Source organism: Amnibacterium sp. (genome assembly GCF_025463795.1).
Lineage (GTDB): Bacteria > Actinomycetota > Actinomycetes > Actinomycetales > Microbacteriaceae > Amnibacterium.
In genome coordinates this window covers 1-55645 of the sequence record NZ_JAODBE010000053.1, presented here as the reverse complement: position 1 = coordinate 55645, position 55645 = coordinate 1, and the positions used below count along the sequence as shown (strand labels likewise).

58 protein-coding genes and 1 riboswitch are annotated in these 55645 nt (G+C 70.8%); of the genes, 34 read left to right on the top strand and 24 right to left on the bottom strand.

The annotated features are described in order from the left end of the window. Positions 1–292: 292 nt before the first annotated feature. Positions 293–3034, bottom strand: coding sequence for an AAA family ATPase (locus JWQ92_RS04840; RefSeq protein ID WP_297343330.1), 2742 nt, complete (start codon positions 3032–3034; stop codon positions 293–295). Between the two features lie 127 nt (positions 3035–3161). Between JWQ92_RS04840 and JWQ92_RS04835 the strand changes: the two genes are divergently transcribed. The 8 genes from JWQ92_RS04835 to JWQ92_RS04800 all read left to right on the top strand — a co-directional run bounded on the left by JWQ92_RS04835 (position 3162) and on the right by JWQ92_RS04800 (position 11259). Then, positions 3162–4835, top strand: coding sequence for a SpoIIE family protein phosphatase (locus JWQ92_RS04835; RefSeq protein ID WP_297343329.1), 1674 nt, complete (start codon positions 3162–3164; stop codon positions 4833–4835). Further along, a complete protein-coding gene (locus tag JWQ92_RS04830) occupies positions 4832–5149 on the top strand; it encodes an STAS domain-containing protein (protein WP_297343328.1) in 318 nt (105 codons plus the stop codon). Before JWQ92_RS04835 ends, JWQ92_RS04830 begins: the two co-directional genes overlap by 4 nt. A 9-nt stretch (positions 5150–5158) precedes the next feature. Beyond that, positions 5159–5509 carry an STAS domain-containing protein gene (locus JWQ92_RS04825; RefSeq protein ID WP_297343327.1) on the top strand — a complete coding sequence of 117 codons (351 nt, stop codon included), beginning with the start codon at positions 5159–5161 and terminating at the stop codon, positions 5507–5509. Between the two features lie 11 nt (positions 5510–5520). Beyond that, complete coding sequence (locus JWQ92_RS04820) at positions 5521–6228, top strand: hypothetical protein (protein ID WP_297343326.1); 708 nt, start codon at positions 5521–5523, stop codon at positions 6226–6228. Continuing rightward, a complete protein-coding gene (locus tag JWQ92_RS04815) occupies positions 6225–7418 on the top strand; it encodes a hypothetical protein (RefSeq protein ID WP_297343325.1) in 1194 nt (397 codons plus the stop codon). Before JWQ92_RS04820 ends, JWQ92_RS04815 begins: the two co-directional genes overlap by 4 nt. Further along, a complete protein-coding gene (locus tag JWQ92_RS04810) occupies positions 7415–8605 on the top strand; it encodes a hypothetical protein (RefSeq protein ID WP_297343324.1) in 1191 nt (396 codons plus the stop codon). The genes JWQ92_RS04815 and JWQ92_RS04810 overlap by 4 nt, the downstream gene beginning before the upstream one ends. Then, on the top strand, positions 8602–9816 hold the full coding sequence (locus tag JWQ92_RS04805; RefSeq protein ID WP_297343323.1) for a hypothetical protein: 1215 nt from the start codon (positions 8602–8604) through the stop codon (positions 9814–9816). The genes JWQ92_RS04810 and JWQ92_RS04805 overlap by 4 nt, the downstream gene beginning before the upstream one ends. Before the next feature lie 179 nt (positions 9817–9995). Then, positions 9996–10072: riboswitch (cyclic di-GMP riboswitch) on the top strand. A 17-nt stretch (positions 10073–10089) separates the two neighbouring features. Beyond that, complete coding sequence (locus JWQ92_RS04800) at positions 10090–11259, top strand: GAF domain-containing protein (protein WP_297343322.1); 1170 nt, start codon at positions 10090–10092, stop codon at positions 11257–11259. Positions 11260–11418: 159 nt separating this feature from the next. Here JWQ92_RS04800 and JWQ92_RS04795 read toward each other — a convergent pair whose 3' ends face one another. Continuing rightward, positions 11419–13644 carry an EAL domain-containing protein gene (locus JWQ92_RS04795; protein WP_297343321.1) on the bottom strand — a complete coding sequence of 742 codons (2226 nt, stop codon included), beginning with the start codon at positions 13642–13644 and terminating at the stop codon, positions 11419–11421. 71 nt (positions 13645–13715) lie between these two features. Here JWQ92_RS04795 and JWQ92_RS04790 point away from each other — a divergent pair, with 71 nt between their 5' ends. Continuing rightward, complete coding sequence (locus JWQ92_RS04790) at positions 13716–14138, top strand: VOC family protein (RefSeq protein WP_297343320.1); 423 nt, start codon at positions 13716–13718, stop codon at positions 14136–14138. A gap of 260 nt (positions 14139–14398) precedes the next feature. On the opposite strand, the gene JWQ92_RS04785 is transcribed toward JWQ92_RS04790, so the two are convergent. The 3 genes from JWQ92_RS04785 to JWQ92_RS04775 form a co-directional block, all read right to left on the bottom strand. Beyond that, on the bottom strand, positions 14399–15754 hold the full coding sequence (locus JWQ92_RS04785; RefSeq protein ID WP_297343319.1) for a HAMP domain-containing sensor histidine kinase: 1356 nt from the start codon (positions 15752–15754) through the stop codon (positions 14399–14401). A gap of 6 nt (positions 15755–15760) precedes the next feature. Next, the gene (locus tag JWQ92_RS04780; RefSeq protein WP_297343318.1) at positions 15761–16435 is read right to left on the bottom strand and encodes a response regulator transcription factor; all 675 of its coding nucleotides are present in this window, start codon (positions 16433–16435) and stop codon (positions 15761–15763) included. 96 nt (positions 16436–16531) lie between these two features. Then, positions 16532–16993 carry a hypothetical protein gene (locus tag JWQ92_RS04775; protein WP_297343317.1) on the bottom strand — a complete coding sequence of 154 codons (462 nt, stop codon included), beginning with the start codon at positions 16991–16993 and terminating at the stop codon, positions 16532–16534. Positions 16994–17249: 256 nt separating this feature from the next. Here JWQ92_RS04775 and JWQ92_RS04770 point away from each other — a divergent pair, with 256 nt between their 5' ends. From JWQ92_RS04770 to JWQ92_RS04760, 3 genes are read left to right on the top strand one after another with little or no spacing between them, the layout of a single operon-like run. Beyond that, a complete protein-coding gene (locus JWQ92_RS04770) occupies positions 17250–18059 on the top strand; it encodes an FAD:protein FMN transferase (RefSeq protein WP_297343316.1) in 810 nt (269 codons plus the stop codon). Continuing rightward, positions 18056–19450, top strand: a complete 1395-nt coding sequence (locus JWQ92_RS04765; RefSeq protein ID WP_297343315.1) for a ferredoxin reductase family protein — start codon at positions 18056–18058, stop codon at positions 19448–19450. The genes JWQ92_RS04770 and JWQ92_RS04765 overlap by 4 nt, the downstream gene beginning before the upstream one ends. An 11-nt stretch (positions 19451–19461) precedes the next feature. Continuing rightward, entirely contained in the window at positions 19462–20040 is a 579-nt protein-coding gene (locus JWQ92_RS04760) for an FMN-binding protein (RefSeq protein WP_297343314.1), read from the top strand. Between the two features lie 22 nt (positions 20041–20062). On the opposite strand, the gene JWQ92_RS04755 is transcribed toward JWQ92_RS04760, so the two are convergent. Continuing rightward, on the bottom strand, positions 20063–20863 hold the full coding sequence (locus JWQ92_RS04755) for an alpha/beta fold hydrolase (RefSeq protein ID WP_297343313.1): 801 nt from the start codon (positions 20861–20863) through the stop codon (positions 20063–20065). A 171-nt stretch (positions 20864–21034) separates the two neighbouring features. On the opposite strand from JWQ92_RS04755, the gene JWQ92_RS04750 reads away from it, so the two are divergent. From JWQ92_RS04750 to JWQ92_RS04740, 3 genes are all read left to right on the top strand, one after another. After that, positions 21035–22426 (top strand): GAF domain-containing serine/threonine-protein kinase, encoded by a 1392-nt coding sequence (locus tag JWQ92_RS04750; protein ID WP_297343312.1) that lies wholly within the window; start codon positions 21035–21037, stop codon positions 22424–22426. After that, a complete protein-coding gene (locus tag JWQ92_RS04745) occupies positions 22423–22710 on the top strand; it encodes a hypothetical protein (RefSeq protein ID WP_297343311.1) in 288 nt (95 codons plus the stop codon). Before JWQ92_RS04750 ends, JWQ92_RS04745 begins: the two co-directional genes overlap by 4 nt. Before the next feature lie 61 nt (positions 22711–22771). After that, the gene (locus tag JWQ92_RS04740) at positions 22772–22975 is read left to right on the top strand and encodes a hypothetical protein (protein ID WP_297343310.1); all 204 of its coding nucleotides are present in this window, start codon (positions 22772–22774) and stop codon (positions 22973–22975) included. A gap of 88 nt (positions 22976–23063) precedes the next feature. On the opposite strand, the gene JWQ92_RS04735 is transcribed toward JWQ92_RS04740, so the two are convergent. From JWQ92_RS04735 to JWQ92_RS04720, 4 genes are all read right to left on the bottom strand, one after another. Beyond that, positions 23064–24023: a nucleoside hydrolase gene (locus JWQ92_RS04735; protein ID WP_297343309.1), complete on the bottom strand. Its 960-nt coding sequence runs from the start codon at positions 24021–24023 to the stop codon at positions 23064–23066. Then, positions 24007–24504 carry an HNH endonuclease gene (locus tag JWQ92_RS04730; protein ID WP_297343308.1) on the bottom strand — a complete coding sequence of 166 codons (498 nt, stop codon included), beginning with the start codon at positions 24502–24504 and terminating at the stop codon, positions 24007–24009. The genes JWQ92_RS04735 and JWQ92_RS04730 overlap by 17 nt, the downstream gene beginning before the upstream one ends. A 399-nt stretch (positions 24505–24903) precedes the next feature. Beyond that, positions 24904–25782, bottom strand: coding sequence for a C40 family peptidase (locus JWQ92_RS04725; RefSeq protein WP_297343307.1), 879 nt, complete (start codon positions 25780–25782; stop codon positions 24904–24906). 207 nt (positions 25783–25989) lie between these two features. Beyond that, the gene (locus JWQ92_RS04720; RefSeq protein WP_297343306.1) at positions 25990–26682 is read right to left on the bottom strand and encodes a metal-dependent transcriptional regulator; all 693 of its coding nucleotides are present in this window, start codon (positions 26680–26682) and stop codon (positions 25990–25992) included. 264 nt (positions 26683–26946) lie between these two features. On the opposite strand from JWQ92_RS04720, the gene serC reads away from it, so the two are divergent. Further along, positions 26947–28065 carry a phosphoserine transaminase gene (gene serC / locus JWQ92_RS04715; protein ID WP_297343305.1) on the top strand — a complete coding sequence of 373 codons (1119 nt, stop codon included), beginning with the start codon at positions 26947–26949 and terminating at the stop codon, positions 28063–28065. A 4-nt stretch (positions 28066–28069) separates the two neighbouring features. Here serC and JWQ92_RS04710 read toward each other — a convergent pair whose 3' ends face one another. Continuing rightward, positions 28070–28630 (bottom strand): DUF3027 domain-containing protein, encoded by a 561-nt coding sequence (locus JWQ92_RS04710; protein ID WP_297343304.1) that lies wholly within the window; start codon positions 28628–28630, stop codon positions 28070–28072. 7 nt (positions 28631–28637) lie between these two features. Continuing rightward, positions 28638–29018, bottom strand: a complete 381-nt coding sequence (locus tag JWQ92_RS04705) for a cold-shock protein (protein ID WP_297343303.1) — start codon at positions 29016–29018, stop codon at positions 28638–28640. 107 nt (positions 29019–29125) lie between these two features. On the opposite strand from JWQ92_RS04705, the gene JWQ92_RS04700 reads away from it, so the two are divergent. The 4 genes from JWQ92_RS04700 (at position 29126) to JWQ92_RS04685 (ending at position 32290) form a co-directional block, all read left to right on the top strand. Then, on the top strand, positions 29126–29392 hold the full coding sequence (locus JWQ92_RS04700; RefSeq protein ID WP_297343302.1) for a hypothetical protein: 267 nt from the start codon (positions 29126–29128) through the stop codon (positions 29390–29392). A 103-nt stretch (positions 29393–29495) separates the two neighbouring features. Beyond that, the gene (locus JWQ92_RS04695) at positions 29496–30188 is read left to right on the top strand and encodes a response regulator transcription factor (RefSeq protein ID WP_297343301.1); all 693 of its coding nucleotides are present in this window, start codon (positions 29496–29498) and stop codon (positions 30186–30188) included. Positions 30189–30252: 64 nt separating this feature from the next. Then, entirely contained in the window at positions 30253–31947 is a 1695-nt protein-coding gene (locus JWQ92_RS04690) for a cell wall metabolism sensor histidine kinase WalK (RefSeq protein ID WP_297343300.1), read from the top strand. A gap of 55 nt (positions 31948–32002) precedes the next feature. Further along, entirely contained in the window at positions 32003–32290 is a 288-nt protein-coding gene (locus JWQ92_RS04685) for a WXG100 family type VII secretion target (RefSeq protein WP_297343299.1), read from the top strand. Positions 32291–32484: 194 nt separating this feature from the next. Here JWQ92_RS04685 and groL read toward each other — a convergent pair whose 3' ends face one another. From groL to JWQ92_RS04665, 4 genes are all read right to left on the bottom strand, one after another. Beyond that, positions 32485–34107 (bottom strand): chaperonin GroEL, encoded by a 1623-nt coding sequence (groL, locus tag JWQ92_RS04680; protein WP_297343298.1) that lies wholly within the window; start codon positions 34105–34107, stop codon positions 32485–32487. Between the two features lie 231 nt (positions 34108–34338). Next, entirely contained in the window at positions 34339–34542 is a 204-nt protein-coding gene (locus JWQ92_RS04675; protein ID WP_297343297.1) for a cold-shock protein, read from the bottom strand. A gap of 158 nt (positions 34543–34700) precedes the next feature. Continuing rightward, complete coding sequence (locus JWQ92_RS04670; RefSeq protein WP_297343296.1) at positions 34701–35231, bottom strand: LytR C-terminal domain-containing protein; 531 nt, start codon at positions 35229–35231, stop codon at positions 34701–34703. Positions 35232–35290: 59 nt separating this feature from the next. Further along, positions 35291–35578: a DUF3263 domain-containing protein gene (locus JWQ92_RS04665; protein WP_297343295.1), complete on the bottom strand. Its 288-nt coding sequence runs from the start codon at positions 35576–35578 to the stop codon at positions 35291–35293. A gap of 149 nt (positions 35579–35727) precedes the next feature. On the opposite strand from JWQ92_RS04665, the gene msrB reads away from it, so the two are divergent. Beyond that, complete coding sequence (msrB, locus tag JWQ92_RS04660) at positions 35728–36135, top strand: peptide-methionine (R)-S-oxide reductase MsrB (RefSeq protein ID WP_297343294.1); 408 nt, start codon at positions 35728–35730, stop codon at positions 36133–36135. Between the two features lie 94 nt (positions 36136–36229). Beyond that, entirely contained in the window at positions 36230–36427 is a 198-nt protein-coding gene (locus tag JWQ92_RS04655) for a hypothetical protein (protein ID WP_297343293.1), read from the top strand. A gap of 65 nt (positions 36428–36492) precedes the next feature. Here JWQ92_RS04655 and JWQ92_RS04650 read toward each other — a convergent pair whose 3' ends face one another. Further along, positions 36493–37182: a DUF998 domain-containing protein gene (locus JWQ92_RS04650; RefSeq protein WP_297343292.1), complete on the bottom strand. Its 690-nt coding sequence runs from the start codon at positions 37180–37182 to the stop codon at positions 36493–36495. A 78-nt stretch (positions 37183–37260) separates the two neighbouring features. Here JWQ92_RS04650 and JWQ92_RS04645 point away from each other — a divergent pair, with 78 nt between their 5' ends. The 5 genes from JWQ92_RS04645 to JWQ92_RS04625 all read left to right on the top strand — a co-directional run bounded on the left by JWQ92_RS04645 (position 37261) and on the right by JWQ92_RS04625 (position 42385). Next, positions 37261–37872, top strand: coding sequence for a TetR/AcrR family transcriptional regulator (locus tag JWQ92_RS04645; protein ID WP_297343291.1), 612 nt, complete (start codon positions 37261–37263; stop codon positions 37870–37872). A 98-nt stretch (positions 37873–37970) separates the two neighbouring features. Continuing rightward, a complete protein-coding gene (locus tag JWQ92_RS04640; protein WP_297343290.1) occupies positions 37971–38828 on the top strand; it encodes a pyruvate, water dikinase regulatory protein in 858 nt (285 codons plus the stop codon). Between the two features lie 33 nt (positions 38829–38861). Then, positions 38862–41309: a phosphoenolpyruvate synthase gene (gene ppsA, locus JWQ92_RS04635; RefSeq protein ID WP_297343289.1), complete on the top strand. Its 2448-nt coding sequence runs from the start codon at positions 38862–38864 to the stop codon at positions 41307–41309. Positions 41310–41334: 25 nt separating this feature from the next. Beyond that, a complete protein-coding gene (locus JWQ92_RS04630) occupies positions 41335–41901 on the top strand; it encodes an adenylate kinase (RefSeq protein ID WP_297343288.1) in 567 nt (188 codons plus the stop codon). A gap of 205 nt (positions 41902–42106) precedes the next feature. After that, positions 42107–42385 (top strand): hypothetical protein, encoded by a 279-nt coding sequence (locus JWQ92_RS04625; protein WP_297343287.1) that lies wholly within the window; start codon positions 42107–42109, stop codon positions 42383–42385. Between the two features lie 123 nt (positions 42386–42508). Here the strand turns inward: JWQ92_RS04625 and JWQ92_RS04620 are convergent, their stop codons facing one another. Both JWQ92_RS04620 and JWQ92_RS04615 read right to left on the bottom strand, forming a co-directional pair. Further along, a complete protein-coding gene (locus JWQ92_RS04620) occupies positions 42509–42697 on the bottom strand; it encodes a hypothetical protein (RefSeq protein WP_297343286.1) in 189 nt (62 codons plus the stop codon). Between the two features lie 212 nt (positions 42698–42909). After that, complete coding sequence (locus tag JWQ92_RS04615; RefSeq protein ID WP_297343285.1) at positions 42910–43812, bottom strand: LLM class flavin-dependent oxidoreductase; 903 nt, start codon at positions 43810–43812, stop codon at positions 42910–42912. A gap of 145 nt (positions 43813–43957) precedes the next feature. Between JWQ92_RS04615 and JWQ92_RS04610 the strand changes: the two genes are divergently transcribed. Together JWQ92_RS04610 and JWQ92_RS04605 are read left to right on the top strand one after the other, a co-directional pair. Further along, the gene (locus tag JWQ92_RS04610; protein WP_297343284.1) at positions 43958–45055 is read left to right on the top strand and encodes a LuxR C-terminal-related transcriptional regulator; all 1098 of its coding nucleotides are present in this window, start codon (positions 43958–43960) and stop codon (positions 45053–45055) included. Positions 45056–45093: 38 nt separating this feature from the next. Then, entirely contained in the window at positions 45094–45255 is a 162-nt protein-coding gene (locus tag JWQ92_RS04605) for a hypothetical protein (RefSeq protein WP_297343283.1), read from the top strand. Positions 45256–45444: 189 nt separating this feature from the next. Here JWQ92_RS04605 and JWQ92_RS04600 read toward each other — a convergent pair whose 3' ends face one another. Next, entirely contained in the window at positions 45445–46386 is a 942-nt protein-coding gene (locus JWQ92_RS04600; RefSeq protein WP_297343282.1) for a nuclear transport factor 2 family protein, read from the bottom strand. A 234-nt stretch (positions 46387–46620) separates the two neighbouring features. Between JWQ92_RS04600 and JWQ92_RS04595 the strand changes: the two genes are divergently transcribed. The 4 genes from JWQ92_RS04595 (at position 46621) to JWQ92_RS04580 (ending at position 49127) form a co-directional block, all read left to right on the top strand. Beyond that, a complete protein-coding gene (locus JWQ92_RS04595) occupies positions 46621–46974 on the top strand; it encodes a VOC family protein (RefSeq protein WP_297343281.1) in 354 nt (117 codons plus the stop codon). Positions 46975–47234: 260 nt separating this feature from the next. Then, positions 47235–47540, top strand: a complete 306-nt coding sequence (locus tag JWQ92_RS04590) for an antibiotic biosynthesis monooxygenase (protein WP_297343280.1) — start codon at positions 47235–47237, stop codon at positions 47538–47540. Between the two features lie 79 nt (positions 47541–47619). Further along, positions 47620–47970 carry a metalloregulator ArsR/SmtB family transcription factor gene (locus JWQ92_RS04585; RefSeq protein ID WP_297343331.1) on the top strand — a complete coding sequence of 117 codons (351 nt, stop codon included), beginning with the start codon at positions 47620–47622 and terminating at the stop codon, positions 47968–47970. After that, the gene (locus tag JWQ92_RS04580) at positions 47967–49127 is read left to right on the top strand and encodes a cation diffusion facilitator family transporter (RefSeq protein WP_297343279.1); all 1161 of its coding nucleotides are present in this window, start codon (positions 47967–47969) and stop codon (positions 49125–49127) included. The genes JWQ92_RS04585 and JWQ92_RS04580 overlap by 4 nt, the downstream gene beginning before the upstream one ends. A 47-nt stretch (positions 49128–49174) precedes the next feature. Here JWQ92_RS04580 and JWQ92_RS04575 read toward each other — a convergent pair whose 3' ends face one another. Next, positions 49175–49378, bottom strand: coding sequence for an oxidoreductase (locus JWQ92_RS04575; RefSeq protein WP_297343278.1), 204 nt, complete (start codon positions 49376–49378; stop codon positions 49175–49177). Positions 49379–49644: 266 nt separating this feature from the next. Here JWQ92_RS04575 and JWQ92_RS04570 point away from each other — a divergent pair, with 266 nt between their 5' ends. Beyond that, positions 49645–50487 carry a calcium-binding protein gene (locus tag JWQ92_RS04570; protein WP_297343277.1) on the top strand — a complete coding sequence of 281 codons (843 nt, stop codon included), beginning with the start codon at positions 49645–49647 and terminating at the stop codon, positions 50485–50487. A 412-nt stretch (positions 50488–50899) separates the two neighbouring features. Here JWQ92_RS04570 and JWQ92_RS04565 read toward each other — a convergent pair whose 3' ends face one another. From JWQ92_RS04565 to JWQ92_RS04555, 3 genes are all read right to left on the bottom strand, one after another. Then, a complete protein-coding gene (locus JWQ92_RS04565; protein ID WP_297343276.1) occupies positions 50900–51961 on the bottom strand; it encodes an NAD(P)-dependent alcohol dehydrogenase in 1062 nt (353 codons plus the stop codon). An 80-nt stretch (positions 51962–52041) separates the two neighbouring features. Next, a complete protein-coding gene (locus JWQ92_RS04560) occupies positions 52042–52794 on the bottom strand; it encodes a DUF4386 domain-containing protein (RefSeq protein ID WP_297343275.1) in 753 nt (250 codons plus the stop codon). Between the two features lie 491 nt (positions 52795–53285). Further along, positions 53286–55598, bottom strand: a complete 2313-nt coding sequence (locus JWQ92_RS04555) for a LuxR C-terminal-related transcriptional regulator (protein WP_297343274.1) — start codon at positions 55596–55598, stop codon at positions 53286–53288. Between the last annotated feature and the right edge of the window lie 47 nt (positions 55599–55645).

Here is a 55645-nt window from a genome sequence, read left to right as displayed (position 1 = left end):
CGGCCCTCCCGCTGCTGCCCAAGCGACAGGCCGCCCGGTGCGAAGGCGCCGAACATGACCACACTTTGACAACACTCGTTCGTCAGAACCGGGGGTCACGCCAGCTCCCAGGATGCGGCGCACAGTGGCTTGGGGCTGAAGATGTGCTGATAGCGAGACTGCGGAGCGACGGTCACGGACTGTGCCGTCTGCCCGCAATCGAGACATGGCGGTGTGAGGCCCGGCGTCGCCGCGCTCACGCGCACGGCGTCGACAGCAATAGCTCCGACATCGTTACGGCCCTGCGGAGCCGTCACCACTCGGTGAGCGTCCACACCTCCGGGCGGAGCGCGGCGCCCTGCACCTCCGCGAACGCGCTCGCCGAGGTCCGGAACTGCGCGAGCGCCTCCTCCTCCCGCCCTGCCGCGTGCAGGAGGTCCGCCATGTGGGAGTGCAGCGCCGCGAGGCGGTGGAGGTCGCCCTGCTGCTCCGCCCGGTCCAACGCCTCCCGGGCGTAGCGGGCCGCGGCGTCCGCGTCGCCGGCCGCGGAGGCCGCGTGCGAGAGGTTGTTCAGCGCGGCGATCTCGAGGTCGCGGTCGCCGATCTCGCGCGCGAGCTCGACCGCTCGGCCGAGTCGGTCCGTCGCGACGGTCCAGTGCCGGTGCGCCTGCTCGATGACACCCAGCACGTTCATCGCCTGCGCGAGCGCGGCCCGATCGCCGTCACCCGTCGCGGCCTCGGCCGCCTCCTCCGCGAGGCGGCCGGCTTCCACCGGATGCCCCATGCGGTGCTCGACGAGCGCGAGATCGGCCAGGATCCGGGCCCGGCGATCTTGGGAGCCGGGAGGGATGAGATCGAGCGCCGAGTGGAGGTGGGCCCGCGAAAGCTTCCAGTCGCCGAGCCGGTCGTGGACCCCGGCGATCGCGTGCTCGATGACCCGCTGCCGAACGGTGTCCCCCTCCGCGAGCGCGACGGCCTGGTCGAACGCGACGAGCGCCTCGGCGTACCGGCCGAGGCGGACGAGCGACGTGCCCATCGCCTCCCGCACCTCCAGCGGCGCGTGGCCGAGAGCCAGCGCCGCCTCGAGCTGCTGGAGGGCTTCGGCATGGGCGGCCAACCGGGTCGAGGCCCTGGCCGCCGTCAGGTACCACGCCCCGGCCTCGTCGTCCCGACCGGCACCGGCGAGATGGCGGGCGACCACACCGGCCGGCGCGGCGATCGGGTCGACGGTCCCGCGGCGGGCGAGCAGGTCGGCGACCCTGCCGTGCAGCAGTCGGCGCCGCGCAAGTGAGAGGCCGGTGAGCGCGAGGTCGCGCATCAGATCGTGCGGCACGTCGTAGCCGGGACGATCGGTGCGTTCGACGAGCAGACCGCGGGCGATCGCGTCCTCGATGGCGTCGACCGTCTCCGCCTCGTCCCGCCCGCAGGCCGCGCGGAGGAGCTCCGGGTCGGCGACCGTCGCGATGACGGCCGCGGCGCCCACCAGCTGCCGGGTCAGTTCGGGTGCCGCGTCGAGCCGGGCGGCGACGAGGTCGCGCACTCCGCGACCCTCGTCGAGCGCACCGACGGCGGCCGCGTACTCGCGAACGAGCAGCGGGAGGCCCCGGGTCCGCTGCAGCACCTCCTGGGCCTCAGGGGCGCGCGGTCCCAGCAGCCGGGCGACCGAGTCCAGGCCCAGCGGCTCGACCTGGATCACCTCGCCGACCTCGGCGATGGCACGGGGCAGCTCCGCCTCACCGCTCCCGCGCGACCAGGTCGCGAGCACGAGGACTCCGGGGGGCAGCCGCCGGACGACGTAGCCCAGGAGGGTGGAGGAGGGGCCGTCGAGCAGCTGCGCGTCGTCCACGACGAGCAGCACGCGCTGATCGCGGCCGATCTCGGCGAGCACGTCCCGAACCGCCTCGTGGAGGCGGCGGAGGTCGCCGGGGCTGCGGATGACCTGGTCGCCCTGCGGGTCGACGATCGGCGCGAGGGCGGCGAACGGGTCGCCCGCGGCGCCGAGGCGGTCGGCGAGCGCGGGATGTGCCGCGAGTAATCTGCGCACCAGATCCGCTGACGCGACGAATGCGAGCCCGCGCTCCGCCGCGTGCCCCGAGATCGCGACCACGGCTCCGCCGTCGGCCGCGCCGTGCTCTGCGAGCCGGCGGACGAGCGCGGTCTTGCCGACGCCGGGGTCGCCGACCAGGCCGACGGCGCGCCCGGTCCTCGCCAATCGCCGCCACGCGGCGTCGAGAGAGGCGAGCTCCGCGTCCCTGCCGACGAGCGCGTCGATCCGCCTGGCAACGGGCGGTGGCGTGCGGGGCGAGACGGGGACGCGCTCGGGGGCGGCGAGACGATCGCCACGGATGTCGTCATGGAGCGCCAGCGTCTCCGGGAGCGGAGGGACCCCGAGCTCGCGGTCGAGCAGCCGCACCAGTGCGCGATAGGCGCCAAGCGCGCCGGGACGGTCGCCCGACCAGGCCAGCACGCGGATGAGGCCGGCGTGGGCCGGCTCGGACAGCGGATCGATCTGCACCCGACGCCGCGCGAACCCCAGCGCGGCAGGAAGACGGCCGTCATCGACCGCCCGGCTCACCAAGCGCGCGAGCAGCTGGGACAGCTCGTCGCGGAGCAGGTCGCCGGTCGCCAGCTGCCAGTCCTCGAACACCGCGCTGTCCCGCAGGGAGAACCCGGCGAGGAACCCGTCGACAGCGAGGTCGGCGGCACGGGTCAGCTCCGCGGTCCCGTTGGCGCGAGCGAGCCGCCGGAACTCGGTCACGTCGCACTGGAGCAGCCCGTGGTCGAGACCGATCGTCGAGGGCGTCGAGATCAGGCACGGGCCGATCGCGGAGGTCACCGACAGCGTCCGCCGCAGCGCCGCCCGCGCCCGCGTGCCGTCCAGCTCCGGCCAGAGCATGTCCGCGAGTGACTCGCGGCTGTGATCGATACCGCTCTCGGCGATCACGGCGAGCAGCGCGAGGGCCTTGCGGGTGTCGAAGCTCACCGGCCGACCGTCCCGGAGCACCCGCGGCGTGCCGAAGAGGCGGAGGTCCACGAGGTCGGTGCGATCGCCCATGACCGCTCCTCCGTAACGCCGGTGACCTCTGGATGCGTTCCGCATGATCGCAGATCGGGAGGCTTCGTAACGATCCCGGAACGGCGCCTGCGCAGGATCGACGTATCGAGCGATCGAGGAGGCGCAGATGACCCGCACGGTCGAGAGCCGCGAGGACGGGAAGGTCGTGACCGATCCCCCGGTCGTGCTGACCCGCACACCTGGCGTCGCCACCGAACCCGCACCTCGGCGCGGGGCTCGGCGACGGGCGGCGAAGGAGGCGCGCGCAGCGCGGAAAGCTGCACGACGCGCGGAGCTGAACCCGACCGACTCTCGCGCGACCACCATCGAGGTCCGCATCGACCCGGGCGATCCCCTCCTCACCTTCCTTCAGGACGCCCCCGGTCCCCTCGAGATCAAGACGCTGCCGCCGACGTCACCTGCCGTCGCCCGGCTGCGGGAGCAGGGGGCCCAGGTCGTCGTGCCGCTCATCACCTCAGGCGAGCTCGTCGGCGTGCTCGCGCTCGGCCCACGGCTCTCGGAGCGCACCTACACGCGGAACGACCGGCGGCTGCTCGACAGCCTCACGCGCTACGCAGCCCCGGCCCTCCGGCTCGGGCAGGTGATGCGGCAGCAGGAGAACGAGGTCCGCGACCGCGAGCGCATCGAGCAGGAGCTGCACGTCGCGCAGCTCGTCCAGCAGCAGTTCCTCCCCGCCGAGCTGCCGGAGCTGGGCGGCTGGCACGTGGCCGCGTTCTACCGCCCGGCGCGGACCGTCGGCGGCGACTTCTACGACGTGATCCAGCTCGCCGACGGCCGTGTGATGGTCGTGACCGGCGATGTCACCGACAAGGGCATCCCGGCCGCGCTCGTGATGGCGAGCACGACCGCGCTCCTCCGGTCCGCGGCGGAGGTGACGAGCTCACCGAGCGAGGTGCTTCGGCGGGTCAACGAGCTGCTGATCCCTCAGATCCCGATGAACATGTTCGTCACATGCCAGGTGCTGGTGATCGAGCTGGACACCGGACGCACGCTCTTCGCGAACGCGGGCCACAACCTCCCGTACATCAGCCGCGCGGGTCAGGTGGTGCAGCTGGCGGCCCGAGGAATGCCTCTGGGTCTCATGCCGGGTAGCCGCTATGACGACGTCGAGACGGTCATCGAGCCCGACGACATCGTGCTGCTGTACAGCGACGGCATCACCGAGCAGCACGACAGGGCCGGCGAGATGTTCGGGTTCGGTCGCACCGGCGAGGTCGTGGCCGGTGCCCGATCGGGCGATGAACTCGTCGACCGGGCGATCGAGTCGCTCTCCGCGTTCTCCGTCGGCGTCGAGCAGGAGGACGACATCACGCTCGTCACGCTCCACCGGGGGCGCTCCTCCGGCTACCACGACACCGTGAGCTTCGCCGTGCCGAGCATCGCGGGCGGCGAGCGCGACGTGATGGACCGGGTCGCCGCGATCGTCGAGGGCGCCCTCCCCGCACGGCGGCTCGAGGACCTGAAGACCGCCGTCAGCGAGACGGCGATGAATGCGATCGAGCACGGCAACCGCGGCGACCAGAACCTCGACGTCGAGGTCGTGGTGCGCCGCACCGCCGAGTCGATCACGGTCGACGTCGCGGACTTCGGCCGGGGTCGTCGGAGCGAGGCCGACATCCCGGACATCGACCTGAAGCTCGCCGGGCTGCAGGCCCCGCGCGGCTGGGGTCTGTTCCTCGTCCGCGAGCTCACGGACCGGGTCGAGGAGATCACCGACGGCGACCGGCACATCGTCCGGCTCGTCATGCACACCACCGAGCACGAAGGGAACGAGTCATGAGCCTGACCTTCGCGACCGAGGAGCGAGGCGGCACGATCGTCGTCCACCTCTCCGGTCGCATCGACCGAGACGCCACCACGGCGTTCGAGGAGGTCGCCGCCTCCACCTCAGCGGCGACGGACATCGAGCTGGTCTTCGACGACGTCGACTACATCAACTCGACCGGGATCGCCATCATCGTCGGCCTGCTCGCTCGCGCCCGCAGCCGTCGTGCCTCCGTCCACGCGACCGGGCTCACGGCCCACTACGTGCACATCTTCGAGATCACCCGGCTGAGCGACTTCATCGAGATCGTCCAGCCGGCGGACGCCTAGGAGCAGGACGTGGCCCTCTCGGCAGCCCGCCTCAGCGTGGACACCTATCCCCCGAACGCCGCCGTCATCCAGGTCGCCGGCGACGTGACAGCGGCCTGCGAGCAGGACCTGATGGCCGCCCACGAGGAGGCGAGCGACACCGGTGCGAAGGTCATCGTCCTGGACTTCACGGGCATGGACTACATGAACAGCGGCGGCATCGGCATGCTCGTCACCCTCCTGGTCCGGGGCCAGCGCCGGCAGCAGCGCATCGCCGCCGTCGGCCTGACCACCCACTACCGGCAGATCTTCGAGCTCACGCGCCTCGACGAGGCGATCGGACTGTTCGACACCACCGCCGCCGCAGTGGCGACGCGGTGAAGGAGGCCGTGATGAGCGACGAGCCGCGCGACGCGGTGAGCTGGGCGAAGAAGGTCGACCGGCTGCACGTCACCGACGAGGTGAAGGCGATCGGTTACAACATCGAGGGTCGACGGGTCGCCGGGCCCCAGCAGGGTTTCGGCCGGCTGTGGCACCGCATCAGCATCGCCGAGTTCGGGCCCACGGTGAGCCCGCAGGCCCTCGTGGCCGACTGGCGGGCGCACTTCGGCTCCTACTGGCCGGCCGGCTCGCGGTTCCACGGCGGTCTCACCGGCATCGCGCCCGGTGACGTCGCCCCGCTGGAGGCCGGTCCGGTCACGACCGGGATCCTCGTGCTGTACGCGGACGACGTGTCGTTCACGTTCATCACGCCGGAGGGCCACATGTTCGCGGCCATGATCACGTTCTCGGCCGAGGAGACGGAGGCGGGCACCCGCGCGCGGATCGACATCCTGCTCCGCACCTCCGACCCGATCTTCGAAGCGGGCTGGTTCGTCATCAAGCCGAGCGAGGACCGGTTCTGGGCCGGCACCCTGCGGAATCTCGCGGCGGCTCACGGCGTCCACCATCCGGCGATCACCCAGACGACCGAGTGCGTCGACGACCGGAGGATCTGGAAGCACTGGAGGAACGTGGTGCGCAACTCCGGCATCCGAACCGTGTGGCACACCGTGACACGAGCTCTGCGCCGGCCGCGGCGGAGCTCACCCGTCGCATGAGCACCACGGCGGATTCCGTCGGGCTGCGCGTGCTCGCGCACGCGATCGCCGCGGTCACGGTCGGCTCGATCACGGTCATGATCATCGGCGGGCTCCTGTCCGGCGAGTCCTTCTCCGATGGCCTGCCCTACCTCCTGCTGCTCGTGGTGACGCTGGCCGTCGGCTGGCTGCTCGCCCTGCGGCTGGCCCACCACCCCATCGGCTGGATCCTGATGGCGATCCCGGCGCTGTTCGTCCTCGTCGCACCTCTCGGGCTGCTCGCCGAGGCGGTGCGGCCGACCGCGCCCGGCCTCGCGCAGTGGATCCTGTGGTACACCGGATCGGACAGGGTCGACTCCTGGTCCTGGGTGCCCCCGGTCTGGCTGCTGCTCGTGCAGCTGCCGCTGCGCTTCCCCGACGGGAGGCTTCCCTCGCCGCGCTGGCGCTGGTTCTCCCGCGTCACCGTCGTCTCGCTCCTCCTCACGATCTTCTACCTCGGCACCAGCTCGAAGACGGTCGACACCGGAGTGCCGAACCCCGTCTACATCGAGGCGATCGGAATCGAACCATCCCTGCAGCTCGTCTTCTTCGGCCTGTTCGCGGCATGCTTCGCGGTCTGCATCTCCTCCCTCGTCGTGCGGTACCGCCACGCGGACGCCCTCGGACGCGCCCAGGTGCGCTGGATGCTCTGGGCCGTGGTGATCGCGATCGCGGCGCTGGTCCTGAGCTGGCCGCTTCCGTTCGAGCTCGAGTGGCTCCAGAGCTGGGTGCTGCTCGCGTACGCGCTGATTCCGATCGCGATCGGGATCGCGGTGCTGCGGTACCGGCTGTACGAGATCGATCGCCTCATCTCCCGCACCGCCGCCTACGCGATCGTGACGCTCGTCGTGATCGGCACCTACGCGCTCGTGGTCCTCCTGATCTCGCTGCTGATCCCGGGCGCGCAGGAGCACACGCCCCCGGTCGTCGTCGCGCTCGCCACCCTCGCCGCCGCGACCGTGTTCCTCCCGGCGCTTCGCTGGATCCGCCGCCTGATCGACCGCGTCTTCAACCGCTCCCAGTACGACGCCGAACGGGTCGTCGTCGCGTTCGGCGAGCGCATCCGCAACGGCGCCGACCCGCACACCGCCGGGATCGATCTCATCGGGGCGGTCGGGCAGACCCTGCAGCCGTCGGCCATCGGGCTCTGGGTGCGGCGGGACCGGCGATGAGGCGCCCGCTCCTCGCGCACGCGCTCGCCGTCATCAGCGTCGCCGGGATCGTCCTGTCGCTCGTCGCCAGCGGCGCGGCCGCGAACACGATCACCTGGGGTCTGCCGATCCTCGTGTTCACCGCGATCACGCTGACGGTCGGCTGGCTGCTGGCCTGGCGCCGACCGGACATGGCGCTGGGCTGGCTGCTCCTGCTGATAGCGCTGCTGTTCGGGCTGCAGGGGCTCGCCGGGTTCGCCGGGTCCGAGCTCGCGCACACCGCGCCCGCTGCGGCGACCTGGCTGCTCTGGTGGGGCGGCGACAACCAGTGGAGCTGGCTCCCTCCGCTGATCCTGCTCGTCACCCAGGTGCCGCTCCGCTTCCCGACCGGGCGGTTGCCGTCGAGCGGCTGGCGCTGGTTCTCGCGGTCGGCGATCCTCCTGGGCGCGCTCGCGTGCCTCGAGGCCATGACCCAGGGCAGGGAGGTGGGTCGCGGCCTGCCGAACCCGACGTACATCGACTTCGGGGATGCGACGGGTGTCCTCGATCTGCTCGGCTTCGCCGTGCTCGTGCCCGCCTTCGTCGGCTCGGTCGCGTCCCTCGTCGTCCGCTACCGGCACGCCCGTGTGGTCGAGCGCACGCAGCTCCGCTGGGTGTTCTGGGCGGCGACCGTCGCCACGTCGATCCTCGTGCTCGGTTCGATCGCCGCGGCGGTCATCGGCCCCTCGGGCGACGACGGCCTGCCGAACCCGGTCGCGCTGACGCTGCAGTACGCGATCGGCTTCGGGTACTCGCTGATCCCGCTGGCGATCCTCTTCGCCGTGCTGCGGCGGGGCCTCTACTCGATCGACCGAATCATCTCGAGAACCGCGGCGTACGCGATCGTCACGCTCGGGACGCTCGCCGTCTACGGCGGCGCGCTCCTGCTCGTGTCCCTCCTGTTCTCCGGGCTGCCCGCGATCGGCGTCGCGATCGCCACCCTCACCGCGGCAGCCGTGTTCCTCCCGCTGCTGCGACTCGTGCGGCGGGTCATCGACCGGCGCTTCGATCGGGCGCAGTACGACGCGCAGACCGTCGTCGAGCACTTCGGCCGACGGGTCCGGAACGGCGCCGATCCGCACACCGCCGGCGCCGACCTGCTCGGTGCGGTCAGTCAGACGCTGCAGCCCACCGCGCTCGGACTCTGGACCAGGGAGGATCCGCGATGAACGATCGCGCACGCGGGCTGCCGGTCCTCGCCCACGTGCTGGCCGGAATCTGCCTCGGGTCGGAGGTCCTGCTGCTCGTCGTCGTGACACCGCGGCACGATCAGCTCATCAACTGGAGCCCGGAGATCGCGGTCTTCACGATGTGCATCATCGGGGTCGGGTGGGTCCTGGCCTGGAAGCGACCACAGGTGGCGCTGGGCTGGATCCTCCTCGCGATCGCGCTGCTCACGACCGCGCAAGGTCCGACCGCGGCGGTCGGAATCGCGACGCTGCACTCCGCGCCGGGGGTCGCTGCGTGGATGCTCTGGTACGGCGGGCAGAGCGTGTGGGCCTGGCTCCCGCCGATCGGGCTGCTCCTCACGCAGCTCCCCCTGCGCTTCCCCGATGGCCGGCTGCCGTCCCCGCGGTGGCGCTGGTTCTCGGGGTACACGATCGGGGCGATCGTCGTCGCCTCGGCGCTGGGCGCCGTACTTCCTCGCCGGATCGACGCCACAGATCTCCCGAATCCCGCCTACCTCGGCTGGGGGCATGTCCCGTCGTCGACCTCGATCCTCGTCGCGCTGCTGCTGCTCGGCACCTCCGGCGTCGGCTCCCTCGTGTCTCTGTTCGTGCGCTATCGGAACGCCGGCTCGACCGAGCGCACGCAGCTGCGCTGGATGTTCTGGGCGTTCGCGATCGTGGTCGGCGTGCTCGTGTCTGGCTGGTTCGAGAACCTGCTCTTCGGTGACGACAGCACGCCCGGAACAGCGGGCGCCGTCGCGAGGGCCTGGGACCTCGTCAGCACCCTCACCTACTCCCTCATCCCGCTCTCCATCCTGTTCGCCGTGCTGCGCACGGGCCTCTACTCGATCGACCGGATCATCTCGAGAACCGCGGCGTACGTCGTCGTCAGCCTCGGAATCATCGCGGTCTACTTCGGCGTGGTGGTCCTGCTGTCGCAGCTGTTGCCGAGACTCCCGTCTGTCGGTGTCGCGCTCGCGACACTCACCGCGGCCGGCGTCTTCCTCCCGCTGCTGCGCCTCGTCCGGCGACTCGTCGACCGCCGGTTCGACCGGGCGCAGTACGACGCCGAGAAGGTCGTCACCGCGTTCGGCGAGCGCATCCGGAGCGGTGTCGATCCGCACACCGCAGGAGCGGATCTCGTGGACGCGATCGAGCGCACGCTCCAACCCGACGCGGTCGGGCTGTGGACGCGGGAGGACCTCCGGTGAAGCCCGGAATCGCGGCCCGCTGTCAGCAGTCGGGCTCCCCGGCGAGGTGCTGACGGTTGTGGCGCGAGGAGCGCGGCGCGCCGCCGGCGGTGGCGGCGGTCTCCGACCGGTTCGGTAGCCTTCGGTCAGCGCGATCGCGTCCGTCCTGAGGTTCGCAGGCAGCGGTGGCCTCCAGAAGATTCCCGAAAAGGCAAACCCGGCGTGAGCCGGGGACGCAAAGCCACGGGGCCCGTAGAGGGTCAGCCGGGTTCCCGAACGAAGAAGGCATCGCTGATGACCTCACTGCGCACCCGTGTGCGCGCGCTTCTGCACGCCACGCTGACTCCTGCTCCCGGCGTCCCCGTCTTGCCGAGCGGGCCACCGTTCGCGCATGCCTCGGGGGCCGACCCGTACCGGCTTCTTCTCATCGGTGATGAATCGGTCGCGGGGCACGGGGTGGCTTCGCACGATCTCGGACCGGCAGGCTGGCTCGCGCGGGAGGTCGCGGAACTCACGCAGCACGGCGTGGACGTGGAGGTTCTGGGCCTCAGCAGCCTGAGCTCGCCGGGCGCTGAGCCCACCCTGACCGAACAGCGCCTACGGCGCGTGGATGCGGCGGTGCTCCTGCTGAACTACCAGGACTTCCCCCACGTCGCCGCGTCGACCACGGATTCGACCCGTCTGCTGGTGTCTCGATTGCGCGATCACCTCACCGCCGCGACGCCGATCATCGTCGTCGCGGCTCCCCCACTGCGCACGAGCCCCGGCTCTTCTCGCCTTCAGGCCTTCAGTCAGCGGCTCCGATCGTCATCCGCCGGCTTCTGCACCGTGGATTTCATCGACCTCGAGGATTCACGCGGACCGATTCACGCGCGGACCCCTTCGGAAACCTATCGATCCTGGGCGAAGCCGATCGCGAAAGGTCTCGTGCCGCGCCTTCACGCACCCAAGCAATGTGGGCCCACGGATGAGAAGGTCGACGAAGCCGTCAGGCAGACCGCGGTTGAGCAGCTGGGGGCGCGAGACGGGGCGTGGACGGCACGGTTCGACCGGTACGTCTCGTACATCCGCGCCGCCTACGGGACGAAGTACGCGGCGCTGAGCGTCGTCGACGAGGAGCACACGCACTTCGCAGTGCGGTACGGATTCGACCGTGCACGCATGCCGAAGCTCGAGACCGTGTGCGGCAGCGCACTTCTCCACCCGTGCGGGCTCCTGATCGGCAATGCTCGCGATGACGATCGCTTTCGGCAGCGCGCGCTTGTTCGCGAGGGGCTCGCAGGGTTCTACGCCGGCTATCCGGTGATGAGCCGCGATGGGCACCCCGTGGGAGTCCTGTGCGTCTTCGATCCGAGCGAACGGAACGTGGAGCAAGGCGATATCGCTCTTCTGCGCGATTTCGCTCTCGGCGTTCAGGAGGAGCTCTGGCGGCCTCCGTCCGCCGTTCTCCCTCTCCATCGCTGAAGAGCTGGATGTTGGGGAGCAGCACGCCTCGCATCCCCCGCTCTGCTTCTGACCCGGACGTTCGCCGGTGGCGCCCGGCAGCTCGCGCTCGGAGTGCTCGCCAAGACCCCCTGGACGGGGAGGCGAGGTGAGCTGGCAGTCGCCGGAGCTGCTGGGACCTCAGCCCGAGAAGGTCGGGCGTCGGTCCATGCTCATGTCCAAGAAGCGCCGCAGCCGGTGGGCGGGCAGCGGATGGCTGATGGCGAAGCCCTGGGCCCGGTCGGCGCCGATGCTGCGGAGGTGCGCGAGCTGTTCGGAGGTTTCGACGCCTTCGGCGACGACCTGCAGATGGAGGCCGTGGGCGAGGCCGACGATCGCGGCGGACAGGTCGACCCCGGTTTCAGGATCTGTTCGAACGAAGGACCGGTCGATCTTGAGTTCCGTGATGGGCAGAGTCTGCAGTTGGGAGATCGCGGTGTAGCCGGTGCCGAAGTCGTCGAGGGCGATGTGGACACCGAGCCGCCGCAGGTGGGAGGCCTGCGCCGAGAGGAGAGCCTCGTCGGAGGGAAGTCGTGTCTCGGTGAGTTCGAGGGTCAAGGCGCCCGCCGGCAGGCCCGCGGCGTCGAGTTCGACCATCACGTGGTCGGCGAAGCCCGGCGAGGCCAGTTCATGGGCGGATACGTTGACGGACATGCCCAGATCAGGCAGATGACGACGGAGCTCGGCTGCGAGCACGCAACTGGTGCGCAGGATGTGACGGCCGAGGACCGCGATGTCACCCGTCGCCTCGGCGAGCGGGACGAAGTCCTCTGCGGCCAGGATCCCGAGGTCGGGATGAGCCCAGCGGGCGAGGGCTTCGACGGCGACGATCACGCCGGTCTGCAGGTCGAGTTGAGGTTGGTAGTAGGCCTGGATCTGATCGCGGTCGGTCGCATCGGCGAGGTCGGCTCGGATCCGCTGCTCTGGGGCGACACCATCGGCCGCTGTCGGGGGACGTCGACGCCCTTTTCGCCAGTACATGCCGGCGTCGGCGGTTCGGATGATCTCCTCGGCGGCGACCTCCGCGGAAGCGTGCCCGCTGTCGCTGATCGCGACCCCGGTCGAGAGTCGGACCCGCAGATGGTTCCCGTCGACGATGAGGGGCTCCTGCAACGTGCGGTCGAGGCGGCGCACGACGGCGTCGACCTCGTCCCGACCGTGGATCTCGGGGAGAAGAACCATGAACTCGTCCCCGCCGACGCGGGCGACGATGTCCCCGTCTTCGAGTGCGGCCTTGAGGCGCGCCGCCACCTGTTGAAGGACGCGGTCACCGGCGGGGTGGCCGAGGGAGTCGTTGGTGCGCTTGAACTCGTCGATGTCGCAGAAGATGACTCCCACCTCGGTTCCCGCCACCCGGTGTTGGAGGGCTTCGGCGAGCCGCTGCTCGAACACCGTCCGGTTCGGAAGGCCGGTCAGCGGATCGCTGGTCGCCGCTTGCTGAACCTGCTCCAGCAGGTGGGCGTTGTGCAGCGCGATGGCCGCGATCGCCGACAGCTCGGACAGTCGGGCACCCAGGTCGGGGCCGATCCGCTCGGGCCCCGCCGTTTCTGCCCAGGAGGCGATCAGGAAGCCGGGCAGCTCTCCGGCCGACGGCATCGGCATGGTGAGGATCGTGTTCACGCCGAATTGCTTCAGCAGCGCTTTCGCCCACGAGGAGGCGTTCCGCTCGTTCAGGAGGGTGGGCTGGTGCAAGGTGATGACCTGTTCGAGCTCGGGGCTCTCCTCCGCCGTGACGCTGAACGCGCGGGCCTCCTCCAGCATCGACGCGTGGTGCCCGGTCAACGCGAGCATCGATATGCGTTTCGCCACCGGATCCCATTCGGCGACGGACGCTCGATCCGCGTCACACAGTTCCGGGACCGCGTCGGCGACGGCCTGCAGAAGAGCCGCGATGCTGGTGTGCTGAGCGAGGGTCCGGGCGAGATCGAGCAGGACCCGATACGTGGCCCGCTGCTGCACGGTCTCGTGCAGCAGCCGTTGCGTGTCGATCCGGTCCGTCGCGTCGCGCTGGAGGACGACGTACTGCGTCACCGCACCCGGCTCTCCCACCGGCGCAATGGTCAGATCGCTCCAGAACGGCTCGCCGGATCTCCGCTGGTGCCGGACCGTGCCGGCGAACGGGCGTCCCGCCGTGAAGCAGTCCCTGATCCGGCCGGATGTGGCGGCATCGGTGTCCGATGCGATCAGCGACGCACAGGGGCGCCCGAGGACCTCGGAGGCTCGATGGCCCGTGGTGATGGTGAACGCCGGGTTGCAGTAGAAGACCACCCCGGCGGCGTCGGCGAGCAGGATCCCGATGGGCATGACATCGAGCGCCGAGTGGGGCAGCTCTGTCGCCCATTCCCCCGCCTGCACGACCCCAATCATTCACCGTGCCCTCGAGCCTGTCGCGTGTCGGCGGGGACTGCCACGATGTCGCGAACGATGCAGGAGGCACCATGTCGACCGTTCTGAACCCCTACCTCAACTTCCGCGGCACCGCCAGGGAGGCGATCGAGTTCTACCGCAGCGTGTTCGGCGGGGAGCTGCAGATCAGCACCTTCGGGGAGTTCCACGCCGCCCAGGATGCGAGCGAGGAGTCGCTCGTGATGCATTCCCGGCTCGTCACCACGTCCGGCTACGTGCTGATGGCCTCGGACACCCCCGACCGCATGGAGCTCACCGTGGGCAACAACGTGTCCGTGTCCCTCGGCGGCGAGGAGCGCGCGGAGCTGGAGGGCTACTGGAACGGCCTCAGCGAGGGCGCGACCGTCCTGATCCCGCTCGCGGCGAGCCCGTGGGGCGACAGCTTCGGCATGCTCACCGACCGGTTCGGTGTGAACTGGCTCGTGAACATCGCGGGATCCGCGGAGCAGGGCTGACCGGCGGCGGCCCGATCCTGGGTGTGCCGCTCGTCCTGCAGTCGTGCGCCGAGGGCGCGACCCGGTGCGACGACCCGGTCGGCACGGTCGGCCTGCGCCGGAACTCGTCGGCTCGGCATCCTCGCCCTGCTGCTGCTGCTGGTGTGCAGCGCCGTCCCGATGCACGCCCGGCGGAGGCGGGCGGGACGAGACGCCGCCCCCCTCCACCCCTCGACCTCCGATGAGCTCCCGCCGCAGGGGCACCCGGACTGAGGCGGCGGTCACCGCGGCGGCGTGAGCGGGAGGGTCACGGTCGCCACCGCTCCCCCGGTGCCGGCACGGTTGGCGAGCGTCACGTCTCCGCCGCCCGCATGGGCGAGGGCGCGGACGAGCGCGAGCCCCAGCCCGCTCCCCTCGGCACCGGCCGCCCGGCGCTCCGCGGCCCGGGTGAAGCGGTCGAACGCCCGGGGCAGGAAGTCGGCCGGCACCCCGGTCCCCGTGTCGGAGACCGTGAGGACGAGGCGGTCGTGCTCCTGCTGGATGCGCACCTCGACGGATCCCCGGCTCGTCGCTCGGAGTGCGTTCGTGGTGAGGTTGTCCACGATCCGTCCGAAGGCCAGGGGGTCGAGCCGAACCCACGCCGCCTCGTCGATGTCGCCCCCGATCTCGAACTCGACGTGCGCCTCGTCGCCGGCGAGCGCGCGGGCCCGATCCACCGCGACCATGGTCTCCGAGAGCAGCCCGCCGACGGTCCCGTCCTGGGCGGCGGCGACGGACGGCGAGCCGAGCTGGGACAGCTCGAGCAGCTGTGTGGTGAGACGCGAGAGGGCCGCGACGTCGGATCGGGCCTGACGGACGGCCTCGGCGAGGGCATCGGCATCTCCCACATGGCGTTCGGCGAGATCGAGACGCGTGGTCAGCACTGCGAGCGGCGTGCGCAGCTCGTGGCTGGCGTCGGCGACCATCCGTCGTTCGCGCTCTATCCCGTCCTGCTGGGCGTCGAGGAACCGGTTCAGCGTCGCCGTGAGCGCGGCGAGCTCGTCACGACCGCGCTCCTCGGGCAGCCGGCCCGGGGTTCCGGCGCTGCTGATGCGATCCGCCGCCGTGCGCAGCCGCCGGACGGGCCGGAGCGCGGCGCGGACGAGCAGCCACGACCCGAGCGCCACGAGCAGCAGCAGGACCGGCGCGGTCAGGAGCAGCACGCGGGCGACGGCGCTCACCGTGCGGTCCGCCCCGACGCTGCTCCGCACCGCCCAGAGGCGCCACGTGCCGCGCGGATTCGTGACCGTGGCCGCCACGGCCACATAGCCGACCCCGCCCTCGTGGACGCGCGCGGCGTCGCCACTGCTCGCCCGCACAGCGGCGAGCAGGCCGGCCGGAACGGTGTCCACGACGGTGCGGCCGTCGGGGCCGATCACGAGGACCTGCTCGCCCCGGTTCGGCACGTCGGGCTGCTCGTCGGGCTGGTTCCTCAGATCCGCGATGTACGGCTGCAGCTCCGCCTTCGCGAGATCGGCGATCGACGTGCCGGCGATGCGGTGCAGCTGCTCGCCGACGACGACGCCGAGCAGTGCGAGCACGATCGCGGCGATGGCGACGCTGCCGAGGGTGACCCGGGCCTGGATGGAGGAGAGCATCCGCGCTCAGGCAGCCGGATCGAGCCGGTAGCCGACGCCGCGCACCGTCGTGATCACCGCGGTGGTGCCGGAGGCGGCGAGCTTCTTGCGCACGTAGCTCACGTACTGGTCGACCACGGAGGGGTCGAACTGCTCGGGCGGACCCCACACCTCGGCGAGCAGGGTGCTGCGCGGCACCACGGTCCCCGCGTCCACGGCGAGGGTGCGGAGGAGGGCGAACTCCTTCATGCTGAGCGCGAGCGGGCGGTCGCGGCACCGCGCTCGAGCGGCCAGCGGGTCGATCTGCAGGTCACCGACGGTCACGACGGCAGGCATCCGCTGCTGTCGCCGAAGGAGCGCGCGGACCCGGGCCCGGAGCTCGGCGGCCTCGAACGGCTTCGCGAGGTAGTCGTCCGCGCCGGAGTCGAGGCCGGTCACGCGGTCGGTCAGCCCGCCCCGCGCCGTGAGCAGCAGCACCCCGATGTTGACCTCGTGCTTGCGGAGGTGACGGCAGAGCTCGAAGCCGTCCATACCGGGGAGCCCGACGTCGATGACGGCGGCGTCCAGCGGGCTCTGGGTGGCGAGGGCGAGGGCTGTGATCCCGTCGCCCGCGGTCGCCGTGTCGTACCCGTCGGGCGCGAGGACCTGCTCGATCAGGACGCGCATCCGCGGCTCGTCCTCGACGATCAGCACCCGAGCCATCCGTCACCGCCCTTCCGCACGCCGGACCGCCCGTGCAGTCGAACGCATTCTGGCCGAGCCGGCACTGAGGACGGACGGAATCGGCAGGTGGGCCGCTCAGACCCCCACGGAGTCGGCCACCCGGCGCAGCGTCGCCGAGCGGACGCACAGCACGATGGCGAGGCCCCAGATCAGGAAGGCGAGCACGACGTGGATGGGGATCACCCAGTCCAGGCCCAACGTCGTGATGGCGTGCCCCGACAGCCACTGGCAGACGATCGCGACGAAGAGCAGGGTCGTCCACAGCCAGAGCCGCGGCGCCGAGCTCCGCATGCGCACGTATGCGAACGCCGCCGTCGCGAGGGCGAGGAGCATCACCGGGTAGGCGATGAAGCCGTGGAGGTTCGTCCACGCGTCCACCGACCCGCCCTTCTGGTTCACGAACTTCCCCGCCGTGATCGACTGGAGAAGGATGGAGAGGGCCGTGAGGCCGATGAGGACGGCGTAGGTGCGCCGGGTGGCAGGCGGCAGGGCCTCCTGGCGTGCTGGTGGGGTAGCGGTCCGCGTCTGGGTGGTCACGGCGACAGCGTCGGCCGCCCGGCTTCGTGTCGGCCCCGGTGACGCCGCGTGTCGATCGGGTAGTCCCCGCCCGTCGGTGGGGAGCGCTGCCGGCGCTGCTGCCCGTCGCCGGCGGCGGTCGGGCGCCGCCATGCGGATCCGGCCGGCAGCGGGGAGCATTCCGGACATTCGAGGTTTCGAAGGATGGGGGCCCCTCATCGGCGCCTCATAGGGAACGCATCGGGGCGGAGTAGGACCTCCGGTGAGACTCGACCACGTGACCGAACCCGTCCGCCGCACCGTGCACGCCGAGCCCGTCATGGGCACCGTCGTGTCGCTCGACCTCCGCGGGTCCGGCGACCACGCCGCGGCGATCGGGGACGCCGTCGCCTGGTTCCACGAGGTCGGCCGCCGGTTCAGCCCGTACCGCCCCGACAGCGAGGTGTGCCGCGCCGGCCGTGGCGAGCTCGCGGAGCGCGACCGCTCCCCCGAGCTGGTCGAGGTCCTCGAGGCGTGCGACGCGGTGGCGCTGTCGTCCGGTGGGGCCTTCAGCGCCTGGCGGGACGGCGGGCTCGACCCCTCGGCCTACGTGAAGGGCTGGTCCGCCCAGCGCGCCGCCGCCCTGCTCCGGGCGCACGGCTGCGCCGACTGGTCGATCAACGCCGGTGGGGACGTCCTGCTCGCCGGGCGGCCGGCGCCCGGCACGACCTGGGTCGTCGGCGTGCAGCACCCCTTCGACCGCGAGGCGATCGCCACCACGGTCCACGGGACCGACCTCGCCGTCGCGACGTCGGGCACCTATGAGAGGGGCGAGCACATCGTCGACCCGGCGACCGGGCACACCGTGCATGTCGCGGTCTCCGTCACCGTGATCGGCCCCGACCTCGGCCTCGCCGACGCGTACTCGACCGCGGCCTTCGCGCTCGGCGAAGCCGGCCCGGCCTGGGTCGCCGGCCTCCCGGGCTACGACTCGTACACGATCTGGGCCGACGGGCGGGTCACCGCGACCGCCGGGTTCCCCACCTCCGTCCACGGTGTGCCGGTCACGATGGTGCCGCACGCCGCCGGTCTCCTGGGAGCGGCATGACCACCACGGAACAGGCCCCGGACACCATGAGCTTCACCGCCCTGCCGCCGCGTCACCGGCCGAGACGGATGCCCGCACCCGGCCGTCCGATCGTGGTCGACGTGCTCGCCGCCCTCGCGGGACTCGGCCTCGGCATCACGATCGCGCTCGGCGTCTCGGCCCAGTCGCTCTCCAGCATCAGCACCGTGCCCGGCGCGATCACGGCCGTCGGCCGCATGACCGGGCTGCTCGCCGGCTACGCGATGCTCGTCACCGCGGCGCTCTCGGCCCGCATCGGTCCGCTGGAGCGGGCGATCGGCCAGGACCGGCTCATCCGCTGGCATCGCACGCTCGGCCCGTGGGGCCTCTACCTGCTGCTCGGCCACGTGGTGCTGATCACCGTCGGCTACGCGGGTCTCGCGCAGACCGGGATCCTCGCCCAGCTCTGGCAGCTCATCCTCACGTACCAGGGGATGCTCGGCGCCACCGTCGCGACCCTGCTGCTGTTCCTCGCCGGGATCACCTCGTACAAGCGCGCACGCCGCCGCTTCAAGTACGAGACCTGGTGGAGCATCCACCTCTACACGTACCTCGCCCTGCTCTTCGCGTTCGCGCACCAGGTCGACAACGGCGCCTCGTTCGCCGGGCATCCCCTCGCGACGATCTGGTGGACCGCGCTCTGGCTCGGGCTGCTCGCAGCCGTCCTCTACTGGCGCTTCACGGTGCCCGTGATCCGCTCGCTCCGCCACCGGATCCGCGTGGCCGCAGTCGTGCGGGAGAACGACGACGTCGTCTCCGTCGTGCTCGAGGGGCGACGACTCGACCGTCTCCCGGTTGCAGGCGGCCAGTTCTTCCAGTGGCGCTTCCTCACCCGAGGCGCCTGGTGGGAGGCCCACCCGTTCTCGCTGTCCCACGTGCCGCACCGGGACCGCATGCGCATCACCGTCAAGAACCTCGGCGACCACAGCGGCGACCTCGCCGCGATGGCGATCGGCACGCCCGTCTTCATCGAGGGGCCCTACGGGCGCTTCACGGCCGACGCCGCGGTCAACCCGAAGGTGCTGCTGATCGGCGCGGGTGTCGGCGCGACCCCGTTGCGCAGCATCCTGCAGGACCTGGACGAGCATGCGGACGTCGCCGTGCTGCTCAGGGCCCGCAGCCGAGAGCACCTGGTGCTCGTCGACGAGATCGCGGACGAGGTCGAGCGGCGATCCGGCCGGCTCTGGGAGGCGCTCGGCACCCGTGATCAGGTGCGGATCACCGCGTCCACCCTCCGGAAGGCACTCCCCGACGTGCACCAGCGCGACGTCTTCATCTGCGGACCCGAGGCGTTCACCGCGGCGATCGCCGCCGAGTGCCGCCGGGCCGGGATCCCCGACGCCCGCATCCACTTCGAGTCCTTCGTCTTCTGAGAGGCCACGTCATGCGACGCGCACCCATCGTTCTCACCGCGACCGTTCTCGGCACCGCCGGCGTGCTGCTCTTCAAGCCGCTCCCCGTCTCCAGCCTCACGGGCACGAGCTCGGCGAGCAGCGACAGCAGCGCCTCGTCCAGCTCCCCGGACAGCACCTCCTCCTCGTCGAGCGCCGCCGCGTCGCCCTCGAGCAGCGCGTCCGCGAGCTCGAGCGCCGGCTCCGGCTCGAGCTCGACGAAGGCGATCTCGACGACCGCCACCGGCGCCTTGGAGACGGACCGCTACGGGAACACGCAGGTCAAGGTCACGATCACCAAGGGCAGGATCACCGAGGTCACCGTGCTCGCCTACAACGACGGCGACCCTCGGTCGGCCGAGATCAGCCAGCAGGCGATCCCGCTGCTCCGCCAGGAGGTCCTCAGCAAGCGGACCGCCGCCGTCGACGCGGTCAGCGGCGCGACCTACACGAGCAACGCCTACGAGGCCTCGTTGCAGTCCGCGCTCGACAAGGCCGGGTACACGTCCCCCGACGGGTCCAAGGCGAACACCGACCTGTCGTCCGCGGACGCGAACCTCTTCGGCCACTGACCCCGTCGGGCGCGGACGCCGGTCAGCCCGCGAGGTGCGCGGCCGCGAGGGCACCCCATCCGCGCACCTGCTCGGGGTCGTCGGCGACGACCAGCCGCGCATGCGGCAGCACGCCGGCGAGGTACTCCGCCGATGAGGTCGGATGGTTCGCATCGGTCGTCCACGCGAGCACGAGCGTCTCATGCGGCAGCGCGGCGAGGGTCTCCTCGTCGGGCAGGTCGCTCGACGCGGCTCCCCTGAGCACCGACGGCAGCACCTCGAGGCCGACGGGGATCCGGCGCGCGCGGGACCACCCGCCCCGGTCGAGCAGCGGTGCCGACGGGAAGTGGTCGACGAGGCGGGTCCACGCCTCCGCCCCGCGCAGCTCGATGAGGGCGGCGGCCGCGCGGTAGAGCTCGGCCTGCTCCGTCCGCTCCGCGCGCACGGTCGGCGGGATCACGAGCACGAGCCGCCGGAACCGCTGCGGCTCCCGGGTCACCGCCCAGAGCAGCGTTCCGCAGCCCGTGGACTCGGCGATCGCATCGAGCGGATGCTCGTCCGTCGCCACCGTGTCCGCGACGGCCAGCAGATCGTCCGCGAGCGCCGGCCACCGGTAGTCGTCCGCGTCCGCTTCCCCGGTCGACTCGCCGTGACCGCGGGCGTCGAAGCGGATGAGCCGCCGGCCGAGGCCGGTGACCGGCGACCAGTCGAAGACGCCGATCTCGTCCTCGAGCTGACGGCTCGCGAGGAAGGAGTGGGCGACGAGCACGCCCGGCGCCTCGGACGGGTCGCCGGTCACGGCGTAGGCGATCCTGGACCCTGGGCGGTCGATGTAGGCAACCACGGGAACGGATCCTAGAGGTGGTCGGGTGAGGCGATTCCGGGAGCCGCCGCGTCCGCGCGTCGCACCGGCCTCCTGCCTGTGCGACGATGCGTGCGACGGCTCGGGCACCGCACCACCCGGCCGCCTCGCCCGTCGTGCACCACGGGCGTCCTGCGATCCACGGGAGGGACGATGCTCGACCCCGTGGGCAGCGGGAGCACCGCGCGCATGCTCTCCGGCCGGTACCGGCTCGGCCCTCTGCTCGGTCGCGGCGGCGCGTCGACCGTCTACCGGGCCAGGGACACCCTGCTCGGCCGGGAGGTGGCGATCAAGCTGTTCGCGGCGAGCGCCGTTCGGCCGGAGGACCTGCAGGCGCAGCAGGGCGAGGCGCGCCTCCTCGGGTCGCTCAACCATCCAGGGCTCGTCATGCTGCTCGACGCCGGCGTCGACTTCGACGCGAAGGGCGAGCCGCAGGTCTACCTGGTGATGGAGCTCGTCGAAGGCTCCGACCTCCGGGAGCGGCTCCGCCGCGGCGCGCTCGAACCCGTCGAGGTCGCGTATCTCGGCTGGGACATCCTGCTGGCGCTCGACCACATCCATCAGGCCGGCATCGTGCACCGCGACATCAAGCCGGCCAACGTGCTGCTCGTCGAGACGCGGCATCGGCCGCCCAGGGCGAAGCTCGCCGACTTCGGGATCGCCCTGACCCACGCGGACCAGCAGGACCCGGGCGAGTTCACCACGGGCACGGCCGCCTACCTCAGCCCGGAGCAGGTCGAGGGGCGGCTGCTCGGCCCGGAGACCGACGTGTACGCGTTCGGCCTGGTGCTGATCGAGGCGTTCACCGGCCGGCCCTGCTTCCCCGGCGGCGTGACCGACAGCGCGCTCGCCCGCCTCGACCGGGACCCGGTGATCCCCGCCGATCTGCCTGCCGACCTCGCTCAGGTCGTGCGCCGGATGACGGCGCGGAACCCGAGGGACCGGCCGGCCGCCGCGGACGCGATGGAGCCGTTCCGCGCCCATGTCGCCCAGTTCCTCGGCGCCGTCGAACCCGCCCGAGACCCGGAGTCCGACCGGCTCGACGCGGTGCGGCGCTACAACCTCCTCGACACCCCGCCGGACGGCGCCTTCGATCGGATCACCGCGCTGGCCGCCCGCCTCTTCTCCGTGCCCATGGCGATCGTCACGGTGGTCGACGAGGACCGCATCTGGCTGAAGTCGCACCACGGCATCGCGGTCGAGGAGGTGCAGCGCCAGCGGGGATTCGCGCTGAGCGGCGGCCTCCACGAGGACACGCTCGTCATCGAGGACGCTCGCAGCGATCCCCGCGTCGCCGGGGCTCCCATGGCGGGCGACGACGTCCGCTTCTTCGCGGGGGTCCCGCTGATCACCCCCGACGGGCAGAACATCGGCTCCTTCGCCGTCCTGGATCGGGAACCCCACGCCTTCCCGCCCGAGTCCGTGGCCACGCTCGAGGACCTCGCCGCGATGGTGCTGCACGAGATGGAGCTGCGGCTGGCCACGCGCCGCATCGTGATGGGGCGGGAACCCGACCGGCCGAGAGGACGCACGGGCACCGGATGAGCGAGCCGGTGGAGGTCAGCGCGCTCGCGATCAATGTCACGATCCCGGTGGAGCTGCGCTGGACGGACTCCCGCCGCGGGCAGGAGTTCGTGCTGCAGACGCTGAACGTGCGCCTGCTACCGGACGGGCACCTCGCGGTGAAGGCCTACGGACGGCCGAGCGGCGGCGGGCGGGCCGGCTACGTGCCGTTCCCTGTGCCCGACGACGAGCGCTTCACCGCCCTCGTCGGGGCGGCGGCGGAGCGGGCCGCGGTCCTCTGGGCGGCGCATCGCGGCCTGGCGTAGCGCCGGATGCCCCAGGAACCTGGGGCTTGCCATTCGCGCGCCACGGATCGATGATCCCAACGTGATGGTCGCATCCGGCGTCGAGGGGCTGTTCCGATCCGTTCCGCCCTGCCCGCACTGCGCGGGCGAGTTCCGAGTCGCGAAGGCGGACAGCACGCGCTACCTGCTCTGCGCCGACTGCGGGCTCGTGCGCATGCTGCCGTTCGCCGCGCTGAACCCGGGCAGCTCCCTCATCGACGTCTTCCCGCGGCCGACCGCGGTCTGATCTCCGCCGGCTCGGCACGCACTGCCCGGCCCGGTCCTGCTGCGAAGGGCGCTGCAGCTGCTCGCGGCGCGATGCCGCTGGGCCGCACTCAGAGCCCGAGCAGCGCCTCCGCGAGCCTGTCGCCGAACCCCGTGGGCACCTCGAGGACCACGCGGTGGCGGGTGCCTGGCAGCGCCGGATAGCCGATGAACCGGCTGCGGAGGTCGGCGATGGTCTGCCCGCGCCCCGGCCCCTCCGTCGTGTCCACCTCCACGGGCACGACCGGAGCGAGCGTCGGCTCGAGCTCGCCGAGCGCGACGGCCGCTGCGAGCGGGTCGTGCAGCGCGCAGGACGGCCGGCCGAGCACGGGGGTGTAGTAGCGGAAGTACGTGCCCAGCATCGCCCCGAGCGCACGGGCGACGGGCGGCCCCTCGAGCAGCGCGTCGAGGTGCCGCTGCTCGAACCGGGCCTCCATCGTCACGTCGAGGCCGACCACGGTGACCGGCCACTCGGCATCGAGCACCCGCGCCGCGGCGAGCACATCGTTGAAGATGTTCGCCTCGGCGACCGCGGTGACGTTGCCCGGCACGAGCGCGGCCCCGCCCATGATCGTGACCCCGGCCACGAGGGACGGGAGCTCCGGATCCGCGTCGAGGGCGAGCGCGAGGTTCGTCAGCGGGCCGACGGCGAGCACGTGCAGCCGGCCCGCGTGCTCCCGGGCCAGTCGGGAGAGCATCGCCGCGGCCGTCTCGCCGGTCGGCGCCGCGTCGCTGCGCGGGAGCACCACGTCGCCGATCCCGTTCGCGCCGTGCACGCCGGGGGCGCCGCCGTGGAACGAGCCGCGGATCGGGTCGTGGGCGCCGACCGCGACGCGTACGTCGGCGCGGTGCGCGAGGGCGAGCACGTCCAGCGTGTTCCGGGCGCCCAGCTCCGCCGACACGTTGCCGCTCACCGAGCCGACCCCGACGAGCTCCGCTCCCGCCGCCACGAGGTAGCCGAGCGTCAGGGCGTCGTCGATCCCGGTGTCGCAGTCCAGGTAGATCGGCGCCGGCTCACGCGGCCGGGGCAAGGAACTCCCGCCAGTCGGGCTGGGGCCGCTCGACGCCGCGCACCAGCCAGGTGGTGCCGTGCGGCACCCGCGGGGTCACCCGCATCGCCCAGCCCATCTCCGCGGGCGTGCGATCGCCCTTCGTGTTGTTGCACGTCAGGCAGCAGGCGACGAGGTTCTCCCACGAGTCGGCGCCACCACGCGAGCGCGGCAGCACGTGGTCGATCGTCGTCGCCCCCTTGCCGCAGTAGCAGCAGCGGAACTCGTCCCGGCGCAGCACGCCCCGACGGGTGACCGGCACCCGTCGCGCGCCCGGCATCCGCACGTAGCGTGTGAGCAGGATCACGCTCGGCCGGTCCCACGAGCCCGAGGACCCGAAGACGGGATGGGCCTCATCGGCGGCGACGACCGTCGCCTTGCCGTTCAGCACGAGCACGAGCGCCCGTTTGAAGGACACCACCGCGAGCGGTTCGTATCCGGCGTTCAGGACCAGGGTGCGCATCGGCGTTCCTCTCGAAGCGGCCTGCACGGCTTGCAGGGGTTCGACTCGAATCGATCCGACCAGGGGCGCGATGCGCGGCATCGCCGGAGCGCACGGGCCCCGGAAACGAAGAAAGGCGCCGTCCGACGGACGACACCCTTGCACTGCTGCGCGACGGCGCTATGGTCAGCGCCCCGGAACAGGCGCTCCGCAGGCCGGTGAGCGTGGACCGCTCCCACCTGCGTGCACTCATCCCGATGCCCTTCCGCCGGATCGGGATCAGGCTAACCCGTCGGAGCGACAGGACGCCGTGCTTCTCCGCGAGACGGAATGCGACCGTGATCGACCGCGGGGAGCCCGGCGCGCGCACCGCACCCGCGAACCGCCGCCCGCGCCTCCGCGCGCATCGCCGCAGCGGCGCTACTTGACGGCGAAGCGCACGAAGTGCACGTCCGACGACCAGAGCGGCTGCTCCCGCACGTTCGCACCGGGGTACGGCGCGTGGAGGATCATCCCGTTGCCGGCGTAGAACCCGTCGTGCGATTCGTCGTTGAAGATGACGACGTCACCCGGCTGCGCCTGGGCCTCGGTGATCGGGGTCCCGATCGCGTCCTGCTGGTGCACGGAGTGCGGCAACGAGACGCCGAACTTGGCGTAGACGTACATGATGAAGCCGGAGCAGTCGAAGCCGCTCGGGTCCGCGCCCCCGAACACGTAGGGCACACCCTGGTACTGGAGGGCGGTCGCGAGGACCCCCGAGAGGCCGGACCCCGACGGCACAGCCCTGGCGGCGAGCTGCGCGGCGGTCGGGCCGGTGTAGGCGGAGTAGGCCTTCGCGAGCGCCGCGCGCTTGAGCTCGGCCGCGCTGGTGGCGGTCACGGCGTCGCGGGTGACCTTGACGCTCCGCACGTCCGCGGCGACCTGCGGCAGCTGCTGGTCGCCGCCGGTCGTCGTGTCGATGCCCTGCGAACGCTCGGCGCTGCGGGTGCCGTGGCTGGGATCGAAGGCGTAGGAGGGGAGGGCCAGCGTCGCGACGAGGCCGGCCGCGAGCGTCATGACGACGGCGGAGAACACGACCCGGGAGCGGGTGCGCCGCGGGGCGACGGGGACGGATGCGGTCCGTGCCGCGGGCCGGACCGGAACCGTGGTGCGGCGGCCGGCGTGCTCAGGACGCCGGACCGAGCGCGGGTCGACGGCGTCGAGGCGCGCATCGCGCATCGCTCGCCGGGACGGCAGCGGGGTGACGGTCGGTGTCTGCTGAACACCGTTCGGCGTTCCCCATCCGTGGGATTCGGCCATGGTGGATCCTCCCGGTCCCGCGGCCGATCGGGCCGTCCTGTTCGGTGCTGCTCGCGCGGTTCCGGCGTTCACGAACAGGCGGGGGGACACCGTGATCGCCGTGCCCGAGGACCTGGCTGGCCGTCGAGCAGGGCCCAACGTAACGAAATGCCAACGGATCGCCGGGCGACACGCTGAACCTTCGATCTAAAGTCGAAGGTGCGCCCCTCAGGCCGCGACGAAGACGTGCGCGGCGAGCTCGGTGGGCAGCACGAGCGCGTCCTCGAAGCCGTCGACCTCGAGCCGCACGCCGCCGGGAACGGCGCTCGCGGTCGCCGTCGCGCCCGGCAGGACGCCGGTCGCCTTCAGTTGTCCGAGTTGCGCCGGGTCGAACTGGGCGGGCTCAGCGAGCCGGCGGATGACCACCTGCGTCGGCCCGTCCTGCGCCGCCACGTGCGGCACGAGCGACACCACGCCCTCGAGGAACCGCGCCGAAGGCGGAGCGCCGAGGTCGTCGAGGCTCGGGATCGGGTTGCCGTACGGCGACTCGGTGGGGTGCCCGAGCAGATCCACGAGACGGCGCTCGACCTGCTCGCTCATCACGTGCTCCCAGCGGCACGCCTCGTCGTGCACGTACTCCCAGTCGAGCCCGATCACGTCGCTGAGCAGCCGCTCGGCGAGGCGGTGCTTGCGGAGCACGTGCACCGCCTTCACCCGGCCCTCCGCGGTGAGCTGCAGGTGCCGGTCGCCCGTGAGCACCACGAGACCGTCGCGCTCCATCCGCGCCACCGTCTGCGAGACGGTCGGTCCCGAGTGGCCGAGGCGCTCCGAGATGCGGGCCCGGAGGGGGACGATGTCCTCCTCCTCGAGGTCGAGGATGGTGCGCAGGTACATCTCGGTGGTGTCGACGAGGTCCGTCACGGCGGGCGCGCTCCTTCCGTGGGGCCCCGGCGGGCCGTGGTCGATCCTACTTGCGCGCCCGGACCCGGACGGCGCAGCCCCACCCCGGCCCGCCGGCGCGACAGCAGGACGATGCCGCGGCGGCAGGACGAACGGGCCCGAATCGTCCTGCCGGAGCGGCCGGGTCCCGCTGACGCGGCCGTGCGAGCGCAGCACCGGCCTTCGCGTCGTCTCGCGTCGGCGTGATCGGCGGCATGGACGGCGCGCCGGTAGGCTTCCGTGCTCGTGGCGAGCCTCACCATCCCGGCCGATCTCCTTCCCGCCGACGGCCGCTTCGGCTGCGGTCCCTCGCGGGTGCGGACGGAGCAGGTCGACGCCCTCGTCGCCGCGGGCCGCACACTGCTCGGCACGTCGCACCGCCAGCGGCCGGTCAAGTCGCTCGTCGGATCCGTCCGCCGCCGGCTCGCCGCCGTGCTCGGCGCCCCGGAGGGCTACGAAGTCGTGCTCGGCAACGGGGGATCGAGCGCGTTCTGGGACGCGGCCGCGTTCGGCCTCATCGAGCGGCGCAGCCAGCACCTCGCATTCGGCGAGTTCGGTGCGAAGTTCGCCGCCGCCGCCGGGACCCCGTGGCTGGAGGCGCCGAGCGTCCGATCCGCCGACCCCGGCGCCCGGCCGGAACCCCTCGTCGAGGACGGCATCGACGTGTACGCCTGGCCGCACAACGAGACCTCGACCGGCGTGACGGCGCCCGTGCAGCGCATCGACGCACCCGGGGCCCTCACGGTGATCGACGCGACGAGCGCCGCGGGCGGCATCGCCTTCGACGCCGGCGAGGCGGACGTCTACTACTTCGCGCCGCAGAAGAACATGGGGTCGGACGGCGGCCTGTGGTTCGCGCTCTGCTCGCCCGCCGCGGTCGAGCGGATCGAGCGCATCGCCGCATCGGGCCGGTACATCCCCGAGTTCCTCAGCCTCGCCGCGGCGCTGACGAACTCCCGCCTCGACCAGACCCTGAACACGCCGGCGATCAGCACCCTCGTGCTGCTCGACGAGCAGCTGCGGTGGATCGACGAGCAGGGCGGGCTCGCGTGGGCCGCGCACCGCACCGCGGAGTCGTCGACGATGCTCTACGACTGGTCCGAGCGGGTGGCGTACGCGCGCCCGTTCGTCGCGCGCCCGGAGGACCGCTCCCCCGTCGTCGTGACGATCGACTTCGAGGGCGTCGACGCGGCGGCCGTCGCCGCAGCGCTCCGCGCCAACGGGGTCGTCGACACCGAGCCGTACCGCAAGCTCGGCCGCAACCAGCTGCGCATCGGCACCTTCGTGTCGGTCCCGCCGGCCGACGTCGCGGCCCTCATCGGCTGCATCGAGTACGTCGTGGAGCGCCTGCCCCGCATCGGCTGAGGCGTCAGGCCGGGTCCGGACGCCCCTCGGTGTGCCCGCCGTCGGCAGGCTCGGCCTCGCCGTCCTGCTCGACCGAGGGCTGCTCGACGTCGACCTGCTCGTCGCCGGTGGGCTCGTCGTCATCCTCGGTCAGGTCCTCGAACTCGACGCCGTCGAGCTCGAGCGCGTCGGCGTCCACGTCGTCCAGGTCCTCGTCGAGGTCCTCCTCGTCGTCCTCGTCGTCGTCGTCGTCGAGATCCTCCGGGCCGTCGACGGGCTCGTCCGGATGCGTGCGGCGGTACTCGGCGAGCCGCTCGGCCCACGGCACCCAGGGAGGCGCGACGAGCGCGCCCTCGCCGGGCACCAGCTCCACCTCCAGCACGGTCGGCGCCCCGTCGTCGATCCGCGTCGTCGAGACGGTCCACCGCCAGGCCACGTAGCCGGGCAGGCGGCAGGCGAACACCAGGTCGCGGACGCCGGGCGCAGGCTCCGTCACCTCGATGAGCTCGCCGACGGAGGTGGGATCCGTCACCTCGGCGAGCGCCTGCAGGGCGAGCGCCGTCCGATCGTCCTGAAGCACCGACACGCGACGCTCAGGCGTCGAAGTCGTCGGCGACGCGGCGCAGCAGCGCCGCGATGCGGCGGCCGTGCTCGGCGTCGGGGTACCGGCCGCGGCGCAGGTTCGCGCCTTCGCGGTCGAGCAGCTTGATGAGGTCCTCGATCCTGGCCGCCATGTCGTCGGCGGACGGGCGCTGCAGCTTGTGCAGGCTCGGCGGGTTCTCGAGCACGCGAACCGAGAGCGCCTGAGTGCCGCGCTTGCCGGCGACGACGCCGAACTCGAGCTTCGTGCCGGCCTTCACCGTGGTGCCGGCGGGCAGTGCGGACGCGTGGAGGAAGACCTCCTGGCCGTCGTCACCGCTGATGAAGCCGAAGCCCTTCGCCTCGTCGTAGAACTTGACCTTGCCGGTGGGCATGCTGACCTCGGGGTGGGACGGAAGAGCGAGAGATGCCGGAATCGGCCGATCCAGTGTAGCGGCGCCGGGGCCGGGGCCCGCGGGCGCCTCCCGATAGGCTCCCCGGCATGGCCGCACGACCCGATGAGGACCCCCCAGCGGCGTCCCGCGCCCAGCGGTCGCTCGCCGTCATGGCGGGGACGGTCATCTTCCTCTGCGTGCTCGACATCGCGGTGCTCCTGATCGCCCGCGGGGCGGGGGTCCCCGACAGCGCGTTCCACAGCGGCGTGCTCTCGGTCGTGCAGGTGCTGCCCCTGCCCGGCCTCGTGATCGGGCTGCTTCTCGCCCTCGCGGTGATCGCCGTGGGCGTCGTCGCCCGCACCCGCGGCCACTGACAGCGCGGCCACCGGTCAGCACCAGCGGGCGTACGCCGCAGATCTCGGAACCACACGGTGTCTTGTCAGAGAGCACCCAGGAAGCCCGCAGAGAATCTGCCGCATGGCCGACCAACCACGCGTTCTCATCGTCGACGACGAACCCAACATCCGCGACCTGCTGACCACGAGCCTCCGCTTCGCCGGATTCGCCGTACGGGCGGTCAGCAACGGCGCACAAGCGATCTCAGCGGTGCTCGAAGAAGAGCCGGACCTGATCATCCTCGACGTCATGCTCCCCGACATGAACGGGTTCGGCGTGACGAAGCGCCTCCGCTCCTCCGGGTACACGTCACCCATCCTCTTCCTCACGGCGAAGGACGACACCGAGGACAAGATCACCGGTCTCACGGTCGGCGGCGACGACTACGTGACGAAGCCGTTCAGCCTCGACGAGATCGTCGCGCGCATCAAGGCGATCCTGCGCAGGACCATGCACGCGGAGGAGGACGCCGTCATCCGCGCCGGCGAGCTCACGATGGACCAGGACACCCACGAGGTCACGGTCGGCAACGAGCCGATCGAGCTCTCCCCCACCGAGTTCAAGCTGCTGCGCTACCTGATGCTGAACCCGAACCGGGTGCTGTCGAAGGCGCAGATCCTCGACCACGTGTGGGAGTACGACTTCAACGGCGACGCCGGCATCGTGGAGTCGTACATCTCGTACCTGCGCCGCAAGCTCGACGCGCACAGCACGGAGCCGATCATCCAGACGAAGCGCGGCTTCGGCTACATGCTGAAGGCGGCGAAGGTCTGAGCCGTCTTCGAGGCCGGGCGCACCCGGCTCCATCCCGGCCCGGCTTCGTACACTGACGGCCATCATGCACGCGTCGCTGGCCGAGTGGTGGAACGCCATCTCGCTGCGCACGAAGATCACGGCCGTCACGGTCCTCGTGATGACCGTCGGGCTCGTGGTCAGCGGGTTCGGCACCATGACCGTGCTGCGCAATTACCTGATCCGCGACGCCGACACGCAGATCAGTCAGACGCTGAACCACCTCAGCGCCAGCACGGCCACCGCGGATGAGGCAGCAGTCGCGACGCAGTACGTCTACGCGCACGTCGACGCGTCGGGGAACGTGATCGACAGGAACCCGCAGTGGCGGGCGAACGCGCCGGTGATGCCACGCGTGGACGCCGCCTTCCTGCAGAAGCAGGGCACATCCGCCTTCACGGTGAAGAACGACGCGGGCGCCGCCACCTTCCGGATGGAGGTGCGCCGGCTGCCCGACGGCACGGCGGTCGCGCTCGGCCTGCCCCTCGACACGGTCAACCGACTGATCGCGCAGCTGTTCACGCTGTTCTTCGTGTTCGGGATCGTGGTGGTGCTGCTCGGGGCGGTCGTCACACGGCTGCTCGTCGGCTCCACGTTCGGGCCCTTGCGGCAGGTGGAGCGCACGGCCGCCGCCATCGCCGACGGCGACTTCGGGCAGCGGCTCGGCAACACCACGCCGAACACCGAGGTGGGCCGGCTGAACCGCTCGCTGAACCGGATGCTGAACCGGATCGACGGCGCGCTGGCCGACCGCGCCCGCACTATCGAGCAGATGCGCCGGTTCGTCGGCGACGCGAGCCACGAGCTGCGCACCCCGCTGGTCTCGGTGCGCGGCTACGCGGAGCTGTACCGGATGGGCGCCCTGCAGAGCCGCGAGGACATCGCGCAGGCGATGGACCGCATCGAGCGGGAGGCGGTGCGCCTCGGCGCGCTGGTCACCGACCTGCTCGCCCTCGCCCGGCTGGACGAGTCGCGGGAGCTGAAGCGCACGCCGGTCGAGCTGCTGCCGCTCGCGCACGACGCGGCGCTCGACGCGCGGGCGCTCGCCCCGAAGCGGATGATCCGGGTGATCGCCCACGACCCCGAGATGCCCACCGGAGCGATCGAGATCCTGCGGCCCGTGATCAGCCAGGACGAGTCCGAGGCCGCGCTGACCACCGCCGCGCGGCTGTTCCGGCGGAACGGCGCCCCCGCCGACTCGAGCATCACGGGATCGATCCGGCTCGCGAGCGCCCGGCTCCTCCGGGCGCGGCGGCGCGCCGACGAGCAGGCGGACGACGAGGCCCGAGTCACCTCGTCGATCTCGGGCTCGGTGCGACCCGTGGTGCTCGCCGAGGAGGACAAGCTCCGGCAGGTCCTCACGAACCTCATCGGCAACGCCATCCGCTTCACGCCGGACGACTCCCCCATCGAGATCGCCACCTACGTCGATCGCGTGCGCTCCCGGGCGGTGCTCGAGATCATCGACCACGGCGACGGCATCCCGCCGCAGATCCGCGACAAGATCTTCCAGCGCTTCTGGCGCGCCGACTCCTCCCGCACCCGGGACACCGGCGGCGCCGGCCTCGGTCTCGCGATCGTGGCCGCGATCGTCAACGCGCACGGCGGCGACATCGGCATCTCCGAGACGCCCGGCGGCGGTGCCACGTTCCGAGTCACGCTTCCGCTCCTCCCCACCCAGGACGACGAGCCGGAGGTCGAGGTCGACGAGGACTCCGACCAGGACGCGGCCGTCGCCTGACTACCGTCCCTCCCCGTCGCGCCGCACGGCGCGCAACGACGGAAGGAGCACGCGGATGACCCGCTATACGGTGGACAGCGACGAGGTGGCGAGCGCCGCCGCGGCGGTCGGCGCGACCGTCGGCCGGCTGCAGGGCGAGGTGAACGCGCTGCAGGGGCAGCTGGGCGCGCTGCAGGGCTCGTGGACCGGTCAGGCCGCGGTCGCGTTCCAAGGCGTCGTGCAGCAGTGGCGCACGACGCAGACGAACCTCGAGCAGGTGCTGTCGAGCATCGACCGGGCGCTCCGCACGGCGGCGCAGCAGTACGCCGACATCGAGGTGGCGAACGCCCGCCTGTTCGGCTGAAACGCGCTGCCGGGTCGGCGGTCCGCTTCGGACATGACGGGCGAGTGGGCGTTCGAGGCGGAGCCGACTTCTCGGCTCCGCGCGCCCATCTCCCGGATCCGCCTGAGTCGACCCGTCGGCCCGCACCCCCAGGAACGGGAACGGGCCGGGCATCCCGAAGGACGCCCGGCCCGTTCCGCCGTGGGTGGTGTGGCCTAGAAGTCCATCCCGCCACCGGCGTCGCCACCGGCGTTGACCGGCTGACGCTCCGGCTTGTCGGCGACGACCGCCTCCGTGGTGAGGAACAGCCCCGCGATCGACGCGGCGTTGAGCAGCGCGGAACGCGTGACCTTCACCGGGTCGTTGATGCCCGCGGCGAGCATGTCGACGTACTCACCGGTCGCGGCGTTGAGGCCGTGACCGACGGGCAGGCCGCGCACCTTCTCGGCGACGACACCCGGCTCGAGACCGGCGTTCAGCGCGATCTGCTTGAGCGGGGCCTCGATGGCGACCTTGACGATGTTGGCGCCGGTCGCCTCGTCACCGGTGAGCTCGAGCGACGCGAACGCCGTCTTGCCCGCCTGGATGAGGGCGACTCCACCACCGGCGACGATGCCCTCCTCGACGGCCGCCTTCGCGTTGCGAACGGCGTCCTCGATGCGGTGCTTGCGCTCCTTCAGCTCGACCTCGGTCGCCGCGCCCGCCTTGATGACGGCGACGCCGCCGGCGAGCTTGGCGAGACGCTCCTGGAGCTTCTCGCGGTCGTAGTCGCTGTCGGTGTTCTCGATCTCGTTGCGGATCTGCTGCACGCGGCCGGCGATGAGGTCGGCGTCACCGGCGCCGTCCACGATCGTGGTCTCGTCCTTCGTGATGACGACCTTGCGGGCCTGGCCGAGCAGGTCGAGCGTGACGTTCTCGAGCTTGAGGCCGACCTCCTCGGAGATCACCTGGCCGCCCGTGAGCGTCGCGATGTCCTGCAGCTGGGCCTTGCGGCGGTCACCGAAGCCCGGCGCCTTGACGGCGGCGGACTTGAAGATGCCGCGGATCTTGTTCACGATCAGGGTCGCGAGCGCCTCGCCCTCGACGTCCTCCGCGATGATCAGCAGCTGCTTGCCGGTCTGGATGACCTTGTCGACGATCGGCAGCAGGTCCTTGATGTTCGAGACCTTGCTGTTCACGATCAGGATGTACGGGTCCTCGAAGACCGCCTCCTGGCGCTCCGGGTCGGTGACGAAGTACTGCGACAGGAAGCCCTTGTCGAAGCGCATGCCCTCGGTGAGCTCGAGCTCGGTGCCGAAGGTGTTGGACTCCTCGACGGTGACCACGCCCTCCTTGCCGACCTTGTCGATCGCCTCGGCGATGATGGCGCCGATCTGCTCGTCGCCGGCGGAGATGGACGCGGTCGCCGCGATCTCCTCCTTGGTCTCGACCTCCTTGGCCGAGGCGAGCAGCTCGCGCGAGACCGCCTCGACGGCCTTGTCGATGCCGCGCTTCAGGCTGATCGGGTCGGCGCCCGCGGCGACGTTGCGGAGGCCCTCGCGGACCAGCGCCTGGGCGAGCACGACGGACGTCGTGGTGCCGTCTCCGGCGACGTCGTCGGTCTTCTTGGCGACCTCCTTGACGAGCTCGGCGCCGATCTTCTCGTACGGGTCCTCGAGCTCGATCTCCTTCGCGATGGAGACGCCGTCGTTCGTGATGGTCGGGGCGCCCCACTTCTTCTCGAGCACCACGTTGCGGCCGCGCGGGCCGAGGGTGACGCGCACGGCGTCAGCGAGCTGGTTCAGCCCGCGCTCGAGACCGCGTCGGGCCTCCTCGTCGAAGGCAATCATCTTCGCCATAAGTGTTTGTCGTCCCTCCTGGACGTGACGGATGGGAGGCGGGCGTGGCCTCGGAGCCGTGCCCGCTTTGGCACTCGACAGATCGGAGTGCTAATCCATCTTGGCAGTCCACCCGGTCGAGTGCAAGCCGACACAGCCCACGCCGGGATTCACCGCCGGCGGGACGGCGGCCGGCCGGGAAGGGGGCGAGGAAAGGCGCCGCGGCGCCGTCGACAGCGCGGTGGCGCGGGCTCAGGCCGGGTGGACGGCCTCCGCCTGCGGTCCCTTCGAGCCGGTGCCGACCTCGAACTCCACCCGCTGCCCCTCCGCGAGGGTGCGGTAGCCGCTCATGTCGATCGCGGAGTAGTGGACGAAGACGTCCTGGCCCTCCCCGTCCACGGTGATGAAGCCGTAGCCCTTCTCGGAGTTGAACCATTTGACGATGCCGGTGGCCATGACGCCGCTCCTACGTGAGTCCGCCGGACCTCGTGCACCGCGTCCGGGATCGCGACGAATCTAGTGAGCGGGAGGACACCCCAGACAGGGGAAGGGCGATCCGACCCCGGATCTCAACACCGCCGTAACCGACCGGAAACGAGCGGACGGCCCACCGATCAGTGGGCGGCGGCGTAATCCGCGCCGAGCACGACGGTCAGGCGCGACTGCCCGGGCACCGCGAACTGCTGCGAGAGGGCGGTGCGGGTGATGCCGAGCGACTTCGCGAGGCCCGCCGCCGCTCCGGCCTGTGATGCCGTCGTGTAGTACACGGTCGTCGCCTTCACATCCGTCGCACTGGCGTTCGCGGTCGAACCGACCTTCCAGCCGGCCTTGACGAGCATGCTCTCGGCGCCGGCCGCGAGGCCGTTCGCAGTCGTCGCGTTGAGCAGCACCACATCGATGTTCGGATCGACGGTCGGCGTCGGGGCTGCTGCGGTCGGCGTGGTCGGGACCGAGCCGACGTTGCTGATCCTGCCCTCGATGGCACCGAGGCCGAGCACGCCCGCGCCGACGAGCACCCCCGTGGCGAGCGCAGCCCACGCGAAGGCGACGAAGCCGCGGCCGGCGGGACGTGGTGCGCGATGGGCTCCGACGCGAGCGAGATCGGCGGGGACGTCGTCGAAGCGGTCGCGCGGTGTGGTGGCCATCGCCTTTCGGGGGTGGTCTGTGAAGGCCGTGCCGAGGATCGGCACGGCTCCCGTGGCGCTCAGCTCGAGTGCCGGCGCAGCAGATCGGCGCGCCGTACCGTTCGGGCGTCGCGAAGGCGCTGGAGGCGCTTCACGAGCATCGGGTCCTCCTGCAGGGCCGCCGGCGAATCGATCAGCGCCCCGAGCAGCTGGTAGTAGCGGGCGGCGGAGATGCCGAACTCCTCGCGGATGGCCTCCTCCTTCTGGCCGCCGTGCTTCCACGACGACCGCTCGAAGGCGAGCATCGCGAGGTCGCGCGCGCTGAGCTCGGGCAGGTGCCGCGTCGCGTCAGCGTGGTCGTCGGTCACGTGCCACCGCCTTCCTCGACCCATCGGGCCGGCCACCGCCTCCGGAATAGGAGCGATGCTAGGAGCGCTCCATCACGAGCGGGTGGAGCGACAGGCCGACGCGCCGAAGATGCGTCGATCCGCTGCGTCCGCGAGGCGAGAGGAACCCCATGGCATACGAAGTGACGAAGAGCGACGCGGAGTGGCGAGCGGCGCTGGACCCGAACGAGTTCACGATCCTGCGCGAGGCGGCGACGGAGCGACCGTGGAGCGGAGCCCTACTGGACGAGCACCGTGACGGGATCTTCCGCTGCAAGGCCTGCGACGCGCCCCTGTTCACGTCGACGGCGAAGTTCGACTCCGGCTCCGGCTGGCCGAGCTTCTTCGAGCCCGTCTCGGACGACGCGGTCGAGCTGAAGAGCGACCGAGCGTGGGGCATGACCCGCACCGAGGTGCTCTGCGCCCGCTGCGGATCCCATCTCGGGCACCTGTTCGACGACGCACCGCAGACCCCGACCGGCGAGCGCTACTGCATGAACTCGGTGTCGCTCAGCTTCGACGACCACGCCGAGGCCTGACCCGAACCCGTTCCGGGGACGGGCGGCGTCCCTGACTGCCGCACGTCCGAACGGGGGCTCGCGGCGAGACGACCGACGGTCCTAGCGTTCCGCCATGGGCTTCATCACCGGGGTGCGACGCGTGCTCGGCCTCGGCGGGGACGACGGTGGCGTCGGCTCCGTCGTCCGCAACGTGGGTCAGATCGAGCTCTTCGGCGACGTCGTCTCGAAGGCGCCGTTCGAGGAGCCGCCCGCCTACGAGGTGGCGCTCGACGACGACCACCTGCCCTGGGAGCTCGGCGAGCACCGATAGCCGTCCCGTCCTGTCCACCGGGGTGACCCGACGAGCCTCGCCCGCCGGTCACCGCCGGTCGACGCTCATCTCCGTGCGGCGGGCACGCCGGTGCGGCGCTCGGCCGGGATCCTGCCCTCCGCGGCCGCCTCGCCGTAGAGGCGCACCGACACGAGCGACAGCCAGACCCAGGACAGGACCACCGCGGCGGTGAAGCTGAGGATCGCTGCGGGGGCGGCACTGCCCGCCGCGACGGCGACGAAGCCGAGGAGCAGCCCCACGCCGGCGATCACCGAGAACGCGGCCCATCCGCGCGCCCCCTCGCGCCGGAAGCGACGAGCGAGCACGAAGGCCGTGATCGCGAACGCGATGAACCCGAGTCCGCCGGCCGCGAGGTGCCCGAGACCGTGGCCGGAGAACGACCCCGGCCGGTCGGGCAGCAGCACCCCGGCGAGCAGGAGCAGCACGCCGTAGAGCCCGAGGTACGCCCAGGCCGTCCGGCCAGGGCCGCGCCCGACGTGCCGCCGCACGCCGAGGCCGGCCGCGACGACCATCGCCCCGGTCACCAGGAACGCGACGACGTGCACCCAGCCCGCCTGGCCGAGGGAGAGAAGGCTCCAGCTGTCGCGCGTGAAGTCGAATCCCGGCTGCAGGAGCCCCTGCAGCACGGACGCGACCACGTAGAAGGGGCCGGCGATCACGCCGTACCCGAGCAGGGACTTCGTCACCCGCGCCTCGGGGGTGCAGTCGGCCGCGTCGCCTCGGTTGCCGCTCATGATCGTTCCTTTCAAACCGAACCGGTTGGTACAGTTTGACCGTAGCGCAGGACGAGCGCTCACTGTCAAGGAGGCGGCATGCGGAGGCGCAAGGCGGCGGCGGTGCTCGAGAGCGCACGCACCCTCTTCCTCGACGAGGGCTTCGACGCGACGTCCGTCGATCGGATCGCAGCGGGTGCTGGCGTCTCGAAGGCGACGGTGTACAGCAACTTCGCCGACAAACCGGCGCTGCTGACCGCCCTCGTCGAGTCCGTGACGCAGGAGTCCGCCGTGATCCTCGCGCGGGCCGTGCAGCCCCTCGACGCGGACGGACCGGTCGAGGAGCGACTGATCGAGGCGGCGATGGCGCTCGCGGGCGGCGTGCTGCGCCCGGAGGTGGTGGGCCTCCGGCGGCTGGCCATCGGCGAGTCCACGCGGCACCCCGACATCGCGAGGACCTACTTCGAGCGAGGGCCGGCGGCGACGCTGCGGCTGCTCACCGAGGCGTTCGCCCGGCTCGGTGTGACGGACGCTGCGGCAGCGGCGGACCAGTTCGCCTACGCCGTCATCGGGCCGCTGCAGGACCGCGCACTACTCGCGGGAGCAGCGCTCGACGAGGCCGCGATCCGGGCGCACGTCCACTCGACGGTGGGCGCGTTCGTGCGCGCGCACGGGGAGGCGCTCCGGCTCGCGTCCGACCGTCGGCCCTGACTCCAACCGGCACCCACGGCCTGAGGATGCGCAGTAGGCTCGGCGCGCCACCAGGGCGCCCCGGCGGCACGGACGTCGATGATGCGTCAGGAGCAGCCATGACGGCGAGCCCGGATCCGCTGGCGCCGCTCGACGCCCCGCCGGCCGCCGATGCGCCCGTCCCCGTCTACTTCGTCGCCGAGTCCACCGGCATCAGCGCCGAAGCGATGGGCAACGCGCTGCTCGTCCAGTTCCCCGGCGTGCGGTTCGAGCGCACGCGGATCCCGTTCATCATGTCGATCGGCGACGCCCGCAAAGCGGTCGCCACCCTCGACGCGGCCATGGCGGGCCCTCGCACGCCCCTCGTGTTCGCGACGATCGCCGACGACACCATCCGCGGCGTGCTGACCACCAGCAAGGCGCCGATCATCGACCTCGTCACATCGCACCTCGGCCACCTCGAGGAGCTGCTCGGGCTGCAGGCCGCGCACCTCGCGATCCGGGCCCACGGCGTCGGCGACATGAGCCGGTACGACCGGCGGATGCGGGCGGTCGAGTACGCCATCGAGCACGACGACGGCGAGAGCCTCCGCAACTACGCGGAGGCCGACGTCGTCCTGCTCGCCCCGTCGCGATGCGGGAAGACCCCCACGACGATGTACCTGGCGCTGCAGCACAGCGTGTTCGTGGCCAACTACCCCCTCGTGCCGGAGGACCTCGAGGACACCGACCTGCCCGAACCGGTGCGCGCCCTCCGGGACCGCTGCTTCGGCATCCTGACGACGCCCGCCAGGCTCTCGCAGGTCCGCAACGAGCGCCGGCCGAACTCGACCTACGCCTCCATGGAGCAGTGCTCGTGGGAGCTGCGCCGGGCGGAGACCCTCTTCCGCGCCCACGGCATCCCGACCGTCAACTCCTCCGCCAAGTCGGTCGAGGAGATGTCGACCGTCATCCTGCAGCACCTCGCTCACGCCTGAACGACCGCCTTCCACTGCAAAGGAGCAGTACCGATGAGCGTCACCGCCCCCTCTCCCACCGCCGAGCACCGCACGCCGAGCGGCTCCAACGTCCGCTGGTTCCGGGACCTCGGCCTCGCCGACCTCGACCAGGTCGGCGGCAAGAACTCGTCGCTCGGCGAGATGATCAGCCAGCTGTCGGGCCTGGGCGTCCGCGTGCCCGACGGCTTCGCCACCACCGCCGACGCCTACCGGCGGTTCGTCGGCCAGCAGGACCTGACCGAGCGCATCGACGCGCTGCTCGCGGACCTCGACATCGACGACGTCGAACGCCTCGCCGTCGTCGGCCGGGAGATCCGGGCCGCCGTCCTCGAGGAGCGCTTCCCGCCCGACCTCGAGACCGACATCCGCGCGGCGTACGCGGAGCTGGCCGCCGAGCGCGAGGAGGCGTCGTTCGCCGTCCGGTCGTCGGCCACCGCGGAGGACCTCCCCGACGCGTCCTTCGCCGGCCAGCAGGAGACCTTCCTCAACGTGCGCGGGATCGACCAGGTGCTGACGGCGGTGCGCGAGGTCTTCGCGTCGCTCTACAACGACCGCGCGATCGCGTACCGCGTGCACCACGGGTACGCGCACGACGTCGTCGCGCTGTCCGCCGGCATCCAGCGGATGGTGCGCTCGGACGTCGGCGCGTCCGGCGTGATGTTCACGATGGACACGGAGTCCGGCTTCACCGACGCCGTGTTCATCACCTCCTCCTACGGCCTGGGTGAGGCGGTCGTGCAGGGGGCCGTGAACCCGGACGAGTTCTACGTATACAAGCCCGCGCTGGCCGCGGACCGCCCCGCGATCCTCAAGCGGCAGGTCGGCGGCAAGGCGATCAAGATGGTCTACACGGAGGATCGGTCCGTCGGCCGCACGACCGAGTTCATCGACGTGCCGGCGAAGGACCGTGGGCTGTTCTCCATCACGGACGCCGAGGTCACCGAACTCGCGCAGCATGCGACCACGATCGAGCGGCACTACGGCCGGCCGATGGACATCGAGTGGGGCAGGGACGGGCTGGACGGCCTCCTCTACATCCTCCAGGCACGACCGGAGACGGTGCAGAGCCGGCGGTCGACCACCTCGACGAAGCGGTACCGCATCGAGGGCCCGGCGTCGGCGCGCACACTGCTCGTCGACGGACGGGCGATCGGGCAGAAGATCGGGGCCGGCCCCGTGCGGGTGCTCTCGCGCGTCGACCAGATGAGCGCCTTCGTGCCCGGGGAGGTCCTGGTCGCGGACATGACCGACCCCGACTGGGAGCCGATCATGAAGCGGGCCTCGGCGATCGTCACCAACCGCGGCGGCCGGACCTGCCATGCGGCGATCATCGCCCGCGAGCTCGGCATCCCCGCGGTCGTCGGCACCGGCAGCGCCACCGACGACCTGGCGGACGGCCGGCGCGTGACAGTGTCGTGCGCCGAGGGCGACACCGGCTTCGTCTACGACGGCGAGCTGCCGTTCGTGGTCGACGAGACCACGCTCGGCGACATGCCGGACATCCCCGTCAAGATCATGATGAACGTGGGGACGCCCGACCAGGCGTTCGCCTTCGCGCAGCTGCCGAACAACGGCGTCGGGCTCGCCCGGCTCGAGTTCATCATCAACCGGCAGATCGGCATCCACCCGAAGGCGCTGCTCGACCTGGCGTCCGATCCGGGGTCCCTGCCGGACGCGGTGCGTGACGAGATCCGGGAGCGGATCGCCGCCTATCCGGGCCCGCGCGAGTTCTTCGTGCAGCGGGTCGCGGAGGGGGTCGCGATGATCGCGGCGGCCTTCGCGCCGGAGCCGGTGATCGTGCGCCTGTCGGACTTCAAGTCGAACGAGTACGCCAACCTCGTCGCCGGCGAGCTGTACGAGCCGCACGAGGAGAACCCGATGATCGGCTACCGGGGCGCGTCCCGGTACCTCTCCCCCGCCTTCGCCGACTGCTTCGCGATGGAGTGCGAGGCGATGACCTACGTCCGGGACGTGATGGGGCTCACCAACCTGAAGCTCATGATCCCGTTCGTCCGCACGGTCACGGAGGCCTCGGGCGTCATCGACCTCCTCGCGGCGAACGGCCTCCGGCGGGGCGAGAACGGCCTGCAGGTGATGATGATGTGCGAGCTGCCCTCGAACGCGGTGCTGGCCGATGCCTTCCTCGACCACTTCGACGGCTTCTCCATCGGCAGCAACGACATGACGCAGCTGACGCTCGGGCTCGACCGCGACTCGGCCCTCGTGGCGGCCGGCTTCGACGAGCGCGACCCGGCGGTGAAGCACATGCTCAGCCTCGCGATCACCGCGGCGAAGCGGCGGGGGAAGTACGTGGGGATCTGCGGGCAGGGTCCGAGCGATCATCCGGACCTCGCCGCGTGGCTGCTGGATCAGGGCATCGACACGATGTCGCTGAACCCCGACACGGTCGTCGAGACCTGGACCGCCCTCGCGGCCCAAGTGGCGGGAGCGGCCAGGTAGCGCGGCCGCGGGCGGGGACGTCGACGTGCCGCGGCTGCTGATCGCCGGCCCGCCCGGTGTGGGGAAGGGAACCCAGTCGGCGATCCTCGCGGCCGGGCTGCGGGTGCCCGCCATCTCGACGGGCGACATGTTCCGTGCGCTCAAGGCGGCGCACGGCGACCTGGCCGCCGAGGTGCAGGCGGTGATGGCGTCGGGCCGGTACGTCGACGACGACCTCACGAACCGGGTCGTCGCCGAGCGGCTGCTCCGGGACGACTGCGCGCCCGGATTCCTCCTCGACGGCTACCCGCGCACCCTGCCGCAGCTCGACTTCCTCCACAGGTGGCTCGCGGAGCGCGGGCTCGCCATCGACGCGGTCATCGCCCTCGAGGCCGACGAGGAGGTCACGGCACGCCGGATGGCCGCCCGCGCCCTCCTCGACGGGCGACCGGACGACACCGTGGAGGCGTTCCGGGTGCGGCTGCGCATGTACGCCGAGCAGACGCGGCCGCTGCTCGACGTCTACGAGGAGATCGAGCTGCTGCGGCGCGTGGACGGATCCGGGACGGTCGACGACGTCGCCGAGCGGGTCTGGGCCGCCGTGCACCCCTGACTCCTGGCCGACTGCGGAGCCGAGCGCCGCGCGGATCCACGAAGGGTCGGATCGGCCACGGCTGCCGGCGGGCACCGGTCGACGGAGCGAATCAGGAGACCGCCCGGGAGGAAGCGTTGCGGAACCGCGGCGCATGCACGACAGTTGTCCGGTCCGGTCCGAGCTGCGGTCGCCGCGGCGTTCCTTGCTCGAGAAGGCGAAGCCCATGAGTGAACGCGACGAATTGATCGAGCACCTCGATTCGCTGAGCACGAGTCAGCTGGCCGACGACCTCCTCGCGCTGGACGGCGCGCACGAGGCGAAGCTCGCCGAGCTGAACGAGGACAACGACGCCCTGTGGGACAAGGTCCACGAGCAGGGCGACCGGATCCTCGCCGCGCAGATCATCCACGCCAGCGGGTTCACGGGTCTTTGCCGGACCTGCAACAAGCAGCGGCACCCGGGCCCGTGCGAGACGTCCCTCGCGTTGGGTGTGACCGAGTAGCTGCGACGACCGGAACCCTGCTGCGTCGCGAACCCGCGCGATTGACGCCGAGCGCTCGCTGAGCTGCTCGCCGGGACTGACGGTGACGCCCGAAACCCCTGAGCATCTGCGATTCGGCGGCGCTCACCGGCCGAGCGGCGGAGCGCCGATCAGACGATCGATGTGCGCGGTGATCATGCGGATCTGCTCGGTGAGCTCCCGGTGCTCCGAAGGATCCGTCGCCGCCTCGAGGTCGCGCTCCATCGCTTCGAGAGCGAGCGTGAGCACGTGCAGGTCCCACGCGGGCCGACTCTCCGGTTCCGCATCCGTCACGGCAGCCGATTCTGCTGCACCCGCTCGGTCGGCGGGAGCCGGGCGCGGACGACTCGCAGCCGAGGAGAGGCCTCCGCCGAGGGCGAGATGGCCTGGCCTCCATCCACCCCAGCCGACTCGAACCCGCGACCCCCTGATGACAAGGAACCTGAAGGCCGGGCATACCGGAGGACGACGAGGCTCTTGGTGCAGCGAAGCAGGACCTGGCCGCGTTAGGCCACCGCCGCGGAGCTCGTCAGATGCGCGATTGCGCGGCCGGCCACCGCGATCGACTCCGGGGTGGCATGAGGCAGTTCGAAGACGAAGTGGTCGATGCCGAGGTGCAACCAGGGTGCGAGCTGGTCGGCCACCTCGTCCGGGTCTCCAACGAAGACGCCGGCAGCGCTGTTCATCTCCGGCATTCCCCGCGCCGTCCTCCACTCGTCCCATTCCGCGCGGGCCTGCTCGGACTCGTGCGCGACGGCGAGCATCCCCTTATAGGTGATGGCGATCTCGCCTTCGTCACGACCGACGGTCGCGCAGTGGCCGGCGAGCACCCGGCGCTTGTGCGCGATGCGGTCGCGACTGTCCCCGGAGGGGAATGAGAGGTTGATCATGTCTGCGTGCCGTGCAGCGATCCGGAGCAGACGCTGCTCCCCGCTTCCGGCGACGAGCACGGGGATGCCTGCTGGCCGCATCGGACGTGGAGAGTTCGGCGGCGAGTCCGGATCGGGGGTCCTGGTGATCATCGGGCGGATCACCTCCAACGCGTCCTGGAGGATCTCCATCCGTCGCGCGATGCTGGGAAAGTCGTAGCCGTACGCCCGATGCTCCGCTTCCGTGCGGGGATGCCCCGCGCCGATTCCGAGGATCGCTCGCCCGCCCGACAGCGCGTCCAAGGTGGACACGAGCTTGGCGAGCAGGGTGGGGCGTCGATAGAGCACGGACGTAGCAAGCACCCCGAGTTGCAGCCGGGATGTCCGTGCGGCGACGGCATTCAGAAGCGAGTACGCCTCCGGCATGGGGGCGTACGGTCCGGCCGGTCCGAGGAACTGGACGTGGTCGGTGACCCAGAGCGTGGTGAAAGCGGGTGTCTGCTCCAAAGCCGTCGTCAGGTCGGTGACGGCGTCGAGCAACCGGCCACCGGTGAACTCCGGTGCGGAGAAATCGGTGAGATGCAGTCCGAAGGTAGGCATGCGTCACGATGGCTCTGCTGGGCGGGTCGCGGAATACCAGAACCTTGGGGTGGGGATCGTGCCGCTCCAGGCCTACCGTTGCGCCGTGAGCAACCTGGGCGTGGTGCGGCACCGGCAGGTGGCCCTCTTGATGGAGCGCTGCTACGTGGGTTTGGATGCGGCTGCTCTGCGCGTGGAAGTTCTGCACCGGCTCCGGTCGGTCATGTCGATTGACGCCGCGTTCTTCGCCTCCATCGATCCGGTCACGCTGCTGTTCACCACGGCGGTGAGTGAGGAACCGTTGCGCGGTGCGGCTGCGCGTTTCTTGGACAACGAGTTCGGGGCGCCGGACGTGAACCGTTTCGTCGACTTGTCCCTCCGCCCGGATCCGATCGGCTCGCTGGACGCCGCGACGCAGGGCGATCGCACGGCGAGTGTTCGCTACACGGACATCATGGCCCCGCTCGGTCTCGGCGACGAACTCCGCGTCGTCCTCCGCTCGCGCTCACACAGCTGGGGGGTGATGTGTCTGCATCGTTCGAATGCCGACGCGGGTTTTTCCGAACCTGAGATCGCGGTGTTGCGTCGCATCGCGCCGCACGTGGCCGAGGGACTTCGCCGGGCACAGGTTCTCGACCAGCTGTCGAGGAGTTCGATGATGATGGACGTCGGGATCGTGCTTCTCGATGACGAGTTGCATCTGGCGTCCATGAACGCCGTGGCCGAGCAATGGCTTGCCGAGATGACCGAGGAGGACTGGCCGTCTCCGTTCGAGCTGCCGGTTCCGATCTACACGGTCGCGGCACGCCTCCTGGCCGACGAGGTGGCCGACACCCGAGGCGAGCCCCGTCCCACCCAGGGCCGCCTCGAAGTGCGGGTGCGCACTGCCGCCGGGACCTGGGCCTCCGTCCGGGCCTCGCGGATCGACGGCCCGAGCGGCCGCCAGATCGCGGTCGTCATCGAATCGGCATCCGCGCAGCGCTTGGTGTCCGTCCTGTTGGCCGCGCGCGGACTGACGCCGGCGCAGGAGCGGGTCGCAGCCCTGGTGCTGCGGGGGCTCACGACCCGCCAGATCGCTGCCCAGGCACACATCTCCGCGAACACGGTGCAGGAGCATCTCACCGCCATCTTCGAGAAGTTCGGCGTCCACAGCCGCCGCGCGCTGGTCACCGCCGTAGGAACAGCACCCGGTACCCCGACGTGAGCTCTTGAGGCGGAACCATCACAGCGTTCGAGCGCCGATTGCTCGTCGACGCCGGGCTGTTCGAGCTGCAGGAAGGCGGATCGTCAAGCGACCGCGAATCCTCTCCGGAAGACCGCGCTGAACTCACGAAAGGCGACCACGCCGAGGTGACCGAGGAGGACGTTGCTACCGCGTCCGCCAAGGGGCCGAACGCTCCCTGACCGCCAGCGAGTCTCGCTCCAGGGAATCGCGCCGGTAGCCCCGGCTCGCGGGTCTGCGAGCCGCGGCCTGCGGATGCGCTGGTCGGCGGCATATCTGCCGAGGCGGCCGAGGGGCCGAGGCGCCCGGATGTGGCGGCTACCGACCAAGTCCCCAACCGTCGGCTACCGACCCTCGAGCAGGACGCAGCTTCAGGCCTCGGGGAGCTCGCCGGCCCGGCTGATGTGTGTCGCGGTCTTGTTCGTGATCTTCCAGACGCCGTCGATCTTGAGAAGGTTGTGGAGGTCGACCCAGGTGTTCTCGGGCTCGCCGCTCTGCCAGACCAGCAGAACGTTCGCCACGTCGCCCGACCGGGTGATCATCAGGACGCGGATCGTCGCGCGTTCGTAGGCGGCCCACTCGGTGAACGCCTCCTCGTTCAGCGGCCACGCGCGTGGTGTGCTGTCGGGTTCGGTGAGGAAGATCCAGGCCCGCTCGTGAAACGCCTCCTCGAAGAAGCGGGTCTCGCCGCTGCCGAACCCGTCGGCGTAAAGCTGGACCACGCGGCGGATGTCCGCCTCGCCGTGCTCGTCGGATCTCGCCGGCGTGGTGGTGGACGTGGTCGCGTCTCCCGCCCTGCTCATGTGGGTCGCGGTCTTGTTCGTGATCTTCCACGCGCCGTCGATCTTGAGGAGGTTGTGGAGATCGACCCAGGTGCCCTCGGAACCGCAATCGCAGACGAGCATGACGTTTGCGACGTCGCCGGATCGAACGAGATTCAGCACGCGAATCGTCGCCCTGGGGAATGACGCCCACACCTGGAACGAGCGAGGCTTGAGCCGCTCGGCGCCCAGCACCCCGTCGGCGCGCGTGTAGAAGATCCAAGCCTCTTCGTGAAACGCCTCGTCGAACATGCCGGTCTCGCCGGTGCCGTACCCGTCGCCGTACAGCTGGACCACGCGTCGGATGTCCCGCTCGTCCTGCTGGTCGGTCTTCGGGGGCACTGCGCGAGTCGTCGTCATTGCGACCACCCTGTCATGTCCCACATCGTCCTCCTCCGGCAAGCAGGGAGCTAGAACGACATCGGTCGCGGCGGCCGCATCACGGTCAGCGGACGCACGGCAGCAGGCCGACATGGAGGTGACCTCGGGCATTCTCGGTGCCCTTCGCGCGCGGCCTCGAGAATCGCGTCGACCGCCGCTCCTCTTGCATGAACCCTCCTGGCGGGGAGGCTGCGCCGGGAACCGGACCGGCGGTCGAGCCGAATATCGCAGCGCCTACGGGGTTTGTGGTCCGAAAGCCTCTGTCGTCGCTCGGGCCTTGCCGGGACGATGCTGCGCACGGCAATGAGAGAGGTTGCGATGTTGAACCCAGTCCGGCTTTCAGCGGTGCTCGCCAGTACCGACCTGGCGCGAAGCCAGGAGTTCTACGAGCAGACGTTGGGGCTTCCGCTCTCATCCGAGACCGTCCCGAATCACCTCCTGTTCGACACGGGAACCGGCACTCTCCTGATCTACGGCCGCCCCGCGGCGAACAGAGCCGATCACACCCAGGTTCGGGTCTGGACCTCGGACATCGATCGTGACGTCCATGACCTCGCCGAACGCGGCGTGGTCTTCGAGGACTACGACTTCCCGAGGTTCAAGACGGTCGCCCACATCGCCACCACCGCCGGGCTCGGCCGGTCCGCGTGGTTCAAAGACCCGGACGGGAACACGATCGCCCTGTTCCAAGCCGAGTAGGCGCATCTCAGCGACCCCCGCGAGCCGCACATCATCGAGACCTGACCCCGGAACCTCGCGCGCTGCTCGGGGCGTCCTCCGTCCCGGGTCCAGCCCCCGACCATGTCCTGTGTCCCCTTCGAGACTGAGACCGGCGCGGTCGCCGCGCCCGTGGGAGCACGTTATTATCTGCACGTCCGCGCAGGCTTGCATGGACCGAGTGACCCCGGCGGCAATACTCAGTCTGCTCAGTCGCGGCCGGTCGATGGAGAGGAAGTCGCATGTCCGTCGTGAAGATCAACGCGTTGCAGGTCCCCGAAGAGGGAGGACAGGAGCTGGAGAGGCGGTTCTCCGGCCGGTCTCACGCGGTGGACGCGTTCCCGGGGTTCGAGGGGTTCCAGCTGCTGCGTCCGGTCAAGGGCGAGAGCCGCTACTTCGTAGTGACGACCTGGGACAGTGAAGAGAGCTACCAGTCGTGGTCCTCGAGCCAGGCTCGGGAGAACCACTCCGGCCCGGGCCGCGCCGTCGCGACCGGCGCCAGCCTGCTCGAGTTCGACGTCCTCGATCTGGACGGCGATGCAGCCTGAAGCTGCAGAGGCCTCGCCGGCACGCCGCGAGGTGGTCCTCGGCGACGGGAACCGGACCGAGAGGGCTGCGGCCGATGCGGTGACATGCGGTCGGCACCCGGACAGCCAGTACGTCGAGCTGGCCGTGGAGGTGTTCGCGATGCTCGCCGACGCTACGCGGGTGCGGATCATCCTGGCTCTGCGCGACGACGAGCTGTCCGTGAACCACCTGGCCGACATCGTCGACAAGCCGGCCGCCGCGGTGTCCCAGCATCTGGCGAAGCTCAGGCTGGCACGCATGGTGACGACCCGGCAGGACGGGACACGGGTGTTCTACCGACTCGCCGACGAACACGCCCGCCAACTCGTCGCCGACGCGATCTTCCAGGCCGAACACACCCTCGGCGGCATCCCCCGCCACCACCACACGCATCCAACGGCTGCCCGATGAGCACCCCTCGCACCGAGCACCACGAGCACGAGCACGAGCACGAGCACGAGCACGAGCACGAGCACGAGCACGAGCACGAGCACGAGCACGAGCACGAGCACGAGCACGAGCACGAGACGCATGATCACCCCCACGGCGATCACGGGCACAGCCACGACGACCACGGGCATGGCCACGGTCATTCCCACGGGCCCGGAGGGCATTCGCACCCGGCCGGGATCAAGGGCTTCTTCTACGGACTCTTCGTTCCCCATACCCACGATGCCGCTGACTCCATCGACGACGCTCTCGAGGCGAGCACCCAGGGGGTCCGCGCGCTGAAGATCAGCCTTTTCCTCCTGCTCGGCACGACCGTGCTCCAGCTGCTGATCTTCCTGATCAGCGGCTCGGTCGCCCTGTTGGCCGACACGATTCACAACTTCTCCGACGCCCTCACGGCCGTCCCCTTGTGGATCGCGTTCATCCTCGGCCGCCGCGCCGCCACTCGCCGGTACACCTTCGGCTATGGGCGCGCAGAGGACCTCGCCGGCCTCTTCATCGTCGCGGTCGTCGCGCTCTCCGCGATCGTCGCGGCGTGGCAGTCCATCGACCGTCTCTTCCACCCGCTGCACCTGCAGAATCTGTGGTGGGTCGTCGTGGCCGGCTTCATCGGCTTCGCCGGCAACGAAGCAGTCGCGATCTACCGCATCCGCGTCGGGCAGCAGATCGGCTCCGCCGCACTCGTCGCCGACGGCGTCCACGCCCGCCTCGACGGATTCACCTCGCTGGCCGTGGTCCTCGGCGCCGGAGGGGTGATGCTCGGCTTCCCCCTCGCCGACCCGATCGTCGGGTTGGTGATCTCCGCCGCGATCATCGTCCTGCTCTGGGGAACCGTGAAAAGCATCGGCCGACGCCTCATGGACGGCATCGACCCTGAACTCCTGGACCGCGCCGAACACGCCCTGACAGGCACTCCGGGGGTGCTTGCAGTGCCGAGACTGCAGCTCCGGTGGGTCGGCCACAGGCTGCAAGGAGCCGCGACGCTCCTGGTGGCCGACATGCAACTCAGCGAGGCGGAGCACATCGCCCAAGAAGCCGGCCACACGCTGGCCCACGCTCTGCCGAAGCTGGACGACTTCGTACTCCGAGCGACAAGCACGGAAATTCACCGTCCCTGATCCACCTCGTACTCTGGCGACTGCTGCATTGGAACAGGGATGCAAAGTCAACCGACGGGTACGAATCCGCCGGTCCAGCTCAGCTTCTCGGCAGCGGCGAGACTCATCTGCAGGAACCCGAACGCTTCGAGCTCCCGTGCCCGCTTCAGGCCCCCGACGTCGATCGCCTTGAGTCCGGCCGCGGTGACCAGCTCGATGACGGAAGCTTTCACGGCGGAGTCGTCACCGGCCAGTAGCACCGTCGTGGTCATTCCCCGGCCTTCTTGCCAGCGAAGGTCGTGTTGAAGGCCTTGACCACCCGGGAGGCTCGACGAAGCGTCCAGCCGTCTCGAAGACGCGTCGACGAATCGATCGCGGAGGACCGCCATTGGCCGGAGGAACCCTTGCGGGGCACCCCGGGGCCACCTGATCGAGCAACGGGCAGCGCCCCCTCGGAGTGGGACTGGCACGGTGTCCGGCCTGCTGCGACGCTCCGATCGCGCCGTACCCACGGCCCTTTCTACCCTGGGGGATCCACATGTTCAGTCACCGATCGCGCCTCGCAGCAGCGGCGCTCGTCCTTCCGTTCGCCGGCGTCGCCTTCCAGGCGACCTCGGCGTCCGCCACGCCGATGCCCACGTGCTTCGGCCACGCGGCGACCATCGTCGTCACCGCACACAGCCCGCACGTCGTGCACGGCCGCTCGGGGGCGGACGTGATCGTCGTCCGCAGCGCCGGCCACATCATCAAGGCCGGCGGCGGCAACGACCTCATCTGCGGATCATCCGGCAGGGACCGCATCGACGCGGGCGCCGGCAGCGACCGGGTCATGGGCGGTGGCGGTACCGACACGATCGAGGGCGGCTCCGGCAACGACCACCTCTCCGGCGGCGCAGGCAGCGACCACCTGAGCGGCGGCGGCGGCTCCGACACCCTCGACGGTGGCACCGGCAACGACGTCGAGAGCGGCGGCGCAGGCAGCGACCACCTCAACGGCGACCCCGGCAACGACACCCTCAACGGTGGCGACGGAAACGACGTCGAGAACGGCGGCTCCGGGAGTGACACCGAGAACGGCGGCGGAGGCGACGACCACCTCATCGGCGGGACCGGAAACGACCATCTCTCCGGCGATCAGGGCGACGACGCCCTGCAGGGCGACTCCGGTGACGACAGCCTCGACGGCGGAGACGGCGCGGACACCGACCGCGGCGGCGACGGCCACGACACCTTCCACCGCGGCTCGTCCGACCACGTCGACGACCAGCAGTCCGACGACCACGAGACCGTCAGCAACGACGACCAGGGCGACGACAGCACCTCCGGAGGCGACCAGAACGACTCCGGCGCCGGCACGAGCAGCTCCAGCCAGGACGACTGACGCCAGACGGATGCATACGGCCGGCAGCCTTCGCCGACCGTATGCATCGGCCTCACGTCCGCTTGTCGGGAGCACGAGTCATCGATTCCGGTCGGACCCGCGGATCGGCCTCCAGGCGTAGTTCCTCGCAGCGGTCCACTTCGTCGATCCCCTCTGCCGCCGGAAGACATGTCGCACCGACGTTGAGGCGGCAGCCGGGACCGACGTCCCTTGGGCGCAACCTGCGCGATGGCCTGCTCGATCCGCTCGAGGACCTCCGGATCGTCGGGTTCGGTGGCCGGCCGGGAGCGGCTGATCTCGCCCGTCGGAGCAGGACCGACGGCGTGCACGGCTCGTGCTCGAACCTTCCCCACCCCGCCCAGACTGGCGGCGCCCTCTCCATGGGCGCCGCCAGCGGGTGAGCGAGAAGTGGTTACCCGGCGCGCGAGCCGGCGCGGGCATCGAGCGTGAGGACGCTGGTCCCTCGTGCGTGGCCGCCTGCAATGTGGCTGACGGCTTGGGCTGCTTCCTGAAGGCGGTAGGTCCGGCCGATGAGCGGGGTGACCTTGCCGGCTTCGATGAGGGCGGCAATCGCGAGCAGGTCCTCACGTCTGGGGAACTTGATGGTCGGGGCGGACTGACGACGAGTGAATCTCGACACGATGGCCGCTTTCATGACGGTCCCCATGGTGCCGAACCAGCGCCCGCCGGAGGTGCCGTTGTTGGATTGGAGGACCCCGTCCGGGGTGAGCGCTCGTCGTGTGTGTGACAGGGAGTGGTTCGCCACGTTGTCGAGGATGAAGTCGTAGCGCTGCTTGCCCAGGGTGAAGTCCTCCATGGTGTAGTCGATGACGTGGGCCGCGCCCAGAGATCGGACGGTGTCGAGGTTGCAGGCGCTGGACACTCCGGTGACCTCGGCGCCGAACGCTGCGGCGATCTGGATCGCGTAGGAGCCGAGGCCTCCCGATGCACCGTTGACGAGCACCTTCTGTCCTGGACGAACGCGCCCTCGTAGCAGCTGCAGGGCGGCGGATGCGGATACCCCGACGGCTGCCGCCTGCTCGAACGTGAGGTTCGATGGCTTGGGGACGAGGTGATCAGCCCGTGCACATACGTACTCCGCGAAGGCACCTGCGCACCAGCCGAACACCTCATCCCCGACCTGGAGCCCCGTGGAGCCGCCGTCGACAGCGACGACGGTCCCGGCGACATCCGTACCGGGCACGCGATTCTTCGGCTTGCGGAGCCCGACTGCCGCGCGGGCGATGAGGGGTTCCCCCTCGATGGCCACCAGGTCGCCGACGTGGATGGATGCGGCGTGTACCCGGATCAGCACCTCACCGTCGTGCGGCACGGGCACTGCGACGTCTTCCAGCTTGAGGACGCTCTCCGGGCTGCCGTACCGGTCCTGAACGATCGCTTTCATCGAGGAGGGGATGGCGGTGCCAGCAGTACTGGCAGTGGTCGGATGGGGCACGGGTGCGTGGGTGGTCATTTCTCTCAAGTCCTGTTCGTGTGCGTGGACGGCTGCGGAACGCAGGGTGGGTGGGAGGGCGGGCCGGGAGACGGCCGGGGTCAGCGAACCGAAATCGCTTCGACTCGGCCCGAGTAGGCCGCCTTCTGGAAGCCCTTGATGAGCAGCCAGGCGGGGAGGACCAGTTCGAAGAAGAACCCCGGCATCATGAGGTAGAGGCCGATGTGGACCCCGAACAGTTCGGCGATGGTTCCGGCGACGAGGCACGGGTAGCCGATCAGCCCCGAGAGGGCCAGCCACCGCGGGACGAGGCCGGTCTTGAACAGCAGCAGGCAGAGGAATGTCGCACCGACTCCGAGTGCCATCTCGCCGATCTGATACGACATGCCGTTCAGCTGGACGAGCAGGGATGCGAGAGTGCTGGCTCCCGGTTCACCGGCGTGCTGGGCCAGCGGGACGATCATGAGCAGGGCGAGCGCGCCGATGCTCAGAAAGAGGACCTCGACGATGATGGCGGCGAGGTACGTGAGCGCCGTCCGCGTGCTGTGTCGCTCCAAGATGGGAAAGAAGAGGACCGCTTTCGCGACGTCCACGGCGGTGTTGAGCAATATCAGAAAGGCACCGAGAGTCAGGAGCGACTGAACCGGCCCGATCGTGGCCAGGAAGTTCGCGGGCGCTGCCAGGGAGCTCGCAATCGAGGAACCTGTTCCATAGACGAGGAATCCCGCGAGGAACAGTGCGCCGATGATTCGCGATTGCGTCATCCGTGAGCTGGGCCGGTTGGCGGACGAGCCTCCCGGGGCGCGGATCTGTTGCGCGGAGAGTGGGCTGCCGGAAAGGGTGGACTGGGTCATGAGATCTCCTTGTTCGTGTGTGGCTACAGCCTCCGCATCAGGGCGGTTCTTGAGATCCGGGCGAACACGTAGCGGACACGTAGGTGAGCCGACCCGGACCACCAGCACCGCGGGCAGTGGAGCGACTCCTACGTACCCGTTCAGCGTTCGCCTGGATGCGGTGCAGAAGACGGTTGAGGAGCCTGACGGGCATGCGCCATTTCCTCGTCGAGATCCCGATCCAACAGATAGGACCGAGAGACTGCGCCCGCGCACTGGAAGCACTACAGATGGCGCAGTCGCGGCTCAGCGGCAGCGCGACGGTTCCTCGCGCCCTCTTCGCCGGGATCACCCAGCAGGACGATCACCTCATCTGCCTGATCGAGGCATCGGCCGCCCAAGGCGCGCGCGCGCTGGTTGCACTGGCACTACTGCCTACCGGTCACATCCGCGAGATCAGCGGCCCGACCTGCCCGGCCCGGCTCGCGGCGCGGGCTGGAAGTTGTGGTCGCCTATCCGGGAGCGGCAGCCCAGGATGCGATCTTGACCCTGGAGTCGAACCCGAGCTTGTTGAGGATGTTGTAGACGTGGGTCTCCACCGTGCGCTCGGAGAGGAATAGGCGCTGCGCGATGTCCTTGTTGCTCAACCCCTCGGCGAGCAGCTCGGCGATCTGCCGCTCACGCTTGGTCAGCGGGTCTGCATGCTCCTGTTCCGCGGCAGGAGCTCGAACGACCTGGATCCCGAGAGCCAGCGCCACCACGGCCGAATGGTCGAGCTGCTCGCCTTCGTCGAACGCCTTCTGGTAGCGCTGAGGGCCGAGGTCAGCGCGGGCCAGGGTCTCCGCTCGCTCGACCAGCGGCCGGATGAACGGGCTCAGCAAGTACCCCGATTCAGTCCGCAACATCGCCGCGGCGCCCAGGAGCGTCGCGGCCCGCGCTCCTCGGCCGGCCATGGCCGCGTTTCCTGCTAACGCGTGAATCCGCAGCACGAGCCCGGGCCGGTCATCGACGACCAAGGTCGCGCGGAGCGCCTCGATCAGCGCCGCCTCCGCCTGGTCGTGCTCGCCGACCATCATCGAGGCGACCCCGACGCTCGTGAGGTGAGTACTCAGCATGTAGATCTCGTGGACGCGTCTGCAGCGTTCCGCGGCCCCGAGCCCGATCGCGCGCATGCGGATGAAGTCACCGTCCAACGACGCGATCAGCGCCTCGGACTGGGCCGCGGCGATCTCCGCGATGTCGTCATCGAGGGTGTCCGCGAGCCGTTGCGCTTCAGTGGACAGCGGACGGGCAGCGGCGAGGTCGCCGGCCATGACGTGGAGCGCGGCGGCGATGGCGAGGATTCGCACGAGCAGGACGGCGGCGTTCGACCCACGCGCGATGTCAGCGGCCTCCGCAATCGCATCCAGCCCTGCGACGTGGTCGCCTTGCGCGACCGCGAGGTAGCCCCGGACGAAGAGCGCCCGCGCACGCGCCGCGGGGTCGGTGCCGCGTCGCTGGAGGAGGCTGTCCATCCAGTGGACGCCCTCGCTCAATGCCCGGTTGGCCCAGTACCGGCCAAGGCCCGCCGCCATCTCCAAGCCCACGTCGGCATCCACGAGATCGGTGAGGCAGTACCTGAGGGCGCCCCGGAGGTTGTCCGCCTCGAGGTCGAGGGCCTGCAGGAATTCGAGTGTCAGCTCGTCATCAGCCGTGCGGCCATCGGAGTCCACGCGCCGGCACAGGGCAGCGAAGAACGACAGATGTGCGTCTCTGCAGTTCCTTTCCTCGCCCGCGTCATGGAGTCGCAGCGAGGCGAACTCCCGCATGGTCTCGTGCATCCGATACCGGCCGCCGCTCGAAGTCCGTTCGAACGTCACGAACGAACGGTCCACCAGCGCTGCGAGCGCCTGCGGCACGGTGGGCGACGTCACCGTCCCCCAACCGCAGACGTGCTCGGCGGCCGCCAAGGTGAAGGAGGCGGGAAAGACCGCGAGGCGACGCAGGACCGCCCGGCCTTCGCTACTCAGCAGGTCGTGGCTCCACGCGATCGTGGCCTCCAGTGTCTGCTGCCGGGCCGGCGCGGCCGTGCTACCGCCGACGAGGAGGTGGAACCGGTCGTTCAGCCGCTCGACAAGGTCTTCGACACTGAACGATCGCAACCGCACTGCCGCGAGCTCGATCGCCAACGGGATGCCATCAAGTCGCCGGGCGAGTTCCACCACGCCGGCCATATTCGCCTCGGTCACCACGAGGGGGGCACCCGCCGCGGCAGCTCGCTGAACGAGGAGGCTGACGGCCTCGGACTCGGTCACGCCTCGGGCCGACCTCTCGTCGGCGCCGTCCGGCAGGGATAGCGGCTGAACCGGAACGACCCGCTCGCCGGCGACGCCGAGCGGCTGCCGACTGGTCGCCAGGATGCGCAGGTCGGGTGCCTCGCGCAGCAGCGAATCCGCCAGGACCGCACACGCGTCCAGCAGATGTTCGCAGTTGTCCAGAACGAGCAGCAGCCGCCTCCCCGTGAGGTGGTCCAGGAGTCGCGACAGCGGCCATCGACCCGACTCGTCGCCCAACCCCACCGAGGTCATCACGGCCTTCGGCACAAGCTCCGCGTCGGCGAGGCCGCCCAGCTCGACCAGCCATACCCCGTCCGGCAGACCGCGCGCGAGATCGGCCGATGCGCGCAGAGCCAGACGGGTCTTGCCGACACCGCCGGCACCCACGAGGGTCACCAGACGGGACACCGCGAGTGCCGCCTTGATGTCCTGAAGCGCAAGGCGCCGCCCGATGAAGCTGCTGAGCTCGACCGGAAGGTTGCCCTGCCGCCCTCGTGCCCGGCTTCCCATCTTCGTGAGTGTAGGCAGGAGGCGCAGTCACGCCTCTCCGATCGGCC

Excerpts from the sequence above, each read along its gene's own strand:
- JWQ92_RS04730 (WP_297343308.1), bottom strand. The coding sequence starts at position 24,504 with ATGCGCACCCTGGTCCTGAACGCCGGATACGAACCGCTCGCGGTGGTG.
- JWQ92_RS04745 (WP_297343311.1), top strand. The coding sequence starts at position 22,423 with ATGAGCGAGCCGGTGGAGGTCAGCGCGCTCGCGATCAATGTCACGATC.
- JWQ92_RS04780 (WP_297343318.1), bottom strand. The coding sequence starts at position 16,435 with ATGGCTCGGGTGCTGATCGTCGAGGACGAGCCGCGGATGCGCGTCCTG.
- JWQ92_RS04650 (WP_297343292.1), bottom strand. The coding sequence starts at position 37,182 with ATGAGCGGCAACCGAGGCGACGCGGCCGACTGCACCCCCGAGGCGCGG.
- JWQ92_RS04820 (WP_297343326.1), top strand. The coding sequence starts at position 5,521 with ATGAGCGACGAGCCGCGCGACGCGGTGAGCTGGGCGAAGAAGGTCGAC.
- JWQ92_RS04725 (WP_297343307.1), bottom strand. The coding sequence starts at position 25,782 with ATGGCCGAATCCCACGGATGGGGAACGCCGAACGGTGTTCAGCAGACA.
- groL (WP_297343298.1), bottom strand. The coding sequence starts at position 34,107 with ATGGCGAAGATGATTGCCTTCGACGAGGAGGCCCGACGCGGTCTCGAG.
- JWQ92_RS04685 (WP_297343299.1), top strand. The coding sequence starts at position 32,003 with ATGACCCGCTATACGGTGGACAGCGACGAGGTGGCGAGCGCCGCCGCG.
- JWQ92_RS04760 (WP_297343314.1), top strand. The coding sequence starts at position 19,462 with ATGCGACGCGCACCCATCGTTCTCACCGCGACCGTTCTCGGCACCGCC.
- JWQ92_RS04835 (WP_297343329.1), top strand. The coding sequence starts at position 3,162 with ATGACCCGCACGGTCGAGAGCCGCGAGGACGGGAAGGTCGTGACCGAT.
- JWQ92_RS04625 (WP_297343287.1), top strand. The coding sequence starts at position 42,107 with ATGAGTGAACGCGACGAATTGATCGAGCACCTCGATTCGCTGAGCACG.
- JWQ92_RS04555 (WP_297343274.1), bottom strand. The coding sequence starts at position 55,598 with ATGGGAAGCCGGGCACGAGGGCGGCAGGGCAACCTTCCGGTCGAGCTC.
- JWQ92_RS04590 (WP_297343280.1), top strand. The coding sequence starts at position 47,235 with ATGTCCGTCGTGAAGATCAACGCGTTGCAGGTCCCCGAAGAGGGAGGA.
- JWQ92_RS04830 (WP_297343328.1), top strand. The coding sequence starts at position 4,832 with ATGAGCCTGACCTTCGCGACCGAGGAGCGAGGCGGCACGATCGTCGTC.
- JWQ92_RS04800 (WP_297343322.1), top strand. The coding sequence starts at position 10,090 with ATGACCTCACTGCGCACCCGTGTGCGCGCGCTTCTGCACGCCACGCTG.
- JWQ92_RS04675 (WP_297343297.1), bottom strand. The coding sequence starts at position 34,542 with ATGGCCACCGGCATCGTCAAATGGTTCAACTCCGAGAAGGGCTACGGC.
- JWQ92_RS04575 (WP_297343278.1), bottom strand. The coding sequence starts at position 49,378 with ATGACCACGACGGTGCTACTGGCCGGTGACGACTCCGCCGTGAAAGCT.
- JWQ92_RS04765 (WP_297343315.1), top strand. The coding sequence starts at position 18,056 with ATGACCACCACGGAACAGGCCCCGGACACCATGAGCTTCACCGCCCTG.
- JWQ92_RS04570 (WP_297343277.1), top strand. The coding sequence starts at position 49,645 with ATGTTCAGTCACCGATCGCGCCTCGCAGCAGCGGCGCTCGTCCTTCCG.
- JWQ92_RS04810 (WP_297343324.1), top strand. The coding sequence starts at position 7,415 with ATGAGGCGCCCGCTCCTCGCGCACGCGCTCGCCGTCATCAGCGTCGCC.
- JWQ92_RS04640 (WP_297343290.1), top strand. The coding sequence starts at position 37,971 with ATGACGGCGAGCCCGGATCCGCTGGCGCCGCTCGACGCCCCGCCGGCC.
- JWQ92_RS04645 (WP_297343291.1), top strand. The coding sequence starts at position 37,261 with ATGCGGAGGCGCAAGGCGGCGGCGGTGCTCGAGAGCGCACGCACCCTC.
- JWQ92_RS04815 (WP_297343325.1), top strand. The coding sequence starts at position 6,225 with ATGAGCACCACGGCGGATTCCGTCGGGCTGCGCGTGCTCGCGCACGCG.
- JWQ92_RS04670 (WP_297343296.1), bottom strand. The coding sequence starts at position 35,231 with ATGGCCACCACACCGCGCGACCGCTTCGACGACGTCCCCGCCGATCTC.
- JWQ92_RS04560 (WP_297343275.1), bottom strand. The coding sequence starts at position 52,794 with ATGACCCAGTCCACCCTTTCCGGCAGCCCACTCTCCGCGCAACAGATC.
- JWQ92_RS04655 (WP_297343293.1), top strand. The coding sequence starts at position 36,230 with ATGGGCTTCATCACCGGGGTGCGACGCGTGCTCGGCCTCGGCGGGGAC.
- JWQ92_RS04785 (WP_297343319.1), bottom strand. The coding sequence starts at position 15,754 with ATGCTCTCCTCCATCCAGGCCCGGGTCACCCTCGGCAGCGTCGCCATC.
- JWQ92_RS04690 (WP_297343300.1), top strand. The coding sequence starts at position 30,253 with ATGCACGCGTCGCTGGCCGAGTGGTGGAACGCCATCTCGCTGCGCACG.
- JWQ92_RS04840 (WP_297343330.1), bottom strand. The coding sequence starts at position 3,034 with ATGGGCGATCGCACCGACCTCGTGGACCTCCGCCTCTTCGGCACGCCG.
- ppsA (WP_297343289.1), top strand. The coding sequence starts at position 38,862 with ATGAGCGTCACCGCCCCCTCTCCCACCGCCGAGCACCGCACGCCGAGC.
- JWQ92_RS04580 (WP_297343279.1), top strand. The coding sequence starts at position 47,967 with ATGAGCACCCCTCGCACCGAGCACCACGAGCACGAGCACGAGCACGAG.
- msrB (WP_297343294.1), top strand. The coding sequence starts at position 35,728 with ATGGCATACGAAGTGACGAAGAGCGACGCGGAGTGGCGAGCGGCGCTG.
- JWQ92_RS04790 (WP_297343320.1), top strand. The coding sequence starts at position 13,716 with ATGTCGACCGTTCTGAACCCCTACCTCAACTTCCGCGGCACCGCCAGG.
- JWQ92_RS04565 (WP_297343276.1), bottom strand. The coding sequence starts at position 51,961 with ATGACCACCCACGCACCCGTGCCCCATCCGACCACTGCCAGTACTGCT.
- JWQ92_RS04705 (WP_297343303.1), bottom strand. The coding sequence starts at position 29,018 with ATGCCCACCGGCAAGGTCAAGTTCTACGACGAGGCGAAGGGCTTCGGC.
- JWQ92_RS04805 (WP_297343323.1), top strand. The coding sequence starts at position 8,602 with ATGAACGATCGCGCACGCGGGCTGCCGGTCCTCGCCCACGTGCTGGCC.
- JWQ92_RS04750 (WP_297343312.1), top strand. The coding sequence starts at position 21,035 with ATGCTCGACCCCGTGGGCAGCGGGAGCACCGCGCGCATGCTCTCCGGC.
- JWQ92_RS04700 (WP_297343302.1), top strand. The coding sequence starts at position 29,126 with ATGGCCGCACGACCCGATGAGGACCCCCCAGCGGCGTCCCGCGCCCAG.
- JWQ92_RS04695 (WP_297343301.1), top strand. The coding sequence starts at position 29,496 with ATGGCCGACCAACCACGCGTTCTCATCGTCGACGACGAACCCAACATC.
- JWQ92_RS04600 (WP_297343282.1), bottom strand. The coding sequence starts at position 46,386 with ATGCCCGAGGTCACCTCCATGTCGGCCTGCTGCCGTGCGTCCGCTGAC.
- JWQ92_RS04795 (WP_297343321.1), bottom strand. The coding sequence starts at position 13,644 with ATGATTGGGGTCGTGCAGGCGGGGGAATGGGCGACAGAGCTGCCCCAC.